The organism is Corallincola spongiicola, assembly GCF_004284785.1.
Lineage (GTDB): Bacteria > Pseudomonadota > Gammaproteobacteria > Enterobacterales > Neiellaceae > Corallincola > Corallincola holothuriorum.
In genome coordinates, this window is the sequence record NZ_SHLY01000007.1 from 56,712 (window position 1) to 114,382 (window position 57,671).

Consider the following 57,671-nt stretch of genomic DNA (forward strand, 5'->3'; position numbering starts at 1 on the left):
GTACATGGATGGAGGGGCTGAGGAGCCACCCGCTATTGATGAGATGCGCATGATGAAGCGTTTGTTGAACGAGCAGAAATTCCCCGAGCAACAATTGATGATCGTTGAAGATCCAACCGGTGGTCATAACGAACGCTCATGGTCTGCTCGCTTTCCTGTAGCGCTGAAATGGCTGTTAACAGCAGACTCGTAAGACGTTTGTTCTTTCTGGTTTTCTCTCATTTGCCCAGCTTTGCGTTGGGCTTTTTTGTTTTTTGCTCGGTGTATGGAAATGATTGGTCGAATATGAGACAAATTCTCAATACTTGGTCCTGCTGTGCAAATGGTATCTCTTTGCCGGTACTTCAGGCTCACATTACGGCCTGACATTTAGGTCTTGCCATATCACAACCTATGAAATGGAACGGCAAGGAAGATGAAAGAAAGCTTAAGAAGAAAGATCATCGAGGTCTGCGACAAAAAAATTGCCAGCAAAGGTGAAAATGTCGGCTTATCTTTTTATGCTTTTTTCGCAAATAAGAATGATGATCCTGAATTGCTCATGGAAGCGGCGACATGGTGGATCATGGAAAATAAGTTAGATCACTTTGAAAAAGCATTGAAAATAAAGGGAATGATTGAGTCCGTTTAGTAAACATAAGATTTATCAAGCAAGGACGAATAGGCTGATGAGTTTTGTACTTATGGCTAACGCTTCTGTCATTAAACGCATCATCTTTTAAATATTAAATCGGAGTTTACCCAATGATTGGCAAGTGTCTTTGCGGAAGTGTTGAGTTTGAAATCAACAAAGATCATATCAAACTGTATCAGTGTCATTGTCAGTTGTGTCGGAAGCAAAGTGGTACCTATTCCAATGCTGCGACTATCGTACCGACCTCTCTATTTAAGCTTGTTAAGGGTCAGTCGCAGATCCGAAGCTGGGTAAAACAGACCGGCTTTCGTTCGGATTTTTGCCTGCAATGTGGCTCTCCAGTGCCTAACCCATTACGAGATACCCCATACTATTGGGTGCCTGCGGGGTTAATTGAGGATATCGGGGATGCCGAGGTGATCTCCCATCTTTTTGTTGGCTCAAAAGCGTCGTGGGATAAACCTAACCCTGATGCAGACACCCACTTCGCCTTTCCAGAGCATGGTTTGCAGGCTCACATTGAGCAGCTTAATAACGAGTAGGATTAGATAAACGATGAAGGAGTCTTTTGCGGGCGATCTCGGGTTTGAGTTCGTTACCTTTAAAAATGAAACGCTGGAGATCTATCACCGGAGAAAATTTGCCACCCGATTTACTGGTACAAAAGCGGTGAAGTTACAGAGCCAACTAGAAACTGTTTCGTTTGCCAAGCAACAGCAGCTTATGGCCAGGTTAACCGGCAACTATAAGCGGGGCAGTGAAAGAGTCGCAAAGACCCATGGACGGAACTGTCGATAAATCGGCAGGCATGAGCCCTTGGCGACTGATCTTTTTCAGCTGGTGCTAGAACTCGTAAGCTAGCTGTACTGTGATTGTGCTGGCATTCTCACCAGTACCGCCATCCGACTCGTCGTAGTCTGTGTCATAGGCGTACTCAAACGCCAACGCAGTGTTGTCAAAAATACCGAGCGACAGCGCAGCAACAATGCGCGATTCCGGTAACTCCAGAGCCACCGCTTCATCAGTGCCCTGATAAGCCAATGCCGCTACGGCACCCATGTTGGCTATTGCAAAAGCGTAATCAACTTCCAGGTTCCAGGCCGCCGGCTCAACCCCTTTGCCGTTAAAGGCTATTTCGTCTGCTGAAAAGTTGTCTGTGGCTGATACATATTCGCCGATCAGGGTGAAATCACTGAAGCTGTATGTGGCGTCGAAGGCGATACCGCCGACATACTCCTGCACTTCACTGGAGGGGAGGGTGTCACTCAGCGCATCTGCATCACCGATACTGTTGATGTAGCCGACGTTGGCAGCAAACGCATTGTTATCGTTTTCAAAACGGTATCCAGCGGTGGCACCGAAACTATCTATTTGGTTATCACCGTCCTCGTCGAGGTCACCGTTAAATACGTAGCCAGCTATATGGAAGCCACTATTTTCGACGCCAATCAGAACTGCTGATTCAAGGATCTCGCCAATTTTTAGTGTCAGCGGATCAGATATGGCGCTTGTTTCATAGTTTCCGAACGGCAGATATTGTTTACCAGCGAGCAGATGCCAAGAGCCATCAGGGTTAGCGATGGTGACAGTGGCAACGTCTACTTCAAGATCTGTCTCATCCTCTTCGTAAAGGAAAACGATGTCGGCTGCAACCCATGGATGCACTATAGCGGTGACCCCTAGCTCTGCGGTCGCCAGTACAATATCGCTCTCGCTGTCGCCTGCAAACGGATCGGCATAGCCAGCTTCTACTTCAACGACCCCTGATACGGTGATGTATTTGTTCCATTCGCTGGCGGGTGCATTCGCTTTAGCTTGCTCATCCTGCGCTTTTTCCAACTGTTCGAGGCGATCTTTTAGACGCTCGATCTCGGTTTTTGGATCGGCTGCGAGTGCGTTCCCGCTGCTCAAAGTAAACAATACTGCAGATGCGATAAGGGGCTTATTCATACTGACCACTTCCCTGATGAGTGAAAGATAAACAGAGACCAATGAATTTTTATTTTAATGACAATGAGAATAAGTTCGATTTGTATTCGTGGTGTTCGGTTGATGCAAATCAACGCAAACCGTTTTTTCGGGGCTGTTTTCGCAGAGGTGCGGATTTTTGTTACGACGGAAGCGTAGCCGTAACCACTTTATGTTGGTGGAGAGGAGTTAACGGCGTGGCTATTTCATTGCCGAAAACTGACGGCGGCAGGGGGCTATATGACTTGTAGCCCCGCAATCGTCCGTTAATGAGTATGGCTAATGGCTACTCGGCGGCAGGTGGGCCTGAATTATCCGGTAGCTTTCATCGCCGATATTAAAGCGGGGTAACCAGCCCCTGAATACTTCAGCGTAGAGGGTGATTTCCCCCAAGCGCTGTTGCTGCTGTAGTGTATGCAGATAAATATCTATTTCGGTTGTGGCGACGGATGCTTGAGTTTGTAGCCAGATAAATTGGGCGCTGAGTTGCTCTGCGTGTGCGGTGTATTCCGCAGCCATGATTGCTGTCTGTTCTGCTAACTCCTCAGCTGCTTCAATATCGCCACAATAGAGATGTGCTTGGGCGATATTGCGGCGGTGATGGAGGTCGAACAGTGTCCGGCCATGGATCTGATTGAGCTGCTCAGAGAGCCAGCGTTGCATTTTTACGCCGTCGTTTTGTTTATGCCAGCAGTGCAGTAGTAATTGTTCCGCGCGGTGCCTGACAAAAGGGTGATGCTGATAGTCGCGGGTGATACGTTCTATCTGTGCGATCTGCTCCGCAAAGCCATGGTTATCACCTTGGGTGGCGAGGTGGTGCAGGGCGGTTAACACCAGGCAAGGCAGCTGTGCCTCTTCTGGCCAGCTGCGGGTAATATGCATCGCCTGTTGGGTATCGGCAATCGCAACCTCCCAGTTACCGCGTAGCAGCGCCAGTTCCGCTTCCGTGCGATAGATACACCAAAGTGCGTCGTTATATACCAGCTGGTTACGCTTTTCGAGCTCGTGGGCTTCATTGTAAAAACGTGCCACCGCGCCCGCATTGCCCTGATAGAAAAAGGTGGTAGCAACAAAGTGCAGTTGCCACAGGAGGTCGGTGACATAGTTGCGCTTTTTCGCTTCTTGCAGTGCGCCCAGCCAGAGGAATCTGGCTTTCTCGATATCGCCTTCTAGCCATAGCTGCTCTGCCAACGCGGCATAGGCCGACGGTACCAGAATGTCTGGCGCTACTGGTGCTAGTTCATAAGCGGTTTTGGCATATTGCCGTAACAGGGGAAGATCACACTCTTTCAATGCATAGGTGGCGGTAAGGCAGGCGTGGCTGACCTTAATTGCCCGACTGGCTTCGCTATTATCAACAATATGTGCAGCTAGCTGGTCAAGTGCCTGATGAGCGGCGGGCACATCGTCAATCAACAATACCTTGGCTGCCACCATCAGCAGGGCGGGATCCTGCTTTCGGATCGTTTCTGGTATTGCCAACAGCGTCTCTTTCAGCAGTTGGTGGTAGCCCCGCTGGAACATTAACCAACCGTGCTCAGCCACAAGCTGTTGCATCAGTTGCACATCGTCAGTGGTACGGGCGAGGTAAATCGCTTGTTTCGGCTGCTTATGATCCATCCACCATGTGGCTGCCCGGCGCACCAGCCCTTTGGCTAGATCGGCATTTTCACTTAGCAGTACCTGTCGCAGCTTTACTCGCCATAACTGATGAAAGTGAAACCAACCCTGATCGTCATTTTGCCCCAATAGCAGCTGTTGCTTTAATAACCCTGGAAGCAGTGAGTGGCAATCCTGTTCCAGCATCTGCTCGACTAAGGTCAGGTTGAAATAATCCATGAGTGAACTGGCAAGGATAAATTCACGGGCAGCAGGGGGCAGTGCTGCCGTGATCTTTTTCTGGCCGTGCTCTATGAGCTCTTCTGGACTATTGATCGCTTCCAGTTCCTGCTTGTTGAGGCAAGCATTTTTGGCGATCCAGGTGATTGCAGGTGAGCCATCGATAAATGGCAGTGCCAGCGATTGTAATGCGGGAGATAAGCTATCACCGAGCAGGGCGATGGTTTCTTTGTCATCGAACCGAATGGTATTTAAAGCGGGTGAGCAGAGCGCTGCGATATTGGTGATTGATAGATGCTTTTGCCATTCCGTTGCACTGCTATTGATCAACAGTTTGTGTTGCTTTGGCCATTGTTCAATCAATTGGTCTAGAGCGCTAAGCGTATCCTGAGTATCGATTTTTGGCAGGTTATCCAGTATCAGCAGGGTGGGTGTGGGATTGTCGGCCAGTTGTTGTAACAGGGATTCGAGCAGTGATTTTGGATCATCGATTAACCCTTGTTGAATGCGTTGCAGCAGCGCTTCATCAAACTGCAGTGCGTGCTGGCAGGCACCGATCAGTATTCTCACTAAATCATGTAAGCGGAGATCTATGTCGGCGAAGGTGCACCAGGCGCGCATCCCTTGCCATTGTGCGAATAGCTGTGCCGACAATACGGTTTTACCATAGCCAGAAGGGGCCACTACGGAAGCAACCAATGGCGTTTCTGCCAACTGGTTAAGTAGTTTCTGCTTTATAATCAGCGGCCTGGGCAGTGCCGGTGGTTGAAAGCGCCACTCATCGCCGAGACTGGTTTTTGACTGTGACAAAAGCGTTGCCTGCATCCGAAATCGTTTTCCTTAGCCATATCAAGCTTAGTCTAGAACACTGTTTTACCAGCATATTTCGTTAGGTATTGCTAGCCAACTCCCATCTTTCGTATTGCCCCCTGTTTTCATTTGCACGATCGCCTAATGACTGACAGGAAACCAGTCCGGGAGATGTTTTGGCTTTAACGGCTGCGTCAGGGGAAGTACCCACTCATTGTTGCCTAAGTCTCGCGGTACTTTGGTCAGGTCGACTTTGGGATCAATAAACATGGCCAGCTTGCGATAGTTTAAACGACAGTGGCTGCGTACGGTGACCTCTGCATTCTTCACTGATAATTGTTGTGGTGCCCATATCTTTTGCACGTATTGTGCCATTTGCCAGATCATATCTGGCTGGCAGGGCATTTTAAAATTCTGTCGTCTATTAAGTATTGGTCGTGGGTTAAACTTCCATTGTTTACCGCTGACAGGATCTTTGACATAGAAAGTCGCCGAGCCCTGCTTACTGCGCAGTTTCATTCGCCAGCTGAATCTGTGTCCCCCCTCATTCCAGGCAACCTCACCTTGATAGAGCAGGTTGCGGGCAGGCACCAAGGTTTGGAAAACTAGCCAGGCGCATACACTGAGCGTGATTGCGGTTTTCACCTGAGTGCCGGGCAGTGCAATGGGGGTGAGCTGTGGCGCGTGGTAGGGCAAGCGGCGGAGTTTAGCCCAAAACTGTCGTGGCCAGTCAGGAGAGAAGCAGAGCAGGCTGGCAAACAAGGTAACCCAGGGGAATACACCGATATCAAACACGAAGTGATTCAGCGTGTGGAAACAGGCGTACACACCAATTACATAAAGGCGTGTGCGTTTAAACAGTAATAAGGGGGCGCCGACCAGATGCAGCGCGATGACGCCATAGGCGGCAATGGCAACCGCGGTCGGGTCAACAAAGAGCTGACCGACTAGGGGCATAGCCTGGCGCTTGGCTAGCCATGAAGCGAGTGGCTCAAGCTGCAGCCAGTCGGGGTTGATTTTAACCAAACCGGCATAGATGAGAATGATCTCTAGCTGCACGATTAACAGGATCAGGCACCAGGTTGGTAGCGTATCACTGGCGATATTGGGGCGGCGTTTGGCATCCAATGACCAGTACCGATGGGCAGGTACAAAAACCATTAGGCTGCTGAACAGGATCAGCAGATAAAGGTGGTTCAAGTACTGTGCTTGATCCTGTAAAAAAATGGCGGCATTACAGATGGCGACGATGGTAGCACTCAGTCGATAGTGCCAGCCGAACATTAATCCCAGTGATGCGAGCGCCGACACACCGTAAACCCAGTAGACGCCCTCTCTAAGTACCGGTACCCACTCAAAACCGTAATATTTAAAGAACAGGACCGGTGTGACATACATACTATCCAGATCAACAAATCCCAGATGGCCAATGGCATCGGCGAACATGACAAAGCCGAAGCCGATGCGGAACACGGCAATAGAGGCAGCATCTATCGGGCGGAAAAAATAGTCTGTTAGTTTGTTCAGCATGAGGGTCAGATCGAAAAAGCAATAAGTCTTAATACGACTCAGTGTGCCAGTGGTTCACTGCTAGGAGAATATTGCTGTGACAGCACTGTGATCTGTAACGTAAGGGAGCTACCCCCTCCGCCTAAAACCATAGAGAGAGGGCGGACCTTAATAGGGTTAGTTTTGCAGTGGCAAGCGCACCGTGTCAGGAGTAAAGACCAGTGAGCTAAGCGCTTCACTCAGCCGGATATTAACGGTATTCACCTGCTGGTGGAGATGGCCAAAGAGCAAGCTGTTTTGCAGCTGATAACCGGCAAAGGATGTGGGAGCAGCGACTTCCTGATAGATGAACAGGTAATGGGTGTCTAGCTCTGTGCCTACCCAAAGCAGTGCTTTTTCATTGTTGTTGCCATCATAAAGCTTGAAGTGATTCTCCACATAGCTGCGTATTAGGCTGACTTGCTCGGAGGTAAGTGCATCATCAAAGCGGATGGTCTGTTTGCTTTCTGCACTAAGCACCTTAGCGACATCATCGGCGAAGAAGCGATGGATCACTTCCAGCTGGCCAGTTTGTTGATTGACTACCATGTCGGTCAGTGTAGCGTGATAGGTGTGAGCGACTGTTGTGCTGGTGAAACCCAGCAGCAAGGCAATAAATAGTGTGCGCAAGGTGATAAGCATCTTTAACTCTCTTTTAAAGCGGGCAAACAAAAAAGCCGACGCCATTATGCGTCGGCTTTTACTGAACAGCGAGTATTACTCTTCGCTCTGCATCTCTTTCATCAGGTTACGCTTCTTCTTGTCTTTGAACAGTTCCAACCGTGATGGCAGGATCTTGCGGGGGAAGAAGTTATTGCTGATATCTGCGTCAGCAGTTTCCCAATGCGGGTCAACGGTCACTTGAGTGATTACCTCTTCGCGCCACAATTGAATTGATGCCTGTTTCGGATCCTGACGCCATACTTCGGCTGGAATTCGTAACTCTTCCACATCGCCATTGTCATATTCGATGGCTAGGATAATCGGCATCACCAAGCCGCCAACATTGCTGAAGTCGAGCAGGTAGAAATTGCCTTCCGTTTCCAGCAGCTCCCGCTCCCACTCTTCGTAGGGCTTGAGTTTGCCTTCGGCATCTTTGGTGTTTTTCGGTGAAACGGTGAACTCATCGTGTTCGTTATAGAAGTCTTTGAGTTCACTGTAGTCGTCAACACGGCGATGCAACTCTTCATTACGCTGCTCGGTTAACGAGCGTGGTGCCGCTTCATGGCGCTCTCGTTTCCATTCAGCTTCAATTTCAGGATCGTCGGTATTCACCTGCATGAACCGCACATCGTCGATGCTGATATCTACATGATCTGTACTGTAGAACCAGCCGCGCCAGAACCAGTCCAGATCGACTGCAGAGGCGTCTTCCATGGTGCGGAAAAAATCTGCAGGCATCGGGCGTTTAAACTTCCAACGTTGTGAATATTCACGGAAGGCATAATCAAACAGCTCGCGACCCATGATGGTCTCGCGCAAAATGTTCAGCGCCGTGGCAGGTTTGCCATAAGCGTTGTTACCAAACTGCAGAATACTCTCTGAGTTGGTCATGATCGGTACCTGTTTAGCACTGACCATGTAATCGATAATTTTACGCGGCTCGCCACGGCGAGAAGGGTAGTTCTCTTCCCACGCTTGCTCAGCCAGGAATTGCAGATAGGTGTTAAGACCTTCATCCATCCAGGTCCACTGGCGCTCGTCTGAGTTGACGATCATGGGGAAGTAGATATGGCCAATTTCGTGGATGATCACCGAGATCAGACCATATTTGGTGCGACGAGAGTAGGTGCGTTTGCTCTCGTCTTCTTTGTCAATTTCCGGACGAGGACCGTTGAAGGTCATCATTGGATATTCCATGCCACCCACCGGGCCGTTGACCGAGATGGCCACAGGGTAGGGGTAATCGAAGCTGTACTTATTGTATTGTTCGATAGTATGGGCAATGGCTTGGGTGGAGTAACGCTCCCACAGCGGATTACCCTCTTGCGGATAGTAAGACATCGCTAAAACGGTGTTGTCACCGCTTTTCACTCCCCATGCATCCCACAGGAACTTACGTGAGCTGGCCCAGGCAACGTCACGGACATTGTCTGCTTTAAATGTCCATACTTTGCGTTTGCTAGTGTCGTCTTCTTCGTTAGCGCGAGCTTCTTTTTCGGTGACGATCATCACCGGCTTTTTCGCTGTTTCAGCTCTTTTCAAGCGGTCTTGTTGTGGCCCGCTGAGCACCTGCTCGGGATTTACCAAAGTTCCGGTTGAGGCAACGATATGATCAGCGGGTACGTCATAGCTGATCTCGTAGTTGCCGAACTCGAGGGAGAACTCCCCACGGCCAAGAAACTGTTTGTTTTGCCAGCCATTAACATCATCGTAAACGGCCATGCGAGGGAACCATTGCGCGACCAGGAAGATACAGTTGCCATCTTTTTCAAAACACTCGTAACCACCCCGGCCACCATGGGTCTTGGCTTCAACCATGTTGTATTCCCAGTCCAGGCTGAAGCTGAACTGTTGACCCGGCAGCAAAGGCTGATCCAGATCGATACGCATCATGGTTTTATTGATGATATGGCGCAGCGGCTTGCCATTCGCACCTTTTAGATTACTGATCTGATAACCGCCTTCGAAATTCTGACGGCTAGTGCGACCACGAAAATCTTTCAGCGATTGCTTGTCACCCGCGTTAGAGGGCTTGAGCACATAGCGGGTTTGCGCCCGCATACTCAAGTTATAGTCAGAGTTTTTGTCGAAGCGATTTTGATCCAGTTGCAGCCATAGGTAGGAGAGCCGATCTGGCGAGTTATTGGTGTAGGTGATGGTCTCACTACCGGTAACTCGCTTCTCTTCTTCATCCAGTTTTACCTGGATCGTGTAGTCCGCCTGTTGTTGCCAATATTTATGGCCGGGCGCACCAGAGCCGGTACGATAGTCATTCGGCGTTGGCAAGATCTCTTCTAGCTGACGGAATTTGTCATCAAACGGTTGTTTGGTCCACGTCTGGGCGTGAACAGGTAACACCGCGCTGGCTACCATAGCCAACCCAGCGAATAGATACCACTGCATACTTCTGCTCCCTGGAGAGGATGATTTATATTATTTTTTTCTTATTTGAGGCTGCATGTTGCCGAAATGTTGGTCACAGAGCAAGGTTTGCTCTGGTTTTACTGCTGTTTTGCGCAGTGGAATTTGTAACTGGTTGTTGTTTATCGTCCGAGCATCGGGTTTGTGTATTTTGACGAAACAGACACAGCTGAGCCTAGCAGATGACTCTCTTACTAGGTTTGATCCTCTCTCCAAGGAGAGAGGGCTAGGGTGAGGGGTCTATGTTATTTGCTACAGCTCCGGCATTAAGTGCCGTTCAAAGAACTGTTGTATCGTTCGGTACAAGTGAATGCGGGTTTCTTTGCCGCGGATTGAGTGCTTCTTGCCCGGATAGTTCATCATCTCAAACGGCAGCATCGCTTGTTGCAGCTGGCTGTAAAGTTTGGTGCTATGAGTAAACAGCACGTTGTCATCCGCCATGCCGTGGTAGATCAACAGCGGGCCTTTAAGCTGGGGCGCATACGGGAACACAGCTGAGGCATCATAGCCTTTACCATTTCCCGCCGGGTGGCCGAGATAGCGTTCGGTATAGTGGGTGTCGTATAGCCGCCAGTCTGTCACCGGCGCACCAGAGACACCTGCGGCGAATATGTCACCCGCCTCGAACATACTGATGAGTGTCATATAGCCACCGTAGCTGTGACCGAAGATACCGATCTGGTCACCGTCGACATAAGGCAATGATTTAAGATATTGCGCACCTCTGATCTGGTCTTTCAGTTCGACTTTACCGAGATGACGATAGATAGGATCTTCAAACGCTTTTCCGCGGTTGTATGAGCCGCGGTTATCCAGCTCAAATACCAGAAACCCGCGCTGCACCATCACCTGCGTCCATAGATTTTGCCAACTCCATTTATTGACGACGCGTTGTGCGTGAGGGCCGCCATACACTCGAACAATCACTGGATACTTGCGTGATAGGTCAAAGTTGACTGGTTTGAACAAGCGGTATTGCATCTCTTGCCCATCTTCGGCGTCTAAAACACCAAACTCGGGACGGGACCACTGATCTTGATAAGGCGTCAGTGGATGACGGCTATTGAGGCGATTCTCGTCGATCCAAGCCACCTGTTTGCCGAGAGTTTGATGCAAACTGACTTGTGGAGGCATGTTTACGGTGGAGGATGTATCTAAATAGTGGCTGGCATCTTTAGCAAACGCGACATCATGGTAGCTGCGCGACCGGGTAATTCTTTTGATTCTTGGTTCGCCACTCAAGGCGACGTAGTAAAGGTGCTTCTCCAGTGGGGAATCTTTGCGACCGGTGAAGAAGACGAGGCCCTTGGTTTCATCAATGGCTTCGAGTTTATCGACGATCCAATCCCCTTGGGTAAGTTGGCGCAGTAGTTTTCCTTCCATGGTGTAGAGGTAGAGGTGCTTATAACCATCCCGCTCTGACGCCCAAATAAAATGCTGACCATCTTTAAGAAAACGCAGATCATTATGCAGGTTGATCCAGGTATTGGAGGTTTCCCGCAGTACTTCTCGTTGGTTACCGGTTTTAGTATCTACGAGCATTAACTTCAGCAGTTGTTGGCTGCGGTTTTGCCATTGATAACTTAACTGCTCACTGGTGCTGCTCCAGCGCACGCGGGGCAGGTAAAAATCGACTTCAGTGCCAAGATCTATCCATTGTGTGGTTTTGTCACTGAGCTGATATATACCCAGTTTGTAGCTGACATTGGGGCGACCGGCGGCAGGGTAGGCCTGTTCTATCTGTTTGATCTCTTCAGCGTAGATTTCGCTGCGCACTACGCGGTCGACCGAGCTGTTATCTACACGAATAAAAGCGAGCTTGGTTTCATCCGGTGACCACCAGTAGCCGGTCATTCGCCCCATCTCTTCTTGCGCAACGAACTCTGCCATGCCGTTCTTAATGGTGCCCCCGCCGTCTGTCGTGACGCGGGTTTCTTCTGCGGTGACAGGGTTAACCAAGTACAGATCCTGATCGCGAACAAAGCTAACGTAGTTGCCGTTGGGGCTGACTTTAGCGTCTGTTTCGAACGCGTCAGTTTTCACCAGTTGGAGCGACTTTTGCTCCGTTAATTGGTAAAGGTAGAGATCACCAGCGAGGGGGAATAGCAGTGTTTTGCTGTCTGGAGACCATTGGTATTCCAAAATACCGCTACCGAAAATACGTTGACGCTCGCGGCGTGCTTTCTCTTCATCCGATAGTGTTTCAGCGCCGCCGGTTAACTCTGCTGCATCGACTAACTTAGCGGTTTTACCTGTTTCCAGATGGTAACTCCATAAATCGTAAGCGTTGTAATCATCTTCGCGGGGGCGAATAAAGCTGACTTGTGAGCCATCGGGAGCCAGTTGAAGTTTTTTCGGAGGAGTGCCGGATAGCGAGGGATCGCTGAAGATGCGATCAACTGAAAGCATCTCTGCCTGCAGCGGTAAACTCAGGCTTAATGCGAAAAGTGTCAGACAGGTACGGCGAGAAAAGTGGCTGAAGTTGTACATAGTGACCTCGAATGATAGCAGCGAGGTCACTTTGCGTTTTTTTTTGACTCAGGGCAAGTCGGCGAGAGATTTGCTATCTGGTTAGGCTGTTTCCACCCGGTTACGCCCAGCTTGCTTTGCCCGGTATAGCCGTTTGTCGGCTAAATCCAGCAATGAATCGATATCTCGTTGCGCCGCGGTCAGTTCGGCGACGCCGATAGAGATCGTTATATTGCTGGCCTGATCGCCGTGGGATACCAAGGTTTGAGCTATGCGCTGGCGGATGCGCTCTGCGGTTACTTCCGCCAGGCAGATCCCGCATTCGGGTAATAGCAGGGCGAACTCTTCGCCGCCGAGTCGAGCGACACGGTCTGAATGACGGCACTCTTCGCTGATTATCTCAGCAACCACGCGGATCACCTGATCACCCATGGCGTGGCCAAAGTTGTCATTTACGCGCTTGAAATGGTCTATGTCGATCATTAACAGACTCAGGGGGTGCTGATAACGTTGGCTACGTATTACCTCTTCGCGTGCGAAGGTCATAAAGGCGCGACGATTACTGGTACCAGTCAGAGCATCGGTGGTGGCCATGTTCTCCAGTTCCATCATCAGTTGTTTACGCTCCTGCTGTAAACAGAGCATTTTCAGTAGGTTCTGGTGAATCTGCAGGCCGACATGGATCATTAAAATAGAGAAGCAAACACTGAGTGCGGCCATCGAGTTGTAGAGCAGCCCCTGCTCAAATAATGGTCGTGTGCATGCAATAATGATGATGGGCAGCATATCGAGCAGAAACAGACGTTTTGAAGGCGAGCTCATGGCGGTGGTGGCGGACATCAAGCCCATGACGATCATGGCGATAAAGATATGGTTGGCGAAGTTACCGGGTTGCCAGGCCCACATCGATAGTCCAGCCCAGTGCAGCATATGTAAACCATGGGCCATGGCGATACGCCGCTCCCATTGATAGGCATCTTTTGCCTGCGGTGCGCTTTTTTTGAAGTTACTGTAGACCCGCAGATAATTGCGGGTGATCAGAAAAGAGATCAGCATCCATAGTGCGGCCACCTGCCAACTGACCCAGACGCTTAGTACCGAGCCGGTGATCAATGAAAGCATGGGCGCCAGCAGACGATCGTGCTGGTGATTATCTACGTAGAGATGCAGTTGCTGCAGACGGATCTCAGACAGTTCGAGTGATTCGATATTCAGAGATGATGATCGGGTCAGTGATGATAACCCTGATGAATGGCTCGCTTCCTGCTTCACTAAACTGGCCTCCTTGGACAAGAGGCCAAATTATCAGCTTTAAATGTGACGGTAAAGCGGTTCCAATCGGTTACTTTTGATTTTGCTCAATGAAGCTGTCTACCTGAGTTTCCAGCACGTTCAAAGGTAAAGCGCCGTGGGTCAAAATGACATCATGAAAGGCTTTGATATCAAATTTTTCTCCGAGTGCCTGTTTGGCCTTTTCTCTCAGTTCAAGCAGCTTAATCATGCCAATTTTGTAGCTGGTGGCCTGACCGGGCATGACGACATAACGGTCGATAGCGCGTTCCGCGTCATTGAGTGCATTAGGCGTATTTTCCGCAAGGTAGGCGATCGCTCGTTCGCGGGGCCAACGTTTTTCGTGTAGCCCGGTGTCAACCACTAGACGGGCGGCTCGCCATAGTTCCATCGCCAGTCGGCCAAAGTCGGAATAAGGGTCCTGATAGAGGCCAATCTCTTTTGGCAGTAGCTCGGAATAGAGTCCCCAGCCTTCAATGTAAGCGGTGTAATCACCCAAGCGACGGAACAGCGGCAAACTTTCTAGCTCTTGCGCGATCGCCAGTTGCATATGATGCCCCGGGATCCCCTCATGGTAGGCGAGGCCTTCCATCTGATAGCTGGGCATATTGCTCATTTGGTAGAGGTTGGCGTAATAGGTTCCGGGCCGGCTACCGTCTAGTGAAGGCGCTTCGTAAAATGCTTTACCGGCGGTCTTCTCGCGAAACGGCTCGACCGCCTTGACCTTAAGATCGGCTTTCGGCTGAGTGATGAACAGTTCGTCTAAACGGCTTTTCATATTATCAATCAGTGCCGTGGCTTCTTGCAGATATGCCGCGCGCCCTTCATCGGTGTTGGGATAATAGAAACGAGGATCTTCGCGCATGAACTGGAAAAACTCCCGTAATGATCCGGTGAAACCTGTTTTCAGCATCACCTGGCGCATTTCGGTGTGGATACGCGCTACCTCTTGCAGCCCTATCTCATGTATCTGCTCGGCAGTGAGGTCCGTTGAAGTATGGAAATGTAGTGTACTTTGATAAAACTGCGCGCCGTCTGGAAGCTTCCACACGCCCGCATGATTATCCGCTTTGTTCTCTAGTTGTTGCAGGTAAGCGATCAGCTTTTCGTAGGCCGGGGCAACATGCTCTGTCAAAGCCAATGCGGCAGCATCCAGCAGTTTTTGTTCGCGTTCATCATCCAGATCGAGTGCCAATAACTTAGTTTTGAAATCGGCGAACAGGGTGCTGTCTTGGTCAGCCTCTTCAAACGGCACGCCGGTGAGTAAGCTCTGACTGTCACTGATCACCAGTGGAATAATAAATTTGGGGATGATGATGTCGAGCTCTTCGCGTTTTTTCAGTTGCGCCAGCAGCTGTTCAAACAGCCCCGGTACCCCATAAAGACGGGCAACATAGGCGAGGGCATCCTCTTCGCTGGTGACGGTATGTTGATTGATTAACAGAGACGGTACGTGTGATTGCAAGCCGTCCATCTGCTCGACAGGGTAACTATGGTAGCGCCATTTGTAGTCATCGATTTTATCTTGCAGGTATTGCTTGAACAGCTGGTAGGAGAGGGCGGTTTCACCTACCAGTTCACTACTGTCGATATCTTGCACTCTTCTCAGGTGTTCTTGATATAGCAGCTGTGTTTGCGCGGCATACTCTTCTGAACGATCATCCCACTTGTCATAATCTTGCTTGATGCCAAGTATGGTGAGCATCTCCGGACTGCGCTCAAGTTGAGCCATATAGAGTTCGTCAATGAGCTTATTCACTTCAGTGTTGTATGCCGCTTGTTTGGCATCTGTCGGTTCTACGCTGGTATCGATAACAGGTGTTGGTGGCTCAGGTTTTGGTTCACAGGCCGACAATAATGAAATCAGGGAAGCGGCGACCAGCAGAAGCTTTAATTTACGCATATGTCGGGTCATAAATAGGAAGTCCATTTTAATACTACACTCGATGCCTCATGGCGATAATGTTGACAATATCAGGCTTGCAGTGCGGAAGCCTACAATAAACTGCCGACAGCTTTCTGCATCAGCGACTGATCTACCTGCTTTTACTCTGGTAAAAACATCTCTAATAAGCTGTTGAGGTAACGATGGCCTTTGGCAGTTAACTGAATACTTTCCTCAGTTAAACTCAGCAGCCCCTGCGCCTCGGCATTGGCGAGAATGGGTTCAATCTGGCTCATCGCCTGTCCAGTCAGTTTACTGTATTCGTTCTGCGGAAAAGCTTCAAATAACCTGAGTCGATTCATAAAGTATTCAAACGGTAGATCTGCAACGGCGATTGCTTGTGTTTGATGTCGGTAGCCGTTGCTGGCTTCAAGATAGCCTTTCGGGTGTTTAATCTTGCTGGTGCGAATAATCCGCCCTTCGACAGGTAAAGTGATCTTGCCATGGGCACCACAGCCTATCCCCAGGTAGTCACCAAATCGCCAGTAGTTCAAGTTGTGACGGCAGCGGTAATCCACCTGGCTGTCTGACTTGAAATAAGCCGATACTTCGTATTGCTGATACCCAGCCTGCCGCAGTTTTTCATCACCCTTTTCATAGATATCCCATAGGATGTCGTCGTCAGGCAGGGTGGGTGGACGGCTGTGAAAAAGGGTGTTTGGCTCAATGGTTAGTTGATACCAAGACAGGTGCGGGGGAGCTAAGGCGATGCCTTGGGTTAGGTCGGCTATCGCATCGGCAACCGATTGATCCGGTAAGCCATGCATTAGATCCAAATTAAAGCTTTGTAATCCGGCCTGTTGTGCCATTTGTGCTGCATTAATTGCCTCGTTACGACCATGGATGCGGCCCAGCGCTTGTAGTTTTTGTGGTTGAAAGCTTTGCACGCCAATAGAGATGCGATTGATCCCTGCTTGTTGAAATTGTGCAAATTTGTCGCTTTCCACTGTCCCCGGATTGGCCTCCAAGGTGATCTCACAATCATCGGCAAGCGGGATACGTTTTGCGATACCTTGTAATAGACGTTCGATCGCTTCGGCTGACAGTAGGCTAGGGGTGCCACCACCGATGAAAATAGTCGTTAGCTCGCGTTGCTGCACGTAGTGTAGATCTTGCGTCAGGTCGGCGAGTAACGCATCGACATAGTCAGCTTCCGGTACACCGCCTTTGAGTGCGTGGGAGTTAAAGTCGCAGTAGGGGCACTTCTGCACACACCAAGGGACATGGACGTAAAGACTGAGAGGCGGCAGTGTCTGCACAATATGTTTCCGAATTGCAGCCTGATTAGGCTTGAGTGAGTTGAGCCAACAGTTGCTTTAACGCCTGACCACGGTGACTGAGATGATTCTTTCGTTGCTTGCTAAGTTCCGCGGCCATGCACTGTTCGGTAGGTACCCAGAACACGGGATCATAACCGAAGCCTTGCTCTCCTTGACGCGCTACAGCTATCTCCCCTTGCCATGTACCTTGGCAGATCACTGGTGTTGGGTCATCAGCGTGGCGCATATAAACCAGAACACATTGGAAGCGGGCCTTGCGCTCGGCAGCTGGCTTACCACTCAGCTCGAGCAGCAGTTTATCTATGTTGTTGCTGTCGTTGGACGGCTCGCCAGCATAGCGGGAAGAGTAGATCCCCGGCGCGCCAAATAAAGCGTCGACCTCCAATCCGGAGTCATCGGCGATAGTCGGTAGGCCGGTGATTTTTGCCGCGTGGCGTGCTTTGATGATGGCATTTTCGACAAAGGTGGTGCCGGTTTCTGCGACATCAGGCACATCGAATGCACTTTGCGCGATAACATCAAACGGTAACCCGGCAAGCATTTGATTGAGTTCTTTGACTTTGCCCTGATTGCCGGTGGCGAGAACGATTTTTTGCATGAGCAGCGAACCTGATTAGCGACAGTTGCTGCGCATTGTACAGCATGGCTTGCTGACACCCAACGGTATCAGCAGTGCGGGAAGCGGGACTGTATTGGCCTAATCGGCGTAAAATTTTTGTTGAAACTTGACCGTATTGACTGTGCCGTCGTCATGGGTGAGTTCAATCTCGAAACGGAAAGTTTCTTCGTTGCTGTACGCTATCGGTGAGATGTAATAGACGGCGCTTTCTTCACGGATCTCTTTAAATTTAAGTGTCACTTGATTGCCTATTAAATTTCGTGCTTCCCCTTTGATCTTAACGGCAACAGCAGGGCTCCCCTCTTTGCCAGTATCGAGTACTGAGATATTCACCAGCCCGTTGGTGCGGCTTCGGGTAATACCATAAGCTTTAGCAATCGCTGGGGTTAAAAATGTGCTGGAGAACGCTACATAATGCACGTGTATGTCGCCGAATTTCTCTACATTGGCAAAGGCGGATTGGCTGGTGATCGCTAGCAGTAGTAACAGTAGGGAGCCGAGTCCACGGTAAAGTTTTTGGCGCAGCATGATGGGTTACCTTAGTCAGATGATTAGTGCTTAGTGCAGATGATTAGTAGTTAGTATAGAAGTGGTTAATTGATTTCGTTAGTCAGCAGTGCGGCTATCTGCGGCGGGATCTGCTGTGGTTGCAATATGCGCAAAAGCTTATGTCGACCGGTTGCACCTTTTAGCAGTTGTACCTGATTTTTAGCGACCCGGAACTGTTTTGCTAGAAACTTAATCAAGTGGCTATTGGCCTTACCATCTACAGGCGGGGCAGTAATAGCCAGTTTGATTTCATCGCCATGAATGCCTTGCCAGTTATCACGACTGGCCTTGGGCTGCACATAGAGTCGCAGCTCAAGGCTTTCTGTGGTGCGAGTGACAGCTTGCATCAGAACATGCTGCCGCCAAACAGTAATATCTTTAGAAACTGCAGGGCAATAATCAGTACCAACATCGACAGATCCAGTCCGCCCATGGGAGGAATAATTCGGCGGATCGGTGCCAACATTGGTTCTGTTAGTTGCGCCATCACCGCTTCGATGGGGTTATACCCTTGGCTTACCCAGCTCAGAATAGCGCGTAAAATCAGCACATAGAAGACGATGGAGAAGATCTCCTTGACCAAAGTGATGCCGCCCGCCATCAGAATAAACAAGGCATCAAACGGTACTTTGGCAATAAGAGCGAGCACCACGACTTTGACACAGGCGATGACCAGCGCAAATACTAAGCTGGCAGTATCTAATCGTCCTATGGCGGGGAGTACCCGGCGTAATGGTCCCACCACAGGATGAGTGGCTTTCACTACAAACTGGCAGAATGGGTTGTAGAAATCAGCCCTGACCAGCTGTAACCATACCCGTAAAATCACTACCATCAGGTATAGATTGAACAGGATATCGATTAGAAATACAAAGGCGGATTGACTCGCCATAAAATGACTCTCCCAAATATGAAAATGCCTGCACTTGGCAACAGCCTAAACTACAAGCACCGATAACTTAAGTGATTCGATGACTAAAACTGTTTAGCCATATCTTCTGCTCTGGCAACCGCCGCTCGCATCGCTTTAGCAACTAAGGTAGACAACTCGCCCTCTTCAAAAGTTCTCAGAGCTTCAGCAGTGGTGCCGCCTTTTGATGTTACCTGCGAGCGCAATGTGGATATGGGAAGATCGCTTTCTGTGACCATCTGCGCCGCACCTTGGGCGGTTTGTTGCACCAGTAAGCGTGCCGTCTCAGCATCAAAGCCCATATTTTCAGCTTCAGTTTGGATCGCTTCCATGAATAGGAAAAAATAGGCCGGAGCACTACCCGCCGCAGCGATAACATGATTGATACCGGCTTCTTCTTCCACCCAGACCACTTTACCGACGGCGGCCATTAACGATTGACTGAACAGTTTATCATCCTGCTTCGTGCCTGCAGGGGCGTACAACCCTGTCATGCCAAGCCCCAATAATGAGGGTGTATTAGGCATGGTGCGGACAATACGCGGAGCACCGCTAAGATAGGCTTGCAGGGTGTCAACAGTGACGCCGGCGGCAATAGACAGATAGAGTTTATCACCGTGGCCGCCCATATCGGCGACCAAGCGTTCGCAAACAATGTCTAATAGCTGTGGCTTGACTGCCAGCACCACCACATCAGCTTCTTTCGCACCTTTGGCATTATCTTCTGCGGTATTCACACCAAAATCATCGGCCATCCGTTGACGGGTTCTGTCCGTCGGGGCGGTGACCGTGATTAAATGGGCGGGGTAGCCGCGCTTGATCAGACCGCCAATAATACTGCGGGCCATGTTGCCGCCGCCAATGAAGGTAACTTTTTCCTGCTGGTCAAACATCTCTGGATCCTTATTTGATCGCTAATTCGATTGTGCGTGTTCATTATGAAACAGTGGCGGCTATTTGGGTGCGCGAGCCCCAAATATCGCCGTACCGATGCGAACCATGGTGGCACCTTCGGCAATGGCAGCCTCCAGATCGCCACTCATCCCCATGGATAGGGTGTCTAATTCTGGGTGGTGTTGCTGCAAATTGATAAAAGCAGTATTTAGCCGCTTGAACTGCGCGCGCTGAGCCTGATAGTCATCAACATCAGCGGGGATCGCCATCAGCCCGCGAAGCTGTAAGTTAGGTAATTCTGTGACCTGTTGAGCCAAGTCTGGTAAGGCCTCAAGCGAGATCCCGGCCTTTTGAGGTTCGTCACTTATATTGACTTGAATACAAATTTTTAACGGCGTAAGGTGGCTCGGACGTTGTTCGCTAAGGCGTTTGGCTATCTTAATACGGTCTACACTTTGCACCCAGTCAAAGTGCTCTGCTAATAAGCGGGTTTTGTTTGACTGGATCGGACCGATGAAATGCCATTCAAGCTGCGGGTTGGCGATGGCGACTATTTTGTCGACCGCCTCCTGTACGTAGTTTTCACCAAAACAGCGCTGTCCGGCAGCGACTGCTTCGAGGATTGCTGCGGCAGGCTTGGTTTTACTGACGGCTAATAGCGTAACGCTATCTGCCTCTCGACCAGCCTCTGTACAGGCTGCATTGATGCGCTGTTGCGAACTCTGCAGGCGAACTGTTAAGTCACTCATAAGAATTTAATTACCGATACCTTCTGGAGCTAGGCTATGGATGTTACCGAATTACTGGCGTTTACTGTTAAGCATAATGCATCAGATTTACATCTGTCCGCCGGTGTTTCCCCGATGATCCGTGTTGATGGTGAAGTACGTCGAGTCAATGTGCCGGCATTAGAACATAAAGAAGTTCATTCACTTATCTACGATATCATGAATGATAAGCAGCGCCGTGAATTTGAAGAACATCTCGAAGTGGATTTCTCATTTGAGGTGCCTAATCTGGCTCGCTTCCGTGTTAACGCATTTAATCAGGGGCGTGGCGCTGGTGCTGTATTCCGTACCATTCCGACGGAAGTTTTGACTCTGGAGACCTTAGGTGCACCAGAGATTTTTAAGAAGATCTCTGATCTGCCTCGTGGCCTTGTGTTAGTGACCGGGCCGACCGGCTCTGGTAAGTCGACGACGCTGGCGGCGATGATCGATTACGTCAATGACAACAAACATCACCATATTCTCACCATCGAAGATCCTATCGAATTTGTTCACGACAACAAAAAGTGTTTGGTCAACCAGCGTGAAGTGCACCGCGACACCCATAGCTTTAACGCCGCACTGCGCTCTGCGTTGCGTGAAGATCCGGATGTTATTCTGGTGGGTGAATTACGTGACCTTGAAACCATCCGTTTGGCATTGACCGCTGCAGAAACCGGCCACTTGGTATTCGGTACATTGCACACCACCTCTGCCGCTAAAACTATTGACCGTATTGTTGACGTATTCCCTGGGGAAGAGAAAGCGATGGTACGTTCAATGCTGTCAGAATCATTACGTGCGGTTATCTCCCAGACACTATTGAAAAAACTGGGTGGTGGTCGAGTCGCCGCCCACGAAATCATGATCGGTACCCCAGCGATCCGTAACCTGATCCGTGAAGATAAAGTGGCGCAGATGTACTCGGCGATCCAGACGGGTATGGCCCATGGCATGCAAACATTGGATCAGTGTCTGCAGGGCTTGGTTAGTCGCGGTATTGTTACTGCGGATGATGCGCGTCTGAAAGCTCATGACAAGAACGCTATCTAAGGGAGTGTAGGTGATGCTGCTGAATCAACTGCTGACGAGAATGAGTAATGAAAAGGCGTCGGATCTTTTCATTACCGTTGGCTTTCCACCCAGTGCCAAGATTGATGGTGAAATGACGCCGTTGGCGGAAACACCGCTGAGTAAAGAGCGTGCGCTTGAGATCGTTGAAAGCGCGATGACCGAGAAGCAGAAACAGCAATTTCACGACGAGCGCGAGTGTAATTTCGCCATCCCGCTAGCGGGAGTTGGTCGTTTTCGTATCAGTGCCTTCTGGCAACGTGATAGCGCGGGTATGGTTTGTCGTAAGATTGAAACCCAGATCCCCGACCCTGACTCGTTGGGGTTGCCTCCTACGCTGAAAGAGACGGTGATGGCGAAGCGAGGCTTATTATTGTTCGTGGGTGCCACCGGTACCGGTAAGTCAACCTCGTTGGCGGCACTACTCGGGCATCGAAATCGCAACTCCCGCGGTCATATCTTGACCATTGAAGATCCTATTGAATTCGTTCATCAGCATGAAAAAAGCTTGGTGACGCAAAGGGAAGTGGGACTGGATACGGAATCGTTTGATGCCGCGCTAAAAAGTGCCTTACGTCAGGCGCCGGATGTGATCCTGATTGGTGAGATCCGCTCCATGGAAACCATGGAGTTCGCCCTGAGTTTCGCCGAAACCGGTCACTTGTGCCTTGCTACTTTGCACGCTAACAACGCGAACCAAGCGTTGGATCGTATTATGCATTTGGCACCAACCGAGAAACACAACCAGTTGCTGTTTGATCTGTCGTTTAACCTGCGGGGCATCGTGGCACAGCAGCTAGTGCCTCGTCGTGATGGCAACGGCCGTAGAGCGGCGATCGAGATCTTGCTGAATACGCCGATGATTGGTGAGCATATTCGTCGGAACGAGATGCATCTGATTAAAGAGACGATCACCAAGTCCCGTGAGCAGGGGATGCAGACCTTTGACCAGGCACTGTTTGACCTCTATCAGGCAGGTGAAATCAGTTACGCTGATGCGCTACATTATGCTGATTCGCCTAATGATCTACGTCTAATGATCAAACTGCAGGGCGATGAACCCGGTGGCGGCTCCGGCTTCCTCGATGGTGTGACGCTCGACAACGATGATGACGATTTTTAGTCCACATCAATTTAGTAGAACTATTAACAAGCCCTGAGATTAATCTCGGGGCTTTTTTTATGCTAAATGCCAGGTTGGTTAATTGACGATGCTATTGTCATAAGCTATTGATATAAATAACTTATAAATTCTACTCTTTTGTCCACCGCTGCGGGCAGGAAAGGGAAGGGGATAGCAAGATGGATAGAGATCGTTTAAGCCGTGGTGTAAGCACTTGGATTTGGTTTGTCTCCGTACTTATAGGCTGTGCTGTTTGGGTGCCATCGGCTGCTGCGGAAGTGAGTGCTGATGCGGTAACCGCGCAACAGAAAACCTTGGTGATAGCGACACGTGACGCCCCGCCTTTCGCTATTAAAACCGGAGATGGTTGGCATGGCATTACGATCGAACTGGTTCGTCATATTGCTGATCAATCTGGTATTCAACTTGAGTTTAGAGAGATGGAGATCGATGAGATGCTGTTGGCGGCCTCGCGTAGCGAGATCTCTGCTGCTGCCGCTGCTCTAACCATCACCGCAGAGCGGGAACAATCCGTTGACTTTACCCACCCCTTTCTTACTTCTGGATTAGGTATCGCTGTGGCGAAAAGCCAGTCGGTTAGTTGGATAAGTGCGGTCAAGGCTCTCTTCTCCGGCCCATTTATTAAAGCGGCAGGTGCTTTGCTAGCCGTACTTACCATTGTCGGAGTGGTTGTTTGGTTGGCAGAGCGTAAACACAATGAGCAGTTTTCTGTTGCGCCAATCAAAGGGGTTGGAGCGGGTGTTTGGTGGTCAGCAGTAACGATGACCACTGTAGGGTATGGAGATAAAGCGCCAAAATCCCTGCTGGGACGGATTGTCGGTTTAATCTGGATGTTTGCCAGTATCATCATTATTTCCGGATTTACTGCGGCCATCGCCACCTCTTTAACGGTGGGGCAATTGGAACAGTCCATTACTGGTATTGATGATCTGTATGGTGAACCGGTGGTCTCTGTTAAAGGCAGCACCAGTTCCATCTATCTGCATGAACAGTTTGTTCGCCATGAAGAAGTGGCATCCGTTGAAGAGGGCTTAAAGCTACTTGCAGATGGCAAGGTGATTGCCATGGTGTATGACTTGCCGATTCTACGATATGAAATTAACGCGAATTTTGCCCATCAATTGAGGGTGTTGCCGCAAACATTCCTGCGCCAGGATTATGGTATTGCGTTACCGCCAAATGATCCCACCAGAGAACTGTTAAACCAACAAATATTGAACTTGATAGATACGGATGAGTGGCAGCAAATCAAAGACAGATATTTGGGTGTGACAAAATAGGTTAACGACATAATCCGGTTAGTTGATAGCCTGCGGTGGTCCAGCGCCGTTGCTTAATAGTTAGCGATTCGAAACAGAGTTGCTGCTCGTCTAATGCGCTATCCAGCCCGACCTCTGCTTGCTCTTCCATTTCAGGGTCTGTGATACCGGTTAAAGCTGCGTTTACGGGGGATTGTGATTCGCGCAGGCTGCGGTATTGCCCCCCTTGAGGTTGCTGACGTTTCTTCTTGGTATTCAGGGTGGGAGTGGCAAATGGTAGCGTGTAAACAAACTTAATTGAGCCATCATCTAAGGCTTCGTAATTGAGTGTTGCTTGGGGAAGCTCTGCTTGGGGTTTAGTGGAACACGCCGATAACAGGCTTATCAAAATCAGTGCGGTACAAATATTTTGGCTTGCCATTCAACTGCTGTCCAAATCCGTTGCGCTACGATACTGCTTGCTATCAAGAAGCTCAGTATATGCTAACGGATATCGGCACCAGACAATATTAAGAAACGTGAAGTTGTGAAGTTGATTAGGCTCGTGGCTTCCCTTCAGCTACTGATAGGCTCGTTGCATGTAGCTTTCGATGATGAGTACTGCCGATACACTATCAATTTTGTCTTTTTGGAGTGCTTGATAGCCACCCAGCTCAAACAATCTTTCTTTTGCATCTGCCGTCGTCAGGCGTTCATCCTGCATCTCAAACGGTGTGCCAAAGCGGCCATGTAATCGTCCGGCGAATTTTTTGGCTCTGGCGGTTATCCACTGCTCTGTGCCATCCATGTTGAGTGGTAGGCCAATCACTAATAGATCGGGTTGCCACTCCTCGATTAGACGTTTGAGCTGATCCCAGTCTGGTATACCATCTTTGGCTTTCAGCGCGGGCAGCGGTGATGCGGTACCTGTCAGCTCTTGGCCGATGGCCACACCGATACTACCCGTGCCAAAATCGAAGCCCAGCAGGGTTCTTTGTGCCGCTTGTGAACCCATTAAGCATGACCTATTTCTGGGCTGATATTCCAAATGTCGACACCCAGCCGTTTGGCTGCCGCTTCCCATAATTGATCCGCTGGGGTACTAAAAATCAGTTCATCATCGGCGGGGATCGTGAGCCAACTGTTGCGAACCAACTCTTCTTCGAGCTGCCCTTCAGACCAGCCAGAGTAGCCAAGAGTGATGATATATTGCTCCGGTGCTTTGTCTGTGCCCAGGGCGGTTAAAATATCTTTCGAGGTGGTCACCATGATTTGGTCACTGACCTTCAGACTGCTGGTCCAGCCGTGCTGGGCGGAGTGCAGGACGAAACCACGCTCAGGGCTGACTGGTCCACCGGAAAAGACTTTGCGTTGGCGGGTGGTTTCAGGCAGGTCATCCAAGTCAAGGTGTTCAACCTGCTTGAGTAGCTCGCTAACGGTGATGGGCGCGGGTTGGTTAATGATGAGACCCATCGCCCCTTTGTCATCATGCTCACAGATATAGGTGACGCTGCGTGAAAAAAACGGATCTTTCAGCGACGGCATGGCAATAAGCAGGTGATCGCGCAGACTTTCCATACATTTCACTCGGTTACTACAGACACTATTATTATGGCAGTTGCTGGCGTAAAACTCAGCTAAGGCGGCCATAATTCCTTAGCCGCCATATTGAAAAAGGGTTAGTTGGCTATTCGCTGCGCAATGGCGTCCATTAACTGACCAGCAATATCGATATCGAATGCCGCTTCTATTTCACGAATACAGGTTGGGCTGGTGACGTTGATCTCAGTCAGCCCTTCACCAATGATATCCAGGCCAACAAAGATCAGCCCTTTGGCTTTTAACGTCGGTCCGACAGCACGGGCAATACGCCAATCACTTTCACTCAGAGGCCGCGCTTCACCTCGGCCGCCAGCGGCGAGGTTGCCACGGGTTTCTCCTTTGGCGGGGATACGCGCCAAGCAGTAGGGGACTGGTTCACCATCGATCATCAGGATCCGTTTGTCGCCATCTTTAATGTCTGGAATAAACGCTTGCGCCATACAGTAGCGTTGGCCATGTTCCGTCAGGGTTTCGATGATCACCCCTAGGTTTGGATCGTTGGGTTTGATCCGGAAAATCGAAGCGCCGCCCATGCCGTCCAGCGGCTTTAGAATAATGTCGTCATGTTTGGCATAGAAACGACGAATATTGTCAGCTCGACGGGTGACTAGCGTAGGGGGGGTTAACTCGGGAAACCAAGCAGTAAACAGCTTTTCGTTGGCATCGCGCAGGCTTTGTGGCTTATTGACGATGAGTACACCTTCATCTTCGGCTCGCTCTAGCATGTAGGTGGCGTAGATATACTCGGTATCAAAGGGGGGGTCTTTGCGCATCAATACCACATCAAGTTCCGTCAACGGTAACTCTTCGGCCGCGCCCAAAGTGAACCAATTCTCTGCATCTTGCTGTACTTGCAGTGGTGCCATTCTGCCGTAGGCCTTGCCTTGGTCGAGGTAAAGATCGGCCATCTCCATATAGCGCAGTTGCCAACCCCGCGCCTGTGCCGCCATTAGCATGGCAAAGCTGCTGTCTTTCTTGATATTTATATCTGTGATGGGGTCCATCACGATACCGACGGTAATAGTCATTCTGTTATCCCAAGTCACCAAATCTGAGTTGCAAAGCGCTGATAGCAACCAACGCCGCGGTTTCTGTTCGTAATATGCGAGGACCGAGTTTGACGGTAAAAAATTGCGCTTGCTCAGCGACGGTAATCTCCTGCTCGGAGAGTCCGCCCTCGGGGCCGATAAGTATCTCTACCTGATCCCCAGGCGCCGCCATGTTGCTAAAGCTGGTATCGGTATGAGGATGCAAAGTGAGACGAGTGGCGTCAGTTGTTCTGGCCAACCAGTCAGAGAGCGGCTGGGGCGAATTGATACGCGGCACTCTGTTGCGGCCACACTGTTCGCAGGCACTGATAGCCACTTTCTGCCAATGTGCGACTTTCTTCTCCCAGCGTTCATTGTTGAGCTTGACGCCGCAACGTTCGGTAATCAGTGGTGTGATCTCTTGTACGCCCAACTCGACTGACTTCTGTATTGTGATATCCATCTTTTCACCACGGCTTATTCCTTGGCCTAAGTGGATCGCAAGTGGGCTTTCCCGATCTGCGGGGTGAGCTTGCTGTATCTGCACTGACACATTGCGCTTGTCGACAACACTGAGTGTTCCAAGATACTCATGACCGTCGCCATTAAAAAGCGTCACCGGATCGCCGAGGCGCATTCGGAGTACGCGCGCCACGTGACCCGCGGCATCACTACTTAGCTCGACCGTTGACGGAGAGGTCAGCGGTTCTGGGTGAAATAGTCGAATGTTGCGCATGATGTAACTCTTATCCTGACCAAACGATACTGAAAAGCAGAGCGAAGAAAGCGAAGCCAGTTTACGTGATCAATCAACGCAGTATAAACAAAAAAGGCAAGCTTTCGCTTACCTTTATTTTCAGGATGAACGGTACACCCAAAACACTACGCGGGGTGAGCCTTGCCGCAAGTGCATGGCACCCACAGCACTTTGTGGGGGGGGCTAATACACGGGTGCGGCAAATTTAGTCAGTCAATTATAAGCCTGCAGAGGCGCGCAGAGCGTCTATTTTATTAACCTGCTCCCAAGGGAACTGCTCACGGCCAAAGTGACCATAAGCGGCGGTTTCTTTATAGATAGGCTGCACTAAATCTAACATTTCAGTGAGACCATATGGACGCAGGTCAAAGTGTTCTCTAACCAGTTTAACTAACAGCTCGTCAGCCACTTTACCTGTACCAAAGGTTTCGACGCTGATAGAGGTCGGTTCGGCTACGCCAATGGCATAACTTACCTGGATCTCACAGCGTTCAGCCAACCCAGCAGCAACAATGTTTTTTGCCACGTAACGGCCAGCGTAAGCGGCGCTACGGTCAACTTTTGACGGATCTTTACCGGAGAACGCACCGCCACCGTGGCGAGCCATACCACCGTAAGTATCAACGATGATCTTCCGGCCAGTTAAGCCGCAGTCACCCATCGGGCCACCGATAACAAAGCGACCGGTGGGGTTGATGAAGTACTTGGTCTTGTCGTTTAGCCATTCGCGGGGTAATACCGGATCGATAATGACTTCGCGAACCGCTTCTACCAGGTCACTTTGGCTGACGCTGTCACAGTGCTGTGTCGATAACACCACAGCATCAATGCCAACAGGCTTGCCGTTTTCATAAACAAAACTTACCTGGCTTTTAGCGTCTGGGCGTAACCAAGGAAGTGTGCCGTTCTTACGTACTTCAGCCTGACGCTTTACGAGGCGGTGGGCATAAGTAATTGGCGCAGGCATCAGGACATCAGTCTCGTTGCTGGCGTAACCGAACATCAAGCCTTGGTCACCAGCCCCCTGCTCGCGAGGATCACCGCGGTCAACACCTTGAGCGATATCAGGCGATTGTTTACCGATAGCGTTAACGACAGCACAGGAGTCAGCGTCAAAGCCCATATCTGAGTGCACATAGCCAATATCTCGAACGGTATCACGTACCAGTTGTTCGATATCTACCCATGCTTCAGTAGTGACTTCGCCTGCCACTAGCACCATGCCGGTTTTAACCAGGGTCTCACAGGCTACGCGTGCCATAGAGTCCTGTTCGAGAATTGCATCGAGAACAGCATCAGAGATCTGATCTGCGATTTTGTCGGGGTGCCCCTCAGAAACGGATTCGGAGGTAAATAAATGTTGTGCCATGGGTGTCATCCAGATAGATAGACTTATATATGTATGAACGTCTAGACGTCTATTCTAACCAAGAGAGCTGCAAATGTGCTAGCCCCGATCGTAAAAAAAGCGCATAACCGCTTTGTTGTACGTGTAAACGTAAATAATAGATTACATATATAGAGGCGTAGAATTTCGTTGCTAATGTACACAGAAACATTGACAATATGCGTCCATTTTTTCAGACACTTCAAATTATAGAGCTGGGAGTATTCGATGCCTTCTCGTCGTGATCTTGCCAACGCAATCCGTGCACTGAGCATGGATGGTGTACAAAAAGCTAAGTCGGGTCACCCCGGCGCACCTATGGGTATGGCTGATATCGCGGAGGTTCTCTGGCGCGATTATATGAAGCACAACCCAACTAATCCTGAATGGGTTGACCGCGATCGTTTCGTATTATCCAACGGCCACGGTTCTATGTTGTTGTATTCCCTGTTACACCTCACAGGCTACGACCTCTCAATTGATGATTTGAAAAACTTCCGTCAATTGCATTCTAAAACCCCTGGTCACCCTGAATATGGTTATGCGCCGGGTGTAGAAACTACCACCGGGCCACTGGGTCAGGGCATCACCAATGCGGTTGGTTTTGCGATCGCAGAAAAATCATTGGCCGCGCAGTTTAACCGTGGTGTTCATAATGTGGTTGACCACTACACCTATTGCTTCCTCGGTGACGGTTGCTTGATGGAAGGTATCTCCCATGAAGCCTGTTCATTGGCTGGCACCTTGGGTCTAGGTAAGTTGATTGCATTTTGGGATGACAACGGCATCTCAATTGACGGTGAAGTTGAAGGCTGGTTTACCGATGACACGGCCAAGCGTTTCGAATCATACGGCTGGCACGTTATTCCAGCGGTTGATGGCCATGATGCTGCAGCGATTGCAGCAGCAGTCGATGCGGCGCGTGCAGAAACTGGCAAGCCAACCCTTATCTGTTGTAAGACTGTGATTGGTTACGGCTCGCCGAATAAAGCTGGTAGCCACGACTGTCACGGTGCGCCATTAGGCGATGAAGAGATCGCTGCATCACGTGAATTCCTTGGTTGGAAGCATGGTGCATTTGAGATCCCTGCTGATCACTACGAGCAGTGGAGTGCGAAAGATGCGGGTCAGGCCGAAGAAGCCGCTTGGCATGACAAATTTGCTGCTTATCGTGGCGAGCACCCTGAGTTAGCCGCTGAGTACGAGCGCCGCATGAAGGGTGACCTGCCTGCTGAGTTCTCAGCGCAAGCAGATCAGTACATTGCTGACCTGCAAGCCAAAGGCGAAGTCATTGCGACCCGTAAAGCAAGTCAGAACTGCCTGAATGCTTATGGCCCATTATTACCTGAATTCATGGGCGGCTCAGCCGACCTTGCGGGTTCTAACCTGACATTGTGGAGTGGGGCGAAAGGCCTCACTGCTGATGATGCTGACGGCAACTATATCTTTTACGGTGTGCGTGAATTTGGCATGTCAGCCATCATGAATGGTCTTGCTCTGCACAAAGGTTTCGTACCTTACGGTGCCACTTTCTTAATGTTCGTTGAATACGCTCGTAATGCGGTACGTATGGCCGCGTTGATGAAGCAGCGTAGCATCTTTGTTTATACCCACGATTCTATCGGTTTGGGTGAAGATGGTCCGACGCACCAGCCAGTAGAGCAGATTTCCAGCTTGCGTATGACACCTAATCTGGAAAACTGGCGTCCATGTGACACGGTTGAATCAGCTGTGTCTTGGAAAGCGGCGATTGAACGTAAAGAGGGGCCTACTAGCCTTATCTTTACTCGCCAGAACTTGGCTCATCAGGATCGTACCCCACAGCAGGTTGCTGATATCGCCCGCGGTGGTTATGTGTTGAAGGATTGTGAAGGTCAGCCTGAGCTTATCCTGATTGCTACCGGATCTGAGGTTCAACTCGCAGTTGAAGCCTATGCCACGTTGACTGCAGAAGGCCGTAAGGTGCGTGTCGTTTCAATGCCATCAACGGACGTGTTTGACGCCCAAGACGCAGCGTATAAAGAAGCTGTATTGCCTGCTGCGGTAAGTAACCGCGTCGCCGTTGAAGCCGGAATAGTCGACTACTGGTACAAGTATGTTGGCCTGAATGGTCGGGTGATTGGTATGACAACGTTCGGTGAGTCCGCTCCTGCGGATCAGTTGTTCGAGATGTTTGGTATCACCACCAAAAATGTTTTGGAAAATTGCCGCGAGTTACTGGGCTAATTCCACTCGATATTAAAGGCGGGCCTTAGGCTCGCCTTTTTATATCTCTTCTTAAATTGCACCTATCAGACTGTGGTATGACGATAAGAGTTGCGATAAATGGCTATGGCCGTATTGGGCGCAGTGTACTGCGTGCACTTTATGAGCGTGGCGAACAAGATATTAAGGTGGTAGCGATTAATGAGTTGGCTGATGTTGACGCCATTGCTCACTTAACTCGCTATGACACTACCCATGGTCGTTTTAACTGTTCAGTAGAATTGGAACAGACGACTTTGCGGGTGGGTGATGATGATATTCAACTCTTACAGCAGGCCGATATCTCTCAGCTACCCTGGGATGAGTTGGCTATTGATGTGGTGTTTGAATGTACCGGTAGCTTTAATCGCCGTGAACACGCAGAGCAACATCTTGCTGCTGGCGCGAAAAAGGTCTTGTTTTCGCAACCTGCCCGTACCGAAGCAGACGTTGATGCCACCGTTATTTGGGGCGTTAATGAAGCTGTATTGAAGGCCGAAGATCGGATCGTATCTAACGGTTCTTGTACCACCAACTGCATCGTGCCTGTGATCAAGCTATTGGATGATGAGTTTGGCATCGAATCTGGCGCGATCACGACTATCCATTCGGCGATGAATGATCAACCCGTCATTGATGCCTATCATCCGGATTTACGTCGAACTCGCGCCGCTGGCCACTCCATTATTCCTGTTGATACCAAGTTGTCTGTGGGAGTGGAGCGGATCTTGCCTAAGTTCGCGGGTCGATTTGAGGCAATTGCCGTGCGAGTGCCGACGATTAACGTGACTGCGATGGACTTGTCGGTTACAGTTCACAAGAAAGTATCGATCCGTGATGTAAATCAATTACTACAAAGCGCAGCTAAGGGAGAATTCTCCCAAATCCTGTCTTATACTGACGAACCTTTGGTTTCTGCTGACTTTAATCATGATCCACACTCATCGATTGTGGATGGAACGCAAACACGAGTCAGCCACCATCATTTGATCAAATTACTAGTTTGGTGTGACAACGAATGGGGATTCGCAAACCGGATGATTGATACATGTCGGTCTATAATGAATGCGGTCTCCCAAACTCAACCCAATTCGCTTAACTTCAGTCGAACATAGAGGAATCACCATGTCTGTTATTAAAATGACTGATCTGGATCTGGCCGGTAAACGCGTCCTGATCCGTGCAGATCTCAACGTACCTGTGAAAGATGGCAAAGTGACTTCGGATGCGCGCATCCTAGCATCACTGCCTACCATCGAAATTGCCCTGAAAGCCGGTGCAAAAGTGATGGTGACTTCTCACCTAGGTCGCCCAACTGAAGGCGAATACGCTGAAGAGTTTTCACTGCAGCCTGTTGTTAACTACCTTGCGGACGCTGTTAAAGCACCAGTACGTTTGGCAAAAGACTACTTGGCAGGCGTTGACGTTGCAGCTGGCGAGTTGGTTGTTCTGGAAAATGTTCGCTTTAACAAAGGCGAAAAGAAGAACGAAGAAGGTCTGGCAAAGCAGTACGCTGCACTGTGTGACGTATTCGTGATGGATGCCTTTGGTACGGCTCACCGTGCACAGGGTTCAACCCACGGTGTTGCTCAGTATGCGCCTGTTGCTTGTGCTGGCCCTTTGTTGGCGGGTGAGTTGGATGCATTAGGCAAAGCAATGGCTGAGCCTGCGCGCCCAATGGTGGCTATCGTTGGTGGTTCTAAAGTATCTACCAAGCTGACAGTACTTGAGTCACTGTCTAAAATTGCTGACCAACTGGTTGTTGGCGGTGGTATTGCTAACACTTTCATCGCGGCTTCTGGCCACAATGTAGGTAAGTCACTTTATGAAGCTGACTTGATCCCTACAGCGCAAAAGCTGATGAAAGAGTGCTCTATCCCAGTTGCTACTGATGTTGCTTGTGCCAAAGCATTCGACGAAAATGCTGAAGCAGAAATTAAAGACGTGAGTGAAGTGACTGACGACGACATGATTTTCGATCTTGGTCCTAACAGCTCTGCTGAACTGGCTGAGATCCTGAAGAATGCCAAGACTATTTTGTGGAATGGTCCAGTCGGCGTTTTTGAGTTCAAGAACTTCGAAGCAGGTACACTGTCTATCTCTAAAGCAATTGCAGAGAGCGAAGGCTTCTCTGTTGCTGGTGGTGGTGACACATTGGCTGCTATCGACAAGTTCGGTATTAAAGCAGATGTTTCTTACATCTCTACTGGCGGCGGCGCTTTCCTTGAGTTTGTTGAAGGGAAAACTTTGCCAGCAGTAGCAATGCTGGAAGAGCGCGCGAAAGGTTAATTCAAGCTGGCGGGTGTTGTTTACCCGCCTTTTGCTGTGTTCCTGCTACATTTGTTAGCAAACCATAAGTGATGGAACTGAGTCACAATTTGGAACACTAAGAAAACGTATCTCAATTAGGAAATTTGTTATGTCTAAGATCTTTGACGTTGTAAAGCCTGGTGTTGTTACCGGTGATGATGTTCAGAAAGTATTCGCCATCGCTAAAGAAAACAACTTTGCTCTGCCTGCTGTTAACTGTGTAGGCACAGACTCTGTAAACGGTGTTTTGGAAGCGGCAGCAAAGGTGAAAGCACCTGTTGTTGTTCAGTTCTCTAACGGCGGTGCTGCATTCTTCGCTGGTAAAGGTCTGAAAGCCGAAGGTCAAACAGCGCAAATCTTGGGTGCTATTGCTGGTGCTAAGCACGTTCACCAGATGGCTGAAGCTTACGGTGTTCCAGTTATCCTGCATACTGACCACGCTGCTAAGAAATTGCTGCCTTGGATCGACGGCCTGTTAGATGCTGGCGAGAAGTTCTTCGCAGAAACTGGTAAGCCTCTGTTCAGCTCGCACATGATCGACTTGTCAGAAGAGAGCCTGGAAGAAAACATCGAAACTTGTGCCAAGTACCTTGAGCGCATGAGCAAAATCGGCATGACCCTGGAAATCGAATTGGGTTGTACTGGTGGTGAAGAAGATGGCGTTGATAACTCAGACATGGATACTTCTTTGCTGTATACCCAGCCTTCAGAAGTAGACTATGCCTACGAGAAACTGAACGCAGTTAGCCCACGTTTCACTATCGCAGCGTCTTTCGGTAACGTACACGGTGTATACAAGCCTGGTAACGTTGTTCTGACTCCAACCATCCTGCGTGATTCTCAGGCATATGTTTCAGAGAAGCATGGTTTGCCTGCTAACTCTTTGAACTTCGTATTCCACGGCGGTTCTGGTTCTACTCAAGAAGAGATCCAAGAGTCTATCGGTTACGGCGTAATTAAGATGAACATCGACACTGACACCCAGTGGGCTACTTGGGAAGGTGTGATGGATTACTACAAAGAGAAAGAAGCTTACTTGCAGGGCCAGATCGGTAACCCTGATGGTGACGATTCACCTAACAAGAAGCACTACGATCCTCGCGTATGGTTGCGTGCTGGTCAGGCTGGCATGGTTACTCGCCTGGAAAAAGCATTTGCTGACTTGAATGCGATTGACGTTCTGTAATTGAACTGTTTTTAGCATTTTTAAAAACCCGCCGTTAGGCGGGTTTTTTTATGGCCGATTCTAGCTCACACTATGGGGCGGATCGCCTGGGAAGAGTTGTACAGGGGTCTCATATTCAGAGAGACGTATAAGAATCAAAAGTAAGGAATGACTCCCATGGAACAAATTGAAGTCTTGATCACTGACAGCCAGCCAATGTTGCAAGCATTGATCACCAATGTGGTGCTGGCCTTAGTCATCTTTTTCGTTGGACGCCTGATCTCCCGCTCTGTGCGTAATATTGTCGAAAAAATGATGAACGCTAAATCTGTAGAAGCGACGTTAGTCGGTTTTATTGGCAATCTGGTTTACTACGCGGCGATGACGTTAACTGTGATCGTCACCTTGTCTCAGTTGGGTATTGAAACAACCTCTTTTGCGGCAGTTATTGCTGCGGCCGGTTTGGCTATCGGCTTGGCGCTGCAAGGGTCGTTATCTAATTTTGCCGCCGGTGTGCTGATCGTTATTTTCCGCCCGTTTAATAAGGGCGATTACGTGGAAGCGGGCGGCAAGTCGGGCAGCGTAGAATCTATTCAGATATTTTCGACGGTACTAAAAACGCCAGACAATAAAGTGATTGTGGTACCCAATGCACAGGTCACCGGTGGTGCGATTACTAACTTTAGTCGTGAATCTAAGCGCCGGGTCGATTTAGTGATCGGCGTTTCTTATGACAGCGATCTAGCTAAGGCAAAGAGTGTTGCGGAGCAAGTGATGAAGCAACATGCCCTCGTGCTAGATGATGATTTCACTATTGGCGTCGCTGCACTGGCAGATTCATCGGTGAATCTTGCTGTACGTTGCTGGGTGAATACCCCTGACTACTGGACGGTCTTCTTTGATCTTAATGAGCAGATCAAACGGGCCTATGACGAAGCCGGCGTCGCTATTCCATTCCCGCAGATGGATGTGCATCTCAGCAAGCCGTAATGTTGCGCTGAATTAGCAAAGCACTTGTTGCAGAGGCGCCTAGCACTGCAACAGTGCTAGAGCTTTTGCTTGAATACAGGCATAATCCCCGTCGAATTATTAACCTAGTTTTCACGTCACATTTAAGTAACACACCCATTACCATAACAAAGTGTTGCCCCAGAAAAAGTTAGAGGAATTTTATGAAAGGTTTTGTATTGCCTGTGCTGGCGGTTGCATCGTTGTTATCAGCACCTGTTTTTGCTGAAACAGATTTAACTGAAGAAGAATTAAAGAAACGGGGTTTTGCTGGCGGTATTGAGTTTGGTTTCAATATGACGACGGGTAACACTGAGACCACCGCTTATCGCACCCGTATCGATGTAGACCATTTCCTGATTGGTTGGCGCAACAACTACGTTATAGAAACAGACTACAAAGAAGATGATGAAGAGACCAAAGAAGAGCGTTACTTTGGTTCTGCTCAGGGCAACCGCGAGTGGGAGTTTGCCCCAAACAGCTATACCTTCTTCCGTTACAGCTATGAGAACGACCGCTTTAACGGTATGGAAGATGCCAACACTATCTCTGTCGGCTATGGTCAACGGGTTCTAGAAACAGAAACTCTGTTTTTAGACTTAGAAGGTGGTCCTGGTTATCGTACTAATGATGCCAATGAGCAAGATGATGAATGGATTGCGCGTCTTGCCGGTAACTTAGCTTGGGATATCAGTGATACAGCCAAGTTCACTCAACGCCTAAGTTCTGAAATTGGTCAAAACAATACGATTAGTCGTTCTGAAAGTGCGCTGACAGCCAACGTGATTGGCTCATTGGCTATGAAAGTCTCTTTCACTGTTACTCACCAGACCGATCCTGCGGAAGAGGATGATGGCGAAGAGCTGGATAGTACTGATACTCGAACGGCTGTGACTTTGCTTTACAAGTTCTGATCTTGTTAAAAGGAGCGGATCTATGTTCGCTCCACTCTGTGCTCTCAACGATTGCCATTCAGTCAGCCTTGAGTAACATAGGCGTATATCGTTGTTTTTTGTAATCTAGATGGAGGGGAGAGTGCGTTTAGTCATCATCCCTTTTATCTTTTCTCTTTTCGCTCTCTTTAGTTGTTCCGCTTTAGCTGATCTTTGGTCGCCACTGGATGATGAAGTCAGTGACGAAGAGTTGGCTCGCCGAGGTTTCGCTGGCTCTGTCGAAGCAGGTTTCAATAACTCTACTGGTAACACAGAAACCACCGGCTATCGTAGCCGTATTGAGATTGATCACTTCCTAATTGGCTGGCGTAACCGCTATGGATTCGAATCAGATTTTAAAAAAGATGACGAATCTACCTCTCAGGAGCGTTATAAGGTAACGCTGAAAGCAGAGAAAGAGTGGAACGAAACCAGTAGTTATACTTTTGTGCTTGGGGATTACGAAAATGATCGCTTTAACGGTATGCGCAATCTGATCACTATCTCTGCTGGATATGGCTGGCGCGCATGGCAGGCTGATATTGCTTTTCTAGATTTGGAATTGGGACCGGGTTTTCGGAGCAATGAGGCGGGCGATAAGGACAAAGAGGCGATCGCTCGGGGGGCGGCTAGATTTGAATGGCAGGTCAGTGATACTGCTACTCTCACCGAAGTGTTCTCTACAGAGATTGGTCAAGAGAACCGTATTACCCGTTCAGAAACCGCTCTTTCGGCGGAGTTAATTGGTCAACTTTCTCTTCGATTAAGTTTCTTTATGGTTTATCAAAGTAAGCCCGTGGATGATGATGGCTTTGAAGATGAAACCTTAGAGGAACTGGACACGCGCACTAGCTTAACCCTGCTCTATAGTTTCTGAGGCGGTCTTGCTCGCAACTAGTGAGGGTAAGCTTTCAATTGTATACTTCTATTTGAGATCGATATTTCTAAATTTCATATTGAAATATCGCAATAATTTCAAAAGCTTGTCTACTCTAAAAGAGTGCTTTCTTAAAGGTTATTGCGGTATATGCAGGATGCTTAGAAACAATAGCTGTGTGTGAATAAGCTTAGCCATTTCTAGCTTGGTTTGGAATTTAAACGGCGTCTAACTATTTAGTTAGACGCCGTATTTTTTTGCTTGTCAGGTCGTACACCCGACTGGGTAACTTAGTGCAAGATACGGCAGCGCATAGTGCCGTCAATTGCACGCAGTTCGGCTAACGCTATATCTGCCTGCTCTGTATCTATATCAATAACGACGTAACCTATATCTGCGCTGGTTTGCAGATACTGGGCAGCGATGTTGATCTCTTTCGCGGCAAACGCTTGGTTGATCTGATTCATCACGCCCGGACGGTTATGGTGAATGTGTAATAGTCGGCTACAACCGGCATGTTCAGGCAGTGATACCTCTGGGAAGTTAACCGCAGACAGCGTTGAACCATTATCACTGTATTTGGCTAGTTTACCCGCCACTTCAATACCAATATTTTCCTGTGCTTCTTGCGTACTGCCGCCCACATGTGGGGTCAGGATCACGTTGTCGAACTCGCGTAGCGGGCTCTCAAACTCTTCGCCGTTAGCTTTAGGCTCTACTGGGAATACGTCGATAGCAGCGCCTGATACCTGCTTACTCCGTAACGCGTCGCATAGTTCGTCAATGACAACGACAGTGCCACGTGCAGCATTGATGAAAATAGAACCTTGCTTCATCTGGGCAAATTGAGTGGCGCCAAACATATCTTTGGTTTGTGCGGTTTCAGGTACGTGCAGTGATACCACATCAGACTGTGCTAATAGCTGCTCCATACTGGCTACTTGACTGGCATTACCCAAAGGAAGCTTAGTTTCGATATCGTAGAACGAGACTTTCATGCCCATGGTTTCAGCCAAAATACCCAGCTGGGTGCCGATGTGGCCATAGCCGATGATGCCGAGGTTTTTGCCGCGGGCTTCGAAGCTACCGACAGCGCTTTTATCCCACTCACCACGGTGTGCTTTAGCATTGCGCTCAGGCACGCCACGTAACAATAACAGGATCTCACCTAACACCAGCTCAGCAACCGAGCGCGTGTTTGAAAACGGCGCGTTAAATACCGGGATGCCACGCTTTTCTGCGGCCGCTAAATCTACCTGATTGGTGCCGATGCAGAAACAGCCTATGGCCACCAGTTTTTCTGCGCAATCGAGCACTTCTTCGGTTAATTGACTGCGGCTACGAATACCTACGAAATGAACGTCTTTGATCGCTTCTTTGAGGTCTGCATCGGACAACGAGCTTTTGTGGTAAACGATGTTCTCGTAGCCCGCGGCCTTGAGTACTTCCACTGAACTGTTGTGCAGTCCTTCCAAAAGCAGGATTTTGATTTTGTGTTTATCTAGCGAAATTTTGCGCATTCTGAAACCTAATTCCAAACGGATAAATCGGAGCTTCGCCCGCGCCGAGCGGGCTGGCTGTTAGTCTAGGGTAACCTTAGCGATACCCTGCTCACTGCCGATCAGTGCGATGTCTGCACTACGGCGAGCAAAAATGCCATTGGTCACAACCCCGGTCAGTTGATTGATCTGTGTTTCCAGTGCCGGTGGATCCATGATCTTTAGGTTGTGAACATCAAGAATATAGTTTCCGTTGTCGGTGATAACGCCTTCGCGCCATACCGGATCGCCACCGAGCTTGACCAGCTCGCGGGCAACATAGCTACGCGCCATCGGGATAACTTCTACGGGTAAGGGGAAGCTTCCCAAAACCGGTACCAGCTTGCTTTGATCCGCAATGCAGACAAACTGCTTTGCCACCGCGGCAACGATTTTTTCCCGAGTGAGTGCGGCACCGCCACCTTTAATCATGTGCAGATGTTCAGTGATCTCATCAGAGCCATCTACATACACACCCAGTTCGCCGACACTGTTGAGGTCAAACACAGGAATACCGAGAGCTTTGAGTTTCTCAGTTGAGGCTTCCGAACTGGATACTGCGCCTTCTATATCATGCTTGCGCGTGGCAAGGGCATCGATGAAATGGTTCACGGTCGAACCGGTACCGACACCCACAATGGTGCCTTCTTCAACATATTCAAGTGCGGCCCAACCGACCGCCTTTTTCAATTCATCTTGTGTCATGCCTGCCCCTATCTCGGAGTACTGACTGAAGGAGGCGGAATTATAGCCGAGAATCTTGCGCAGTAGAAGTCTAGACGTCTAAATAGATTTGATTGTCCATTGCCATTGTTTACTCGGGGTAATGATTGTCGGCAATGGCACATCCCAATGCTGATGCGGCAGGCTGTCGACATGTTGGCAGTCGTGGGCCAGACCCACAGGCAAGGGTTTGTTATTGGCATTGGTTTGCCATCGACTGAGGGTGCGATCATAGAAGCCACCGCCCATACCAAGACGGTTGCCGTCGGCATCAAAGGCCACCAAAGGGCAGAGGATAATATCCAGCTCGTTCAAGGGGGATATCTGCGTCACATCCAGGCTAGGTTCGGGAATACCAAAACGGTTTCGTATCAGCAGGGTATCGTGTTGATACTGGAGAAACAGTAGGTGGCCTTTACAAAAAGGGTGCAGCAGTGGCAGATACACTTGCCGTTGCTGCTGCCATAGCCATTGGATAATCGGATCGGGGTCGATTTCGCCATCATTGGCGAGATAAAGACCAACCCGTTGGGCATCAACAAATGGTTGAAACGACTGTAATTGGCTAAGCAGGCTTTCAGCGGCAAGGCGCTGCTCGCTATCTGAAAGCTGTTGACGTCGCAGGCGGATCTGCTGACGTATTTGTTGACGGCTGCTATTCAATGATAATCGCTGTCTAAAGTAAGGTGTTTCCCAGTGTGCCGCTGCGAGTGTCAGCCCTTGAACCCTCCGGTTCAAGGCGGGAATCCTGCTCTGCCGTAGGCGTCTCAGTCGAGCTGAGCATGCACAATAGCAGTGACGAGAAAACCCTTTAAATGTGGATATCGGCTCAGGGACGTAACCCGCTGGCAAACACACCAGGAAAGCTAAAAGGTAAGCTTCGCTTGTGCCGCCATTGTCTGTGGCAGATGGGGCTGAAGTCAACCCTATACAGATGACGGAGAGAGATTTTTCATCTAACTCATTGACTGCCGTTGGTCTGGCATCGGGTCAATGCTAGGATATCCAATGAATTTATTACGCAAATGGTTGGGCGATGAGCGCGAACTCAATTTACGATTTTGAAGATTTCAGCGAACTGTTAACTCGGTTTCAAATGTTGGCTTCTGCTGCTGAAGTTCATGGTGTTATCTCCGGACTGGTTTGTGGTGGAACGCCGCTGGATGGGCGCAGTTGGCGCGCGCCGTTGGCCGATGCGATAAATGAAGGCTATGGCCTGCCATCAGATCTTGAAGAAGCGTGTGGCCGTGTTTATCAACAGGTGTGTCAGGTGTTGATCGACGACACCATGGCGTTTGCGCCACTGTTACCAGACGATGAAACCGAACTGCTGTCGCGGGTGGATGCGATGGCAGATTGGGTTGATGGCTTTCTTGCGGGTTTTGCTTTGGCTTGTGGCTCGCTGGAAGAGGCGTCTGATGAGTTAAAGGAAGTGCTTAGTGACCTTTCCGAATTGACCCGGGTATCACTGGGTGATGAAGGGGAGGATACGGAAGAGATGGAATCGGCTTTCGTTGAAGTGGTTGAGTACCTTCGCGTGTCCGCGATGTACTGCTTTAATGAATTTGGTGATCGCAAGGGGCTCGCAGAGCCGAAGCCGAGATTGCATTAATTCCCGATTTTGTTGCAGCCTGTTTCATTGAAGCCGGTTTCGTTGAAGAGAGTAACGTAGTGAGCGCATCCCTAAAAATTTCGACAGCAGAGTATGTTCAGCGCCGGCAGCGTGTTTTAGAACAGATGGCGGAAAACAGCGTGGCTGTATTTTCTGCAGCCAGTGAGTTGACCCGCAGTCGTGACACCGAATTTCCCTTTCGTCAGGACAGTGATTTTTACTACCTGACTGGCTTTAATGAGCCAGATGCTGTGTTGCTTTTGCTTAAGGGGGAGTCGCAGCAAACCCAACTGTTATGCCGTGGTAAAAACAAGCTGGCAGAGGTATGGCAAGGGCGTCGCTTAGGCCCTGAACAGGCCAAAGAAGTGTTAGCCATCGATCAAACCTTCGACATCGAAGAGCAAAGTGAACGCCTGCGTGAAGCGTTAAACGGTAAGTCGCGCGTATATATGATCCAAGGGGTTTACCCGGAATTCGATCAACGCCTGTTTGATATCTTCACTCTGCTACGTAGCGGCCCGAAAAAAGGCTGGAAAGCGCCGACAGAAATTTTTGACGCGCGGACACTGCTGCATGAGATGCGTTTGCTCAAATCGGACGCTGAAATCGCTCTGATGCGTGAAGCGGCTGCTATCTCTTGTGATGCTCATCACCGCGCCATGGCGTTTGCCAATGCTGACGCTACGGAGTATCAGCTCGAAGCCGAGATCCATCACGAATTTGCCATGCGTGGCGCTCGTTCACCTGCTTACGGCACCATTGTCGGTGGCGGTGACAATGCCTGCATTTTGCATTACACCGAAAATAGCGACGGTTTGAACCGTGGTGATTTAGTACTGATTGATGCTGGCTGTGAATTACAGATGTACGCTGCTGATATTACTCGTACCTTCCCCGTCAGTGGTCAATTCAGTGAGCCACAGAAAATCTTGTATCAGCTGGTGCTGGATGCGCAGTTAGCCGCCATCGCCATGGTTAAACCGGGTAACACTTTAAAGCAGGTTGGCGACACCGCGATCCGGGTGCTAACCCAAGGGCTGCTTAAGCTAGGTATTCTCGACGGAGAGCTGGACACGCTAATCAAAGAGAAAGCATTTAGCCCCTATTACATGCATGGTATCGGCCACTGGCTTGGCTTGGATGTGCATGACGTGGGTGAGTATAAGCTCGATGATGTTGAGCGGCCTTTTGCGCCAGGCATGGTGTTGACCATTGAACCGGGCTTATATATCGACGCCGACGCTGATGTCGACGCGCAGTGGCGCAGTACCGGGATCCGTATCGAAGACAATCTGCTGGTGACTGCCGAAGGGCATGAAGTGCTGACCGCTGCCGCGATCAAGGAGATCAGCGATATCGAATCCTTGATGGCCGCCGCTAACGCCCTCGCTTAAGGATATCGGCATATGTCAGCGCAAACGACACAGGTAGATATAGTTATTGTTGGCGCCGGCATGGTGGGGGCAACCCTTGCTTGGGGTCTGCTGCAAGCTGTACCTGAGTTGGCTATTGCGTTGGTGGACGGCTCCGCGCTAAAAAGCAGCGCACAGAATAGCGATAACCATCCCTCTTTTGATCATCGCGCGTTGGCGTTGTCAGCTAATACCGTGGGTCAACTGCAGCGGTGGGGGTTGTGGTCGGGGCTGGGCGATAAAGCCGCGCCTATCACCGATATCCAGGTGTCGGATCGTGGCCATTTTGGTGCTGCCAATCTCCATGCGGAAAAACTCGGCGCCCGTTGTTTTGGCCAAGTATTAGAAGTACAGCCATTTGGCGAGAGCATAACGGCGAAACTGAGCTCTCATCCGCAGGTGCAGTGGTTTGCCCCTGACACTGTGGTTGAAGTGGCGCCAGCGGTGGAACTCACCCAGTTAACTTTAGCCAGTGGCCACCGACTCAACTGTCAACTCTTGGTGGTGGCTGATGGCGGGAAGTCGACAACCCGTGACAAGTTAGGGGTCACCGCCAGTTTTTATCCTTATGAGCAAACTGCGGTGATTGCTAACTTGATGTGTGAGCAGCCTCATAATGGCTGGGCATTTGAGCGCTTTACCAGTCAAGGGCCTCTGGCTCTGCTACCGATGAGCGGTGGCCGTACTTCGTTAGTGTGGTGCTTATCAGCAGAGCGCGCTGCCGAAGTGCAGCAATTGAGTGATACACAATTTATCGCTGAGTTGCAGCAAGTGGCTGGTTATCGTTTAGGTCGAATTAACAAGGTTGGCCAACGGGACAGTTACCCATTACAGCTGATGCGTACGGATCATATTGTGCGTCATCGCAGCGTGGTGCTGGGCAATGCTGCCCATGCGCTGCATCCTATTGCCGGGCAAGGGTTCAACTTGGGCATGCGAGATGTTCAATGTCTGGTTGAGTTGATTAAGCAAGCCAAAACGGTGAACAGTGATATTGGCGGCTACGAGCTGTTACGCCAGTATCGCGATCAGCGGGAGCCGGATATCCAGCAAGTGGTTCAGTTTACCGATGGTCTTTGTCGGTTGTTTTCCAACGGCTCTCGTGTCTTGGCACTATCCAGAAGTAGCGGGTTGGCCGCATTACAGTTTATTACGCCATTACAGAAACCAGTGGCAGAGCTGGGTATGGGCTTAGTCGCCCGCTCGTTCTTGTCTGGCCATTCGCCGACATGATCACGATTTTAAGGAATGATAGATGAGCAGTTTTGACTTGATCATTGTCGGCGGCGGCATGGTCGGCCTAAGTTTGGCGGCGGCGCTGGCTGACAGTGAACTTCGCGTGGCCTTGGTTGATAAAGGCGAAGCACCGGTTGTCCCGAGTGGCGAGTTCAGTCATCGTGTCAGCGCGTTGAACCATGCCAGCGATAGTTTTTTGCAACGTATTGGCGCATGGCAATATCGAGATCAAAGCCGTCTAACTGCATACCGCGAAATGGCAGTTTGGGAAAAAGATAGCTTTGCCAGAATTGGCTTTAACAGCGATGACTTGGGCGTCGATTATCTTGGTCATATCGTTGAAAATAGCCACCTCTGTTATGCTTTGCATCAGCGTTTAACCCACGCCACTAATATCCAATTAATGTATGGGGTGGCACCGGAAAAGCTCACCGTCGGCGAGCGAGATGCCTGGCTACTGCTTGATAGCGGCGAACCGATCTCTGCACCGCTGGTCGTGGCCGGTGATGGCGCTAATTCATGGCTACGTAAACAAGCACAGCTGCCGTTAACCTTTTGGGATTATGATCATCATGCCATTGTTGCGACAGTGAAAACCGAACAGCCTCACCAAAGCACGGCTTACCAGACCTTTTCTGCCAGTGGCCCGTTGGCTTTTTTACCGCTACCCGATCCGCATTTAAGCTCGATTGTCTGGTCACTGCCGCCCAGTGAAGCTCAGCGCCTGACATCACTGCCTCTTGACGAGTTTAACAAAGCGCTCGCCAGCGCGTTTGATATGCGACTGGGCCTTTGTGAAACGCTTAATGCACCCGTGGCGTTGCCGTTAACCATGCGCTACGCGCGAGACTGGAGCTGTGATCGTGTGGTGTTGATGGGGGATGCTGCTCACACCATCCATCCCTTGGCGGGGCAGGGGGTTAATTTAGGCTTTAAAGATGCCAGTGCTCTGGCGACTCACCTGTTAGCGTTGCAAGCTGAACATAAAGATTTTGGGCAACGCCGTCATCTACGCAGTTATGAACGTGAGCGCAAAGCTGAAACCGTGGCGATGATAGCTGCAATGGAAGGGATCAAGCGTCTATTTAGTTTGGACATTGCACCATTGAAGTTTGTCAGAGGCATAGGTATGCGCGGAGTTGACGAGTTGTCGCCGCTCAAATCGTTGTTGGCGAAACTGGCGATCAGAGGGGTGACATCGTAGCTTGGATAGATCAAGGCAAGGGATTGATTACCGAATGCATTTTATGATTTTCGTGGTTGAACTCTAACAATTCCATTTTCGCTCCTTAAAACCAACTGTTTTTGCTTGAATTATCCTAGGTAGGCTGTTTTTATTAACATTGCCTTAACCTTTAATCAGATTGGAAGTTTTCAATGATCACGAGTAGCCGAGTCGGGCTTATTGCTTTGATGGGTCTTTTATTTGCGCCGATGTCGCAAGCGGATACCACAGCAGAGTTTCCCTTACTGGGCTTAGGTGCGAAATACGGTATTGATGATTTTAATGATGGCCATGACATGGAAAACCAAGCGGTTTACGCCAGCTTGGGCACGCCATGGGACTGGCAAGTCAGTGATAATATACGCATGGACACAGAGGTTCAGTCGACATTGGGTCGCTATAAGGCCGATGAAGACTATTTTGGTTACCTGATGTTTGGTGCAGATCTACGTTTTCAGTATGCAGATTTTCCTGTGGTGGTGAAGTTGGGGACCGCACCTACTTATCTGTTTGATGATGAAAGCGAAGAGTTCGATGCAGGCGGCCCTTTGCATATGACGACCCACTTAACGATACTTGCCAATCCTATTAAATGGTTAGATATTGGCGTGACCTATCAACACACCTCAAATGCCGGCACCAATAAAGAAAACCCAGGTATCGACGTGCTGTCGCTTGATGTTTCCTATCGTTTTTAAATAAAGCATTCACTTCTTTCTACTGTCCTGACGATAAAACTAAGCGTTAGCACCGTGACGTTTTACTTACCATACGGCCTTTTTCATCTCCACGTCAGGACGCCAGTTCTGAGTTTTAGGTGACGGGGCTGTTTGGATCGCAGTTCCTGACGATGCATACCTATTCAGTACCGGCTAGTTATTTAACTTATTACTTTTCTTGCATTTTTACGTGTCAGCTATTTTATTTAAACGAGGCTAGTTGGTTGTCACAAGGGAATTGCTTTATGTCGATTGCTCATCGGTTGAGCTGGTTTGTGTGTCTCTGTGCTTGTTACTCCTCTCCTTTAATAGCTGAAACCCGTACTCAGTTTCCAGTGGTGGGTGTGGGCGTAAAATACGGTAGTGCTGATTTTAGTAGCAGCCATGATGAAGAAGTGGCTGCCATATATGCGTCATTGGCAACCCCCTGGTTTTGGCAAGTCGGTGAACACCGGAGTATTAGCACTGAAATCACTTTTACTGGTGGACGGTATGATATTGACGGAGACGACTTTTGGTATGTGGCGATCGGCCCTACATTCAAGGTCCGGCAAAGGGATTTTCCTGTGCATATCAAGTTAGGTATTGCTCCAACCTATCTTTTTGATGATGAAACTGAAAACTATGATGCAGGTGGTGAGCTGCAGGGTACATTTCTTCTCGGTGTGGTGTTCGTTCCTTCTGAACAGTGGCATTTAGGTTTAACGTATCAACACACATCCAACGCTGATACCAATAAGAACAACCCAGGTATTGACGTATTAGCCATCGATATTGCTTATCGTTTCTGAGTTTCAGGTAAATTAACGCCTTGGTTAGCCGACATCGCTCAGGCTTTGATTATGTCTATTTTTGCTATGCCGCTGGCTGGAGGAGAGACGTATTCTGGAATTTGGCAGCAAAATGTCGTCAACACTTTACAGTTTTGACCTAAATCAAAGTCAAACGACCTCAGTTAGCTATTTCTCCGACTAATATCGACAGGTATAATCCGCGACCAACAGATCCCCCCGTTGGAGCATGGCAATGTCGCAGAAAACTGTGTTATTCGATAAGCATTTGGCCGCTAACGCCAAAATGGTTGATTTTCATGGCTGGGAAATGCCGATCAACTACGGTTCACAGATCGAAGAGCACCACGCTGTTCGCCGAGCCGCTGGTATGTTTGATGTGTCGCACATGACCATCGTTGATTTGACCGGCGCTCGCACCCGCGATTTTCTGCGTTATCTGCTAGCTAACGACGTTGCCAAACTCAAAGTTGAAGGCAAAGCCCTGTACACCGCGATGTGTAACCCAGAAGGCGGTGTGATTGATGACCTTATCGTCTATTTCCTTGGTGAAAGCTGGTTCCGTCTGGTAGTGAATTCCGCGACCCGAGAAAAAGATCTGGCGTGGATCCGTCAGCAAGCTGAAGCCTTTGCGGTTGAAGTAAAAGAGCGCCCAGAGCTAGCGATGATCGCGGTACAAGGACCAGAAGCCAAAGCCAAAGCTGCTACTGTATTCAGCGCCGAGCAAAATGCCGCCGTTGAAGGCATGAAGCCGTTCTTTGGTGTGCAAGCCGGTGATCTATTTATCGCCACCACCGGGTATACAGGGGAAGCCGGTTACGAAATCGTTGTACCACAAGATCAAGCTGCGGCGTTATGGCAACAACTGCTGGATGCTGGTGTTGCGCCTTGTGGCTTAGGTGCCCGTGATACCTTGCGCTTAGAAGCGGGTATGAACTTATATAGTCAGGATATGGATGAGCAAACCTCACCACTGGCTGCGAACATGGCTTGGACTGTAGCGCTAGAACCGACTGACCGTGATTTTATCGCCCGTGATGTGCTGGCAAAACAAGCCGCCGAGGGCACGGAACAACTGGTCGGTTTGCTACTCGAAAGCAAAGGCGTGCTGCGTGGCGGACAAGCTGTCAAAGTTATTGCCGAAGATGGTACCGAGCATAAGGGGATGATTACCTCTGGTACATTTTCACCAACACTGACTAAAGGGATCGCCATGGCGCGTATTCCATCGGTCACGGTTGCTTCAGTTGAGGTGGAAATGCGCAAAAAGTGGGTTACAGTAAAGCTGGTTCCCCCGGTCTTCGTCCGAAACGGTAAGCCTGTGGTTTAAGCGTCTGAATTGGTTATAAGAACAGAGAATTTAAGAAGGAAGAACTGATGAGCAATGTGCCTAGCGAACTCAAATATGCCGCCACCCATGAGTGGGTACGGAATGAGCATGACGGTACTTACGTGGTAGGTATTACCGAACACGCCCAGGGCCTGCTGGGTGACATGGTATTTGTTGAGCTGCCAGAAGTGGGCGATGAAGTAGATGCCGGCGACGATGTGGCCGTGTGTGAGTCAGTGAAAGCTGCTTCCGATATCTACGCGCCGATCAGCGGCGAGATCGTTGCAGTGAACGAAGAGCTGGAAGGTGCGCCAGAGAAGATCAATGCCGACCCCTACGGTGATGGCTGGATCTTTGCCATCAAACCTTCTGACGAAGAAGAGTTAGAAGCCTTGATGGATGCCGAGAGCTACCAAAACACTCTCGACGAAGATTAATTAATCGAATAATAGATAAGGCCTCGGTGGTTGCCGGGGCCTTATTGATTTTTATCCCTGACGCAGTAATTCAGACAGGTGCCCCTAGATGACGTCACTTTCAAATCGCCCCCTTCATGAACTGGAACAAAAAGATATGTTTGTTCGTCGCCATATTGGCCCCAGCGATGCTGAGATAGCGCAGATGCTGGAACAAACAGATGCCGGTTCGCTTGATGATTTGATGACCCAGACGGTACCCGGTCCGATCCGTTTGCCACAACCACTGGCGACCGGAGAGACTAAAACCGAACAAGAAGTGCTGGCTTACCTGAAAAACGTGGCCGCCAAGAACGTCATCGCTAAATCTTACATAGGTATGGGTTATCACCCGACGTTAGTGCCTAACGTTATCTTGCGTAACGTAATGGAAAACCCCGGTTGGTACACCGCATATACGCCCTATCAGCCAGAGATCGCCCAGGGGCGATTAGAATCCTTGCTTAACTTCCAACAGCTGAGCATGGATCTGTCAGGGATGGAGCTGGCCAGTGCTTCACTGCTGGATGAAGCCACTGCGGCTGCCGAAGCGATGGCATTAGCTAAACGTGCAGGTAAGAGCAAATCTAACCTGTTCTTTGTGGCTGATTCCGTACACCCACAAACCATCGACGTGCTGCAAACCCGCGCCGAAGCGTTTGGTTTTGAGCTGGAAGTTGGCCCCGCAGCAAGCGTGACCGAGAAAGATGTGTTTGGTGCACTGTTCCAGTATCCCACCAGTCAGGGTGATATCAGCGATATCAGCGCGCTGATTGCTGCGGTACAAGCGGGCAAAGGCGTCGCCTGTGTTGCTGCCGATATCATGAGCCTATTGCTACTGAAATCACCGGGTGAACTGGGTGCCGACGTGGTATTGGGCTGCGCCCAGCGTTTTGGTGTGCCTATGGGCTATGGTGGCCCACACGCTGCCTTCTTTGCTACCCGTGATAAATATAAGCGTGCATTGCCGGGGCGTATTATCGGTGTGTCGAAAGACACCAACGGTAAAACCGCACTGCGCATGGCGATGCAAACCCGCGAGCAACATATCCGCCGCGAAAAAGCCAATTCCAACATCTGTACTGCCCAGGTGTTACTCGCCAACATGGCGGCGTTTTATGCGGTTTACCATGGCCCTGAAGGGCTGAAAACCATCGCTGAACGTATCCATCGTTATACCGATATTCTGGCGTTGGGCTTAAGCAAGAAAGGGATGACTCCGGTCAATGGCCACTGGTTTGATACCCTGACCTTAGATCTAGGCGAAGCCAAGGCTGATATCGTTGCCCGTGCGCAACAAGCGGGGGTTAACTTCCGCTTAGATCTGGATGGCAAAGTCGGCATCAGCCTGAACGAAACCGTGATCCGTGAAGATATCGAGCAACTGTTCGCTATCTTATTGGGTGATAACCATGGCCTTTCTGTGGCAGAACTCGATGCCGAACTGACCAGCGCAGGCAGTCACTCTATTCCGGCGGAACTGCTCCGCGACAGCAAAGTGCTGCAACACCCCGTCTTCAACAGCTATCACAGCGAAACCGAGATGTTGCGCTATATCAAGCGGCTGGAAAACAAAGATCTGTCGCTCAACCATTCGATGATCTCGCTGGGCTCATGCACCATGAAACTCAACGCCACCGCCGAGATGATCCCGGTGACCTGGCCTGAATTTGGTGAATTGCATCCATTCTGCCCGCCAGAACAGGCAGTGGGTTATCGTGAGATGATCGAGGAGCTGTCTGATTGGTTGGTCAATATCACTGGTTACGATGCTATCTGCATGCAGCCTAACTCCGGTGCACAGGGCGAATACGCAGGCTTACTGGCTATCCACAAATACCATGAGAGCCGTGGCGAAGGTCACCGTAACGTCTGTCTGATCCCTGCCTCAGCCCACGGTACCAATCCGGCATCGGCACAGATGGTGAGCATGAAAGTGGTGGTGGTTGCCTGTGATAAGCAGGGCAATGTCGATATGGATGACTTGCGCGCTAAGGCCGCCGAAGTGGCCGAGAATCTGTCATGCATCATGATCACTTACCCGTCTACCCACGGCGTCTATGAAGACACTATTCAAGAGATCTGCGATATCGTCCACGAACATGGCGGTCAGGTGTATCTGGACGGTGCCAACATGAACGCACAGGTAGGCGTGACCTCACCGGGCTTTATCGGCGCCGATGTATCGCACCTTAATCTGCACAAAACCTTCTGTATTCCCCACGGTGGCGGTGGCCCGGGCATGGGCCCTATCGGTGTGAAAAAGCACCTAGCGCCGTTTGTGGCAGGGCATACACAATTTGATCTGGGCAATAGCAACAGCGCCGTCTCAGCGGCACCGTTTGGCAGTGCCAGCATTTTGCCTATCTCATGGGTATATATCGCGCTGATGGGCGGTATCGGCCTGAAAAAAGCCACCGAAGTGGCGATCCTCAATGCCAACTATCTGGTGGCCAAGCTGAAAGGGCACTTCCCGATCTTATATACCGGCCAGAACGACCGTGTGGCTCACGAATGTATTCTGGATCTGCGCCCACTCAAAGAGGTCACCGGCATCACCGAGATGGACGTTGCCAAGCGCTTAATCGACTACGGCTTCCACGCACCCACCATGAGCTTCCCGGTAGCAGGCACCTTGATGGTAGAGCCCACCGAATCCGAAGCGAAAGTGGAACTGGATCGCTTTATCGAAGCGATGCTGTCTATTCGTGAAGAGATCAGCAAAGTAGAGCAGGGCGAGTGGCAACTGGCCGATAACCCGCTGGTGAATGCACCGCATACCCAATACGACATTATCGAAACCGACTGGCAACGCAGCTACGACCGTAAAACCGCCGTCTATCCGGTGGCAGCGGTGAAAGCCAACAAGTTCTGGCCATCGGTAAACCGCATCGATGATGTGTTCGGTGACCGCAATCTGTTTTGCGCTTGTGTGCCTATGAGTGAGTATGAGTAGGGTTTAGTTTTTTTGATGCGCTGAAAAGCGCGTTGAAGAGATTTAGAAAGCGAGTGCTGCGAAAGTGGTGCTCGCTTTTTTGGTTTCTCTTCGCACAGAATCCTTCAGAATTTTGATATCAAGCGATTTGGCACGAATTAAAGCTGCTTTTATGGTTTGAATATAGACATAGATCACTAGCTACAAGTGGCTATTTTTAAGCGTTAAGAAAATAATCTCGTTTAGAATCCGATCCTTACAGGCAAAGGCTTGGATATAACAGCTTGTTGGTTTTTATTGGCTTAGCCTCCGCTTGCTTTCTGCTAATTCTTACGCATACTGTGTATGAATACAGTGTTTTATTCAGTTTGTGAGCGGCTACTTAAGTATTGTAAAATGCTGAGCTACTTACGCTTTAGATAAAAATGGAATTGTTTTGGGAAAAGGAAGTAAAGCAAGGAGTTACAAACCTAGTACTGTTAGACGACTTGACATTCTGTCTGGTAATGAGTGTGCTGCGCCTGATTGCTCTAATCAGTTGGTTGCTCGAGATGAGAAATCAATCATTAGCAAAATCTGTCACATTGAAGCTGCTAGCGAAGAAGGTCCTCGGTTCAACGATCTAATGTCTGACGATGATAGGCGAGCATACGATAACCTGATTCTATTGTGTGACGAATGTCATATTATTATCGATAATAAAGATAACGAAGATGATTTCCCTGTCAGTCTCCTCAAAGAGTGGAAATATGAACATGAGAAAAAGAACCTAGTAAGCGCTGAGAAAAATTCATCTGCTCTAAGGCATGTAATACGAGCGATATCGGATACAGATTTCGAATCAGATAACGAAGTTGAAGAAAGCAATAGCAATAATGATAAGTTTAAAATACCAGATAAAATAGAGCATAACTGTGTTAAAAGGCATTGCTCAATAATCAATGAATACAGAGTGTTCTTTGGAAAATTAAACTCTCTATATAAAGAGCTAGAAGATAACGGTTCCATTAGAAAAAATAGATTGCTGAGAAATGTCAGAAATATTTATGTTAAAGTTAAAGGAAGCTATGTCTTAGATAGTAAAGATCCTATTTCTGTTGTAAGAAATAATGCTGATGAGATATTTGATGAAGTACAAGAACATCTAATGGTTATGATCGGAAATAGATTGGATATTGATAGGGAAGATATCTTTTTTGCTGTTTCTGTCGTTATGGTTGACGGATTTATGAGATGTAAGATATTGGAAGAGCCATCAAAGAAATGATTTTAAATAAAGATGTTTCTCCCACAAGGAAAATATACTATTTAGGCGCTATTATCCTCTCTGTTCTGGAAGATGGAGAAGGAAATAACGACTTTTTGACAGTATATAATAGTGTGAAAGAAAAAGAGGGTATATCGATAGGGTTGTTTACTCTGGCAATAGATTGGTTATATATTGTTGGTGCAGTTAATGCTAGCGAAGGGAATATATCTAAATGTTTTTGAAATCACTGAAAATAGAGAAAGGTAGTGAAGAGATAAGAAACATTAGATTTCGCAAAGGATTAAACCTTATTGTTGATGAAACACCTACCAGCGATGAAAAAAAATCTGGCAATAATGTCGGAAAAACTACAGTTCTTAGGCTTATAGATTTTTGCCTCGGTGGTAAAGGTGAAAATATATATAAAGACTCTGAGTTTAAGAGCAAAGGAAATACGGCAGTAGAGAACTTCCTTAAGAACAATGATGTTCTAATAACATTAACTCTTGCAGAAGATTTAGAGGACAAAAGTTCAAGTAACATTGTCATACAAAAAAACTTCTTGAGCCGAAAACAAAAGGTCCAAAGGATAGACGGGCAGTCGCTAAGTAATGGTGCTTTTACTACTGAACTTAAAAAACGTATTTTCGGCTCAGATAAAAATAAACCTACGTTCAGGCAAATCATCTCGAAAAATATAAGGGATGAAAAGAATCGTCTGCAGAATACAGTTAAAGTTCTGCATTCATCTACAACGCAAGATGTATATGAATCACTTTATCTGTACTGGTTTGGAATTGAGCTAGATTTTGACCATGCAGATAGAAAGCAAAAACTTAGTTCCGATATTAGTGTGGAGTTGTCTTTACAGAAAAAACTTTCGCAAACCAATACCCTTTCACAAATTGAACAGCTTCTCCTTATCGTTAATCGTCAGATTGTTGAGCTTGAGAAAGAGAAATCTGCGTTCGAAGTAAGCGAAAACTATGAAATGGAGTTGGAAAGATTAAGGAATATAAAATCTAAAATAAACAAAACAACGAACGAGCTTACGCGATTAGAACTGCGTAAAGAGTTAATTATAGAAAGTAAGTATGAGCTGGAAGACGAGATAGCTCATATTGATACATCTAGAATTGAAACTCTTTATAAGGAAGCTAAATCTCTTATCCCAAACATCCAAAAAACCTTTGAGGAAACTTTAAATTTTCATAATGAGATGGTTTCTGAAAAATTAGAGTATATCACTCAAGAACTACCGGGCTTGGAAACTGAAATTTCTCATCTTAAAGATGAAATTAGATCTCTGCTTGATCGTGAAGCTCATATATCCGATCTGTTAATAAGAAAAGAATCATCGAAGAGCCTTCCCGATTTGATTAGTGAATTAAATCAATTCTATGAGCAAAAAGGCGGTTTAGAAGAGGCAAGAAAGTTGTGGGAAGAGTCAAATCAAAGATTAAATGAGATGAGGTCAGAACTTGATAGGATTAATGAGGAAATTTCGGGAAGAGAAGGGGAGTTAAAGAACAGGATTACAGAATTTAATACTTTCTTTTCAAAGATTTCATCTCGACTTTACAGCGAGCGGTTCGTTTTGAGTGCTGATGTTAACTCTAAGGGGTATGAATTAAATGTATCAAGTTTGAGTGGTAACCTTGGTACCGGAAAGAAAAAAGGCCAAATAGCATCTTTTGACTTGGCATATATTCAGTTCGCCGACAGTATTGGTATCAAATGCCTACATTTCATCTTACATGATCAAATTGAAAATGTTCATGACAATCAGATATCGAATTTGCTTACTAATATCGTTTCAGAGATCAACTGCCAGTTTATTGTTCCGGTGTTGAGAGATAAGCTACCTGATGACGTGTATGTTGATGATTGCAAGGTGTTATCTCTTTCACAGGAACATAAGCTTTTTCTTTTTTGATTGTATATTTCTCTAAGCCTTAATATTCGTTTTATCTGCCATCAATAGTTATAGATTAGGAAAATACATATGAATCCTCACGGATTCTAGAATTACCTTTTTTATATGACTGATTAAGATCAATTAGCCGTAAGATTGCCCGCATGATATCCACCCGATATGGTGGCTAACTCTGACTCAGTGTTTGTGCTGTTTATTCTGCACCGTGCTGGCTATCTGCTCCTCTAGTTTTGAGGGGGAGAGGTGTTTTTAAATCCCTCACATCTACGTCATTAGTCCTGCAAGTCTGTTCGAGTACATACTAGGGTATATCAAGTACCGCTCGGCACTTAGGGTAGTCACCGCATCCCCAAAACTCATTCCCTGCATTTGCTCCTCTTTTAGCTTTTCTAAGCACCATGGCAGCACCGCAGCGCGGGCACTGTTTCTCTGGCTTATTGCTTTCACGGCTTTTCAAATTTGCGACATGTTGGCGGTTGGTTCTAAATGACGGGGTTAACCGTCCTGCCTGTATCTGATCTACTAAGCTCTGAACTTCTGCCTCAGTAAACACCGGCTGGGTGAACGATTTTATGTAGCGGATAAAACCTGCGTTTTGGGTGACGTTGGCGGGCATATCCGTCTTTAAGGTGCAATCACCGACAAAGGCAACTACGGAATGTATGGTATCTGCTGGGATGTTGAGCGCGGCTTCAATCGTCTTTACGTGTTTATAGTTCTGGCGCAGTGGGTTCTGGAATTTAAAGCTTTGGCGGTAGATCTTCTGCGTCCAGGTTGCCTGTTTTTCACTACCAAAAATCCACCCTCGCATATTCTTGGTTTCAACCACAAAGATCCCAAACCGCGATACAAAGATATGGTCGATCTGGGTGGTGCCATCTTCGGTTGGCAGGGTGACGTTATGAAGAGGGATGTAGGTCTCTTTGGGTAGCCGAAGCTTGGCTGCCACTTTAACCAGTGCTTCACCCAATATGCCTTTAAACCATGGTGATTTAACTACTGCGGCAAACAGAAATAGCGGTATTAACCACCAGAACGTCTTTGCAGCATCAAGCATAGCAGCCGTCATTTCTGGCATATCTGACTACCTTTTTCCGAACTGAGTCTGCAGCTGCGTATATAGGTCGACAATTAAGTCCTGAATAGAACCTATGATAGAAGTGATTAACAGTCCCTCGATTAACATCAACAGATCCTTGTTACTGCAATCATTCAACGATACGAATTCGAGTCATCTGGCACAATAGATCTGGATCATAACTGTTGGCCTTATCTCAATTATTTTATTGAATGCTAAGGTTCGCCTGTTGTCGATGGGGGGGGGAAGGCCTAATTTAGGTTGGCCTTAATTTTTACGGGGTAAGGGTTGCAAGATTGACTTACAAGTTGTGAGGACGCTATGATTTCTTCTCTGTTTTACGCTGGCTTCTGGCATGCGTAAGAAGCAAACGGACTGCTTCTATCTTCTATGATTTTAAACCAACAAGGATGTTACTAATGAGATTCACTGTCCTAACCCATAAAGGCCCATATAGTTTTGCTTCTGATTACATAGACCATATGTATCCAGTCGACTCTATGTATAAGGCCTGTAAGCAAATAGAAAAAGAGCCTAAGTTTTCCGATCTTTCTGACACCCCTGTTAAACCTGCATCGCTAGCCGGACCATTGGAGAAGTTACCTAATGATTTGAATGGCGTGAAAAGAAAGCAGAATCTTCTGTCAGAGCTGGACCGTAGCCTTAACGTCAGGAACACGAGAGCGGCTGACCGTCTTCATTGGAAGGGGCAGAGCAGTATTCCTAGCTCTGCGACAAGAGCGCTTGCGCCTATTCTTCCTTCAGATTCGTTGAACAAGAGAACTACCACTAGTGCTGGTTTGGCTATGGCTGTTGGCGTCGTGGTGCAATACGCCAGGGCTGTCGTGCTTTTTGAAATAATAAAAAAAGAAGCGGAAAAAATTGCGCGTAAAGCAAAAGGCAAGTATCAAGATTCAGCTGGTTGTGTTCTAAGTATTAATGTTAAGTACTTGAAAGTGAAGAGAGATTATGGCCGAGCACCTAACCTTTTCTCAATCACTGTGGATAAGAGCTTGTCTATGGTTTCCTCAATTGAGTTTAACTCGATTAAGTACATTCAGAATAAAGTATCAAATATTTGCAAGCCTGCATTATCAACTGAGCCTGAATTACAGGTTAAGGTTGATCCTGGAGAATCGGTAGACCATGGCAAATATGGATATGCGATCTTATATCTAAAGTGTGAGTGGTAAGAATGAATAAATGCATTGTATTCACCTCAATCGTTTTTTTGCTGTTCGGAGCAGGGTGTTCGGATTCCAGTACTCCGAGTCGAGACTTCTCTTTTGAGGTGCAGAGCCTGGATCTGGAGTCTCAAGATCCCGGTGCTTATGAAAGCGAAGTGGCCAAACTTAAAAAGCTTGCTGATAGCGACAACCCCATAGCGCAATACCGCTATGCAGATTTATTGCTTCATAAAGGCTCGGTTGGAGATGCCATCCCTTATTTACAACGCTCAATTGCGCTTGGCGATCAACATTCTGCTGAGTTATTGGGCATTCTGTATGTCAGAAACGATAGCAAGAAAGATGATCTGGAAGGCTTCGAGTTACTTACTCAGGCAGCGGAATCTGGTCTTGGCACTGCGCAGCTTTACTTGGGGTTCTGCTTTACTTCTGATGAGTGCAAGTTGCCTCACAATGTAGAGCTATCATACTACTGGCTGAACATGGCTAAGGACAACGGATCTTCTGAAGCCAATCTCTTTATAGATGATGTTTCAGAGCTAATTCCAGATAAGGCGTTAGCAATGCAGCGATATGACGAGAACGTTAAGAAGGTCATCTGCGAGATGGATAGCAGCAGGTGTTAGAGGCGCGGTTGTTGAGTGATGGCCGCTCGCGGGACACCCTCCCGACGTGATGGTCAACCGATTCAGGTATTGTGCTGTTGTATTGTGTTAGAGGGCTTTCAGGTGCGCTTGTTTACTATGAGACCGCTGGCTACAAGGCTGTTGTCGTGAGGGTATAGCTGTCAAGCAGTCGAGCGGTGCATGTTGTAACGTCCACTTTCAGAAAAGTGGACGTTTGAAAAACTGCAATTTAGTTAATTGAATTCAACGA

General features: G+C 48.7%; 54 protein-coding genes and 1 other RNA gene (2 of these 55 cut by a window edge). 28 read left to right on the top strand and 27 right to left on the bottom strand.

Going from position 1 to position 57,671, the window contains the following annotated elements:
• The 4 genes from EXY25_RS16080 to EXY25_RS16095 all read left to right on the top strand — a co-directional run.
• On the top strand, positions 1–193 hold the 3' portion of the coding sequence (locus tag EXY25_RS16080) for an alpha/beta hydrolase (protein ID WP_165419386.1). Its footprint begins 1,046 nt before the window's first position; the window shows 193 of its 1,239 coding nt (coding positions 1,047–1,239); its start codon lies beyond the left edge, outside the window; it ends in the stop codon at positions 191–193.
• A gap of 222 nt (positions 194–415) precedes the next feature.
• On the top strand, positions 416–631 hold the full coding sequence (locus EXY25_RS16085) for a DUF6500 family protein (protein WP_114339085.1): 216 nt from the start codon (positions 416–418) through the stop codon (positions 629–631).
• 113 nt (positions 632–744) lie between these two features.
• Entirely contained in the window at positions 745–1,176 is a 432-nt protein-coding gene (locus EXY25_RS16090; protein WP_130567663.1) for a GFA family protein, read from the top strand.
• Between the two features lie 13 nt (positions 1,177–1,189).
• Positions 1,190–1,432, top strand: coding sequence for a hypothetical protein (locus EXY25_RS16095; protein WP_207232184.1), 243 nt, complete (start codon positions 1,190–1,192; stop codon positions 1,430–1,432).
• A gap of 45 nt (positions 1,433–1,477) precedes the next feature.
• Here the strand turns inward: EXY25_RS16095 and EXY25_RS16100 are convergent, their stop codons facing one another.
• The 15 genes from EXY25_RS16100 to EXY25_RS16170 all read right to left on the bottom strand — a co-directional run bounded on the left by EXY25_RS16100 (position 1,478) and on the right by EXY25_RS16170 (position 20,588).
• Entirely contained in the window at positions 1,478–2,584 is a 1,107-nt protein-coding gene (locus EXY25_RS16100) for an LbtU family siderophore porin (protein WP_130567664.1), read from the bottom strand.
• A gap of 297 nt (positions 2,585–2,881) precedes the next feature.
• The gene (locus EXY25_RS16105; RefSeq protein WP_130567665.1) at positions 2,882–5,266 is read right to left on the bottom strand and encodes a winged helix-turn-helix domain-containing protein; all 2,385 of its coding nucleotides are present in this window, start codon (positions 5,264–5,266) and stop codon (positions 2,882–2,884) included.
• 126 nt (positions 5,267–5,392) lie between these two features.
• Positions 5,393–6,781: an HTTM domain-containing protein gene (locus EXY25_RS16110; RefSeq protein ID WP_130567666.1), complete on the bottom strand. Its 1,389-nt coding sequence runs from the start codon at positions 6,779–6,781 to the stop codon at positions 5,393–5,395.
• A gap of 156 nt (positions 6,782–6,937) precedes the next feature.
• Positions 6,938–7,441, bottom strand: a complete 504-nt coding sequence (locus EXY25_RS16115) for a DUF6702 family protein (RefSeq protein WP_130567667.1) — start codon at positions 7,439–7,441, stop codon at positions 6,938–6,940.
• Positions 7,442–7,516: 75 nt separating this feature from the next.
• A complete protein-coding gene (locus tag EXY25_RS16120; protein WP_207232185.1) occupies positions 7,517–9,865 on the bottom strand; it encodes a M1 family metallopeptidase in 2,349 nt (782 codons plus the stop codon).
• 270 nt (positions 9,866–10,135) lie between these two features.
• Complete coding sequence (locus EXY25_RS16125; protein ID WP_130567668.1) at positions 10,136–12,373, bottom strand: S9 family peptidase; 2,238 nt, start codon at positions 12,371–12,373, stop codon at positions 10,136–10,138.
• Positions 12,374–12,454: 81 nt separating this feature from the next.
• On the bottom strand, positions 12,455–13,624 hold the full coding sequence (locus EXY25_RS16130) for a GGDEF domain-containing protein (protein ID WP_114339093.1): 1,170 nt from the start codon (positions 13,622–13,624) through the stop codon (positions 12,455–12,457).
• 70 nt (positions 13,625–13,694) lie between these two features.
• Positions 13,695–15,545 carry a DUF885 domain-containing protein gene (locus tag EXY25_RS16135; RefSeq protein ID WP_130567767.1) on the bottom strand — a complete coding sequence of 617 codons (1,851 nt, stop codon included), beginning with the start codon at positions 15,543–15,545 and terminating at the stop codon, positions 13,695–13,697.
• A 143-nt stretch (positions 15,546–15,688) separates the two neighbouring features.
• Complete coding sequence (hemW, locus tag EXY25_RS16140; protein ID WP_130567669.1) at positions 15,689–16,846, bottom strand: radical SAM family heme chaperone HemW; 1,158 nt, start codon at positions 16,844–16,846, stop codon at positions 15,689–15,691.
• A 25-nt stretch (positions 16,847–16,871) separates the two neighbouring features.
• Complete coding sequence (locus EXY25_RS16145) at positions 16,872–17,465, bottom strand: XTP/dITP diphosphatase (RefSeq protein WP_130567670.1); 594 nt, start codon at positions 17,463–17,465, stop codon at positions 16,872–16,874.
• Positions 17,466–17,564: 99 nt separating this feature from the next.
• Complete coding sequence (locus EXY25_RS16150) at positions 17,565–18,014, bottom strand: DUF4426 domain-containing protein (RefSeq protein ID WP_130567671.1); 450 nt, start codon at positions 18,012–18,014, stop codon at positions 17,565–17,567.
• Between the two features lie 65 nt (positions 18,015–18,079).
• Positions 18,080–18,382 (bottom strand): DUF167 family protein YggU, encoded by a 303-nt coding sequence (yggU, locus tag EXY25_RS16155; RefSeq protein ID WP_130567672.1) that lies wholly within the window; start codon positions 18,380–18,382, stop codon positions 18,080–18,082.
• Positions 18,382–18,927, bottom strand: a complete 546-nt coding sequence (locus tag EXY25_RS16160) for a YggT family protein (protein ID WP_114339098.1) — start codon at positions 18,925–18,927, stop codon at positions 18,382–18,384. The genes yggU and EXY25_RS16160 overlap by 1 nt, the downstream gene beginning before the upstream one ends.
• 83 nt (positions 18,928–19,010) lie before the next feature.
• Positions 19,011–19,838: a pyrroline-5-carboxylate reductase gene (proC, locus tag EXY25_RS16165; protein WP_130567673.1), complete on the bottom strand. Its 828-nt coding sequence runs from the start codon at positions 19,836–19,838 to the stop codon at positions 19,011–19,013.
• Between the two features lie 60 nt (positions 19,839–19,898).
• Positions 19,899–20,588: a YggS family pyridoxal phosphate-dependent enzyme gene (locus EXY25_RS16170; protein WP_114339100.1), complete on the bottom strand. Its 690-nt coding sequence runs from the start codon at positions 20,586–20,588 to the stop codon at positions 19,899–19,901.
• 36 nt (positions 20,589–20,624) lie between these two features.
• Between EXY25_RS16170 and EXY25_RS16175 the strand changes: the two genes are divergently transcribed.
• The 3 genes from EXY25_RS16175 to EXY25_RS16185 all read left to right on the top strand — a co-directional run bounded on the left by EXY25_RS16175 (position 20,625) and on the right by EXY25_RS16185 (position 24,101).
• Positions 20,625–21,659 (top strand): type IV pilus twitching motility protein PilT, encoded by a 1,035-nt coding sequence (locus EXY25_RS16175; protein ID WP_114339101.1) that lies wholly within the window; start codon positions 20,625–20,627, stop codon positions 21,657–21,659.
• A 13-nt stretch (positions 21,660–21,672) separates the two neighbouring features.
• The gene (locus EXY25_RS16180) at positions 21,673–22,800 is read left to right on the top strand and encodes a PilT/PilU family type 4a pilus ATPase (RefSeq protein ID WP_114339102.1); all 1,128 of its coding nucleotides are present in this window, start codon (positions 21,673–21,675) and stop codon (positions 22,798–22,800) included.
• Positions 22,801–22,979: 179 nt separating this feature from the next.
• Positions 22,980–24,101 carry a transporter substrate-binding domain-containing protein gene (locus EXY25_RS16185; RefSeq protein ID WP_130567674.1) on the top strand — a complete coding sequence of 374 codons (1,122 nt, stop codon included), beginning with the start codon at positions 22,980–22,982 and terminating at the stop codon, positions 24,099–24,101.
• A 1-nt stretch (position 24,102) separates the two neighbouring features.
• Here the strand turns inward: EXY25_RS16185 and EXY25_RS16190 are convergent, their stop codons facing one another.
• From EXY25_RS16190 to metK, 6 genes are all read right to left on the bottom strand, one after another.
• On the bottom strand, positions 24,103–24,501 hold the full coding sequence (locus EXY25_RS16190) for a hypothetical protein (RefSeq protein ID WP_130567675.1): 399 nt from the start codon (positions 24,499–24,501) through the stop codon (positions 24,103–24,105).
• A 138-nt stretch (positions 24,502–24,639) separates the two neighbouring features.
• Positions 24,640–25,074, bottom strand: coding sequence for a Holliday junction resolvase RuvX (ruvX, locus tag EXY25_RS16195; protein ID WP_114339105.1), 435 nt, complete (start codon positions 25,072–25,074; stop codon positions 24,640–24,642).
• The gene (locus EXY25_RS16200) at positions 25,074–25,637 is read right to left on the bottom strand and encodes a YqgE/AlgH family protein (RefSeq protein WP_114339219.1); all 564 of its coding nucleotides are present in this window, start codon (positions 25,635–25,637) and stop codon (positions 25,074–25,076) included. The genes ruvX and EXY25_RS16200 overlap by 1 nt, the downstream gene beginning before the upstream one ends.
• 101 nt (positions 25,638–25,738) lie before the next feature.
• Positions 25,739–26,689: a glutathione synthase gene (gshB, locus tag EXY25_RS16205; RefSeq protein WP_130567676.1), complete on the bottom strand. Its 951-nt coding sequence runs from the start codon at positions 26,687–26,689 to the stop codon at positions 25,739–25,741.
• 4 nt (positions 26,690–26,693) lie between these two features.
• Complete coding sequence (gene rsmE / locus EXY25_RS16210; protein WP_130567677.1) at positions 26,694–27,425, bottom strand: 16S rRNA (uracil(1498)-N(3))-methyltransferase; 732 nt, start codon at positions 27,423–27,425, stop codon at positions 26,694–26,696.
• A gap of 238 nt (positions 27,426–27,663) precedes the next feature.
• Positions 27,664–28,815: a methionine adenosyltransferase gene (gene metK / locus EXY25_RS16215; RefSeq protein WP_130567678.1), complete on the bottom strand. Its 1,152-nt coding sequence runs from the start codon at positions 28,813–28,815 to the stop codon at positions 27,664–27,666.
• A gap of 246 nt (positions 28,816–29,061) precedes the next feature.
• Here metK and tkt point away from each other — a divergent pair, with 246 nt between their 5' ends.
• From tkt to EXY25_RS16250, 7 genes are all read left to right on the top strand, one after another.
• Positions 29,062–31,059 (top strand): transketolase, encoded by a 1,998-nt coding sequence (tkt, locus tag EXY25_RS16220; RefSeq protein WP_114339109.1) that lies wholly within the window; start codon positions 29,062–29,064, stop codon positions 31,057–31,059.
• Between the two features lie 77 nt (positions 31,060–31,136).
• A complete protein-coding gene (epd, locus tag EXY25_RS16225) occupies positions 31,137–32,192 on the top strand; it encodes an erythrose-4-phosphate dehydrogenase (RefSeq protein ID WP_114339110.1) in 1,056 nt (351 codons plus the stop codon).
• 10 nt (positions 32,193–32,202) lie between these two features.
• Complete coding sequence (locus EXY25_RS16230; RefSeq protein ID WP_114339111.1) at positions 32,203–33,366, top strand: phosphoglycerate kinase; 1,164 nt, start codon at positions 32,203–32,205, stop codon at positions 33,364–33,366.
• A 130-nt stretch (positions 33,367–33,496) separates the two neighbouring features.
• Positions 33,497–34,573, top strand: a complete 1,077-nt coding sequence (gene fbaA / locus EXY25_RS16235; RefSeq protein ID WP_114339112.1) for a class II fructose-bisphosphate aldolase — start codon at positions 33,497–33,499, stop codon at positions 34,571–34,573.
• A gap of 156 nt (positions 34,574–34,729) precedes the next feature.
• The gene (locus EXY25_RS16240; RefSeq protein ID WP_130567679.1) at positions 34,730–35,542 is read left to right on the top strand and encodes a mechanosensitive ion channel family protein; all 813 of its coding nucleotides are present in this window, start codon (positions 34,730–34,732) and stop codon (positions 35,540–35,542) included.
• A 182-nt stretch (positions 35,543–35,724) separates the two neighbouring features.
• Positions 35,725–36,474, top strand: a complete 750-nt coding sequence (locus tag EXY25_RS16245; protein ID WP_130567680.1) for a DUF481 domain-containing protein — start codon at positions 35,725–35,727, stop codon at positions 36,472–36,474.
• A gap of 121 nt (positions 36,475–36,595) precedes the next feature.
• Complete coding sequence (locus EXY25_RS16250) at positions 36,596–37,369, top strand: DUF481 domain-containing protein (RefSeq protein WP_165419387.1); 774 nt, start codon at positions 36,596–36,598, stop codon at positions 37,367–37,369.
• A gap of 290 nt (positions 37,370–37,659) precedes the next feature.
• Here EXY25_RS16250 and serA read toward each other — a convergent pair whose 3' ends face one another.
• The 4 genes from serA to ssrS form a co-directional block, all read right to left on the bottom strand.
• Positions 37,660–38,889 carry a phosphoglycerate dehydrogenase gene (serA, locus tag EXY25_RS16255; protein ID WP_114339116.1) on the bottom strand — a complete coding sequence of 410 codons (1,230 nt, stop codon included), beginning with the start codon at positions 38,887–38,889 and terminating at the stop codon, positions 37,660–37,662.
• A 60-nt stretch (positions 38,890–38,949) separates the two neighbouring features.
• Positions 38,950–39,612: a ribose-5-phosphate isomerase RpiA gene (rpiA, locus tag EXY25_RS16260; RefSeq protein ID WP_130567682.1), complete on the bottom strand. Its 663-nt coding sequence runs from the start codon at positions 39,610–39,612 to the stop codon at positions 38,950–38,952.
• Positions 39,613–39,690: 78 nt separating this feature from the next.
• The gene (locus EXY25_RS16265) at positions 39,691–40,293 is read right to left on the bottom strand and encodes a 5-formyltetrahydrofolate cyclo-ligase (protein ID WP_130567683.1); all 603 of its coding nucleotides are present in this window, start codon (positions 40,291–40,293) and stop codon (positions 39,691–39,693) included.
• 23 nt (positions 40,294–40,316) lie between these two features.
• Positions 40,317–40,497, bottom strand: a non-coding RNA gene (gene ssrS, locus EXY25_RS16270) — 6S RNA.
• 169 nt (positions 40,498–40,666) lie between these two features.
• Between ssrS and EXY25_RS16275 the strand changes: the two genes are divergently transcribed.
• The 12 genes from EXY25_RS16275 (at position 40,667) to EXY25_RS16330 (ending at position 54,530) form a co-directional block, all read left to right on the top strand.
• Positions 40,667–41,242: a UPF0149 family protein gene (locus EXY25_RS16275; protein WP_130567684.1), complete on the top strand. Its 576-nt coding sequence runs from the start codon at positions 40,667–40,669 to the stop codon at positions 41,240–41,242.
• Between the two features lie 59 nt (positions 41,243–41,301).
• Entirely contained in the window at positions 41,302–42,636 is a 1,335-nt protein-coding gene (gene pepP / locus EXY25_RS16280) for a Xaa-Pro aminopeptidase (protein ID WP_276320501.1), read from the top strand.
• Positions 42,637–42,648: 12 nt separating this feature from the next.
• Entirely contained in the window at positions 42,649–43,887 is a 1,239-nt protein-coding gene (gene ubiH / locus EXY25_RS16285; protein WP_130567685.1) for a 2-octaprenyl-6-methoxyphenyl hydroxylase, read from the top strand.
• Positions 43,888–43,909: 22 nt separating this feature from the next.
• Entirely contained in the window at positions 43,910–45,094 is a 1,185-nt protein-coding gene (locus tag EXY25_RS16290; protein ID WP_130567686.1) for an FAD-dependent oxidoreductase, read from the top strand.
• 173 nt (positions 45,095–45,267) lie between these two features.
• Positions 45,268–45,813: an acyloxyacyl hydrolase gene (locus tag EXY25_RS16295; RefSeq protein ID WP_130567687.1), complete on the top strand. Its 546-nt coding sequence runs from the start codon at positions 45,268–45,270 to the stop codon at positions 45,811–45,813.
• Between the two features lie 266 nt (positions 45,814–46,079).
• Complete coding sequence (locus tag EXY25_RS16300; protein WP_165419388.1) at positions 46,080–46,625, top strand: acyloxyacyl hydrolase; 546 nt, start codon at positions 46,080–46,082, stop codon at positions 46,623–46,625.
• Positions 46,626–46,860: 235 nt separating this feature from the next.
• Complete coding sequence (gcvT, locus tag EXY25_RS16305; RefSeq protein ID WP_130567689.1) at positions 46,861–47,955, top strand: glycine cleavage system aminomethyltransferase GcvT; 1,095 nt, start codon at positions 46,861–46,863, stop codon at positions 47,953–47,955.
• Positions 47,956–48,002: 47 nt separating this feature from the next.
• A complete protein-coding gene (gene gcvH, locus EXY25_RS16310) occupies positions 48,003–48,392 on the top strand; it encodes a glycine cleavage system protein GcvH (RefSeq protein WP_130567690.1) in 390 nt (129 codons plus the stop codon).
• Between the two features lie 88 nt (positions 48,393–48,480).
• Positions 48,481–51,366: an aminomethyl-transferring glycine dehydrogenase gene (gene gcvP, locus EXY25_RS16315; protein ID WP_130567691.1), complete on the top strand. Its 2,886-nt coding sequence runs from the start codon at positions 48,481–48,483 to the stop codon at positions 51,364–51,366.
• Between the two features lie 415 nt (positions 51,367–51,781).
• Positions 51,782–52,612, top strand: coding sequence for an ABC-three component system protein (locus tag EXY25_RS16320; RefSeq protein ID WP_130567692.1), 831 nt, complete (start codon positions 51,782–51,784; stop codon positions 52,610–52,612).
• On the top strand, positions 52,609–52,836 hold the full coding sequence (locus EXY25_RS16325; RefSeq protein WP_130567693.1) for an ABC-three component system middle component 6: 228 nt from the start codon (positions 52,609–52,611) through the stop codon (positions 52,834–52,836). Before EXY25_RS16320 ends, EXY25_RS16325 begins: the two co-directional genes overlap by 4 nt.
• Positions 52,827–54,530, top strand: a complete 1,704-nt coding sequence (locus EXY25_RS16330) for a DUF2326 domain-containing protein (RefSeq protein ID WP_130567694.1) — start codon at positions 52,827–52,829, stop codon at positions 54,528–54,530. The genes EXY25_RS16325 and EXY25_RS16330 overlap by 10 nt, the downstream gene beginning before the upstream one ends.
• A gap of 301 nt (positions 54,531–54,831) precedes the next feature.
• Here EXY25_RS16330 and EXY25_RS16335 read toward each other — a convergent pair whose 3' ends face one another.
• Positions 54,832–55,608, bottom strand: coding sequence for a nuclease-related domain-containing protein (locus EXY25_RS16335; RefSeq protein WP_246019581.1), 777 nt, complete (start codon positions 55,606–55,608; stop codon positions 54,832–54,834).
• A 419-nt stretch (positions 55,609–56,027) separates the two neighbouring features.
• On the opposite strand from EXY25_RS16335, the gene EXY25_RS16340 reads away from it, so the two are divergent.
• Complete coding sequence (locus EXY25_RS16340; RefSeq protein WP_130567695.1) at positions 56,028–56,801, top strand: hypothetical protein; 774 nt, start codon at positions 56,028–56,030, stop codon at positions 56,799–56,801.
• 2 nt (positions 56,802–56,803) lie between these two features.
• Positions 56,804–57,421 (top strand): tetratricopeptide repeat protein, encoded by a 618-nt coding sequence (locus EXY25_RS16345; RefSeq protein WP_130567696.1) that lies wholly within the window; start codon positions 56,804–56,806, stop codon positions 57,419–57,421.
• A gap of 229 nt (positions 57,422–57,650) precedes the next feature.
• Here the strand turns inward: EXY25_RS16345 and EXY25_RS16350 are convergent, their stop codons facing one another.
• On the bottom strand, positions 57,651–57,671 hold the 3' portion of the coding sequence (locus tag EXY25_RS16350; protein WP_130567697.1) for a hypothetical protein. Its footprint extends 279 nt past the window's final position; 21 of the gene's 300 nt are visible here — the last part of the coding sequence; its start codon lies off the right edge, out of view — the gene reads right to left on this strand; its stop codon occupies positions 57,651–57,653.

Bases quoted from the DNA above. Each gene is read 5' to 3' on its own strand.
- EXY25_RS16175 (WP_114339101.1), top strand. From the start codon at position 20,625: ATGGATGTTACCGAATTACTGGCGTTTACTGTTAAGCATAATGCATCA.
- EXY25_RS16345 (WP_130567696.1), top strand. From the start codon at position 56,804: ATGAATAAATGCATTGTATTCACCTCAATCGTTTTTTTGCTGTTCGGA.
- EXY25_RS16240 (WP_130567679.1), top strand. From the start codon at position 34,730: ATGGAACAAATTGAAGTCTTGATCACTGACAGCCAGCCAATGTTGCAA.
- fbaA (WP_114339112.1), top strand. From the start codon at position 33,497: ATGTCTAAGATCTTTGACGTTGTAAAGCCTGGTGTTGTTACCGGTGAT.
- EXY25_RS16200 (WP_114339219.1), bottom strand. From the start codon at position 25,637: ATGGAAAGTCTGCGCGATCACCTGCTTATTGCCATGCCGTCGCTGAAA.
- EXY25_RS16190 (WP_130567675.1), bottom strand. From the start codon at position 24,501: ATGGCAAGCCAAAATATTTGTACCGCACTGATTTTGATAAGCCTGTTA.
- serA (WP_114339116.1), bottom strand. From the start codon at position 38,889: ATGCGCAAAATTTCGCTAGATAAACACAAAATCAAAATCCTGCTTTTG.
- yggU (WP_130567672.1), bottom strand. From the start codon at position 18,382: ATGCAAGCTGTCACTCGCACCACAGAAAGCCTTGAGCTGCGACTCTAT.
- ubiH (WP_130567685.1), top strand. From the start codon at position 42,649: ATGTCAGCGCAAACGACACAGGTAGATATAGTTATTGTTGGCGCCGGC.
- EXY25_RS16295 (WP_130567687.1), top strand. From the start codon at position 45,268: ATGATCACGAGTAGCCGAGTCGGGCTTATTGCTTTGATGGGTCTTTTA.
- EXY25_RS16095 (WP_207232184.1), top strand. From the start codon at position 1,190: ATGAAGGAGTCTTTTGCGGGCGATCTCGGGTTTGAGTTCGTTACCTTT.
- proC (WP_130567673.1), bottom strand. From the start codon at position 19,838: ATGTTTGACCAGCAGGAAAAAGTTACCTTCATTGGCGGCGGCAACATG.
- EXY25_RS16105 (WP_130567665.1), bottom strand. From the start codon at position 5,266: ATGCAGGCAACGCTTTTGTCACAGTCAAAAACCAGTCTCGGCGATGAG.
- rpiA (WP_130567682.1), bottom strand. From the start codon at position 39,612: ATGACACAAGATGAATTGAAAAAGGCGGTCGGTTGGGCCGCACTTGAA.
- EXY25_RS16170 (WP_114339100.1), bottom strand. From the start codon at position 20,588: ATGAGTGACTTAACAGTTCGCCTGCAGAGTTCGCAACAGCGCATCAAT.
- EXY25_RS16180 (WP_114339102.1), top strand. From the start codon at position 21,673: ATGCTGCTGAATCAACTGCTGACGAGAATGAGTAATGAAAAGGCGTCG.
- metK (WP_130567678.1), bottom strand. From the start codon at position 28,815: ATGGCACAACATTTATTTACCTCCGAATCCGTTTCTGAGGGGCACCCC.
- EXY25_RS16245 (WP_130567680.1), top strand. From the start codon at position 35,725: ATGAAAGGTTTTGTATTGCCTGTGCTGGCGGTTGCATCGTTGTTATCA.
- EXY25_RS16340 (WP_130567695.1), top strand. From the start codon at position 56,028: ATGAGATTCACTGTCCTAACCCATAAAGGCCCATATAGTTTTGCTTCT.
- tkt (WP_114339109.1), top strand. From the start codon at position 29,062: ATGCCTTCTCGTCGTGATCTTGCCAACGCAATCCGTGCACTGAGCATG.
- rsmE (WP_130567677.1), bottom strand. From the start codon at position 27,425: ATGCGCAACATTCGACTATTTCACCCAGAACCGCTGACCTCTCCGTCA.
- gcvT (WP_130567689.1), top strand. From the start codon at position 46,861: ATGTCGCAGAAAACTGTGTTATTCGATAAGCATTTGGCCGCTAACGCC.
- EXY25_RS16085 (WP_114339085.1), top strand. From the start codon at position 416: ATGAAAGAAAGCTTAAGAAGAAAGATCATCGAGGTCTGCGACAAAAAA.
- EXY25_RS16110 (WP_130567666.1), bottom strand. From the start codon at position 6,781: ATGCTGAACAAACTAACAGACTATTTTTTCCGCCCGATAGATGCTGCC.
- EXY25_RS16290 (WP_130567686.1), top strand. From the start codon at position 43,910: ATGAGCAGTTTTGACTTGATCATTGTCGGCGGCGGCATGGTCGGCCTA.
- EXY25_RS16325 (WP_130567693.1), top strand. From the start codon at position 52,609: ATGATTTTAAATAAAGATGTTTCTCCCACAAGGAAAATATACTATTTA.
- gshB (WP_130567676.1), bottom strand. From the start codon at position 26,689: ATGACTATTACCGTCGGTATCGTGATGGACCCCATCACAGATATAAAT.
- EXY25_RS16335 (WP_246019581.1), bottom strand. From the start codon at position 55,608: ATGCCAGAAATGACGGCTGCTATGCTTGATGCTGCAAAGACGTTCTGG.
- gcvP (WP_130567691.1), top strand. From the start codon at position 48,481: ATGACGTCACTTTCAAATCGCCCCCTTCATGAACTGGAACAAAAAGAT.
- EXY25_RS16300 (WP_165419388.1), top strand. From the start codon at position 46,080: ATGTCGATTGCTCATCGGTTGAGCTGGTTTGTGTGTCTCTGTGCTTGT.
- gcvH (WP_130567690.1), top strand. From the start codon at position 48,003: ATGAGCAATGTGCCTAGCGAACTCAAATATGCCGCCACCCATGAGTGG.
- EXY25_RS16120 (WP_207232185.1), bottom strand. From the start codon at position 9,865: ATGCAGTGGTATCTATTCGCTGGGTTGGCTATGGTAGCCAGCGCGGTG.
- EXY25_RS16330 (WP_130567694.1), top strand. From the start codon at position 52,827: ATGTTTTTGAAATCACTGAAAATAGAGAAAGGTAGTGAAGAGATAAGA.
- EXY25_RS16090 (WP_130567663.1), top strand. From the start codon at position 745: ATGATTGGCAAGTGTCTTTGCGGAAGTGTTGAGTTTGAAATCAACAAA.
- EXY25_RS16125 (WP_130567668.1), bottom strand. From the start codon at position 12,373: ATGTACAACTTCAGCCACTTTTCTCGCCGTACCTGTCTGACACTTTTC.
- ruvX (WP_114339105.1), bottom strand. From the start codon at position 25,074: ATGGGTTCACAAGCGGCACAAAGAACCCTGCTGGGCTTCGATTTTGGC.
- EXY25_RS16160 (WP_114339098.1), bottom strand. From the start codon at position 18,927: ATGGCGAGTCAATCCGCCTTTGTATTTCTAATCGATATCCTGTTCAAT.
- EXY25_RS16275 (WP_130567684.1), top strand. From the start codon at position 40,667: ATGAGCGCGAACTCAATTTACGATTTTGAAGATTTCAGCGAACTGTTA.
- epd (WP_114339110.1), top strand. From the start codon at position 31,137: ATGACGATAAGAGTTGCGATAAATGGCTATGGCCGTATTGGGCGCAGT.
- EXY25_RS16100 (WP_130567664.1), bottom strand. From the start codon at position 2,584: ATGAATAAGCCCCTTATCGCATCTGCAGTATTGTTTACTTTGAGCAGC.
- EXY25_RS16135 (WP_130567767.1), bottom strand. From the start codon at position 15,545: ATGCGTAAATTAAAGCTTCTGCTGGTCGCCGCTTCCCTGATTTCATTA.
- EXY25_RS16145 (WP_130567670.1), bottom strand. From the start codon at position 17,465: ATGCAAAAAATCGTTCTCGCCACCGGCAATCAGGGCAAAGTCAAAGAA.
- EXY25_RS16185 (WP_130567674.1), top strand. From the start codon at position 22,980: ATGGATAGAGATCGTTTAAGCCGTGGTGTAAGCACTTGGATTTGGTTT.
- EXY25_RS16150 (WP_130567671.1), bottom strand. From the start codon at position 18,014: ATGCTGCGCCAAAAACTTTACCGTGGACTCGGCTCCCTACTGTTACTA.
- EXY25_RS16115 (WP_130567667.1), bottom strand. From the start codon at position 7,441: ATGCTTATCACCTTGCGCACACTATTTATTGCCTTGCTGCTGGGTTTC.
- EXY25_RS16230 (WP_114339111.1), top strand. From the start codon at position 32,203: ATGTCTGTTATTAAAATGACTGATCTGGATCTGGCCGGTAAACGCGTC.